Genomic DNA, 57,671 nt, shown 5'->3' with positions numbered 1-57,671 from the left:
TACATCTAGAAGGCACATTAATGCTTACGTATTTAGGAAATTGGTACAAAAAACATTTTAGCGATCCGCAGGCTATTACTTTACTGTTTATTTTAGTTGGCTTAGGGCTAACTCTCTACTTTGGTGCATCTTTGCTTGCTCCTTTGTTGGTGGCGTTGATTTTAGCCTTTTTACTTGAGTGGCCAGTGCAACAAATGACCCGTATAGGCCTTAATCGCACAGCGGGGGCATCCGTGGTGCTTGTGGCGTTTTTAGGGGTCATGCTAGTGCTGTTTTTGGTCTTGATCCCAAGTCTGTGGAATCAGGGCTTAAGCCTAATATCAGACTTACCTAACATGCTTGATAAAGGTATGGTGGCGATTAAAGAGTTTAGTGCCAAGTACCCGCAGTTTGTCAGTGCAGAGCAAATTGATCAGATGTTCGCTGAGCTTAAAAAATTCGCCGATACTCAGCATTTACTTGATTTAGGTAAACAGCTTCTTGGCTACTCTGCATCTTTATTGGTGTTAATGGTGTATTTGATTTTAGTGCCATTATTGGTGTTCTTCTTTTTGAAAGATAAAGATGAGCTCATTAAAGGCAGCAAACGTTTTTTCCCATCGAATCGCGATTTAGCATCAAGTGTATGGTCTGAAATGGAGCAGCAGATCTTTAACTATATTCGCGGCAAAGTGATTGAAATCATCATTATTGGCGTAGTGAGTTACGTATTCTTTGCGCTCATGGGCTTAAGATACTCAGCGCTTCTTGGTGCGCTTACGGGTCTGTCTGTGCTTATTCCTTATGTTGGTGCCACCCTAGTGACATTGCCAATCGCATTAGTTGCGTTTTTCCAGTGGGGGATTAGTCCTGAGTTTGGTTATCTCATGCTTGGCTACGGCATTATTCAGGCGTTAGACGGTAACTTACTGGTACCAATTTTGTTCTCTGATGCGGTCGATTTACACCCGGTAATTATTATTGCTGCGGTGCTGGTTTTTGGCGGACTATGGGGCGTACTCGGGGTGTTCTTTGCCATTCCGCTAGCCTCATTAGTTAAGGCAGTTATTAATGCCTGGCCGGTCACCCATGAGCATCTTGAGCAAGTCGAGCAGCAACATAGGTAAGCTTATTGATTTAGCTTGATACTTTAACTTAAAGGCAGCCATTGGCTGCCTTTTATGTATGTGCTATCAATTATATAAACCATTTTAATCATCATGCTATACATTCGATGTGAACAATGTTTGTGGGCACTTTTTTTTGTAACGAAAAGGGGGGGAGAACTGAGTGAAATTAGTCAAGCCAAGTAAATCGTATCAGGCAAGTTATCACTCTTATATCGAAGAGTTAGGCCGTGAGGAGCGCTATCCGTTTCCGCTGGATTTTGACCATAGTGATTTCGATGCGCTGCTCTCAAAGCTTGAGAACTTTCGATTAGGAGAAAACCTCCCAGAGGGTTATGTGGCAAGCACTACGCTATGGCTGATTGATAATGAAGAAATTGTTGGAGTAACCAATTTACGTCATGGTTTAAATGAGGCGCTGCGCCATTGTGGTGGGCACATAGGTCTAGGTATTCGTCCATCGATGCGTGGCAAGGGTTATGGTAAGGATTTGATGAAGCTGTCTGTTGACCAGCTTCGAGCCATGGGCGAGCGACAAATTCATATTCACTGTTATGCCGATAATCTAGCATCAGCTAATACCACTAAAGCCATAGGTGGTGAGCTAGATTCGCAAGTGATGATTGATGATAAACTGGTTGAGCGCTATATCGTCTAGTGTCAGTCGCGTTTGAAGCATTGAACGAACAAGACTAAAAAGCCCGCTACAAACAGGTAAGCGGGCTTTTGGCCAATTAGATTTATTTGCAGCTCAGCTACTAAGGCGTGTAGTAAGTTGCTGCACCAGGGCCAACCGGCAATCCTACCACGAACACCCAGATAAAGAAGAACAGCGTCCAACCAACAAAGAATACGATGGAATATGGCAGCATGGTGGCAACCAAAGTACCTATGCCTAGGTTTTTCTTGTAACGACTTGCAACGGCGAGGATTAAACCAAAGTAGCTCATCATAGGTGTGATCAGGTTAGTCACTGAGTCACCAATTCGATAAGCCGCTTGAATGGTTTCAGGGGCATAACCCACAAGCATTAACATAGGCACGAAAATTGGCGCAGTTACAGCCCATTGAGCTGAAGCGCTACCTAACATTAGATTGATAAAGCCACATAGCATAATAAACAGTACAAACACGATAGGGCCTGTTAAGCCAACGGCAGATAATGCATCCGCGCCGGTTACCGCCAGCACAGCACCAAGATTAGTCCATTTGAAGAAAGCCACAAATTGTGATGCAAAGAACACCAAAACGATGTACATGCCCATGGTACTCATGCTGTGAGACATGGCGTTAATAACGTCGACATCTTTGCGCATATTGCCAACAACTGCACCGTAAACTAGACCTGGGATTGCAAAGCAAATAAAGATGAATACCACGATACCTTTTAAGAAAGGTGAACCTGCTACCAAGCCCGTTTCTGGATGACGCAGTGCGCCCCATTCAGGCACGATGGTTAACGCTAAAATAGCTGAAAGAACAACAACCGATAAGCCGGCCATCTTAAGGGCTTTGCGCTCGATAGCAGTGACTTCATCCATTTTTTGCTCGGATAAATCGTCTGCTGCTTCAGATACATCATATTTACCAAGCTTAGGCTCAACAATTTTTTCAGTAACGAATGCGCCCAAGATAGTAATTAAGAAGGTAGATGCGAACATGAAATACCAGTTTACCTCAGGGCCGACGACGTAATCTGGGTCAATCATCTGCGCTGCCGCTTCTGTAATGCCTGATAACAGCGGGTCTACAGTACCCAGTAATAGGTTCGCGCTGTAACCTCCAGATACCCCGGCAAAACCCGCTGCTAGACCCGCTAGCGGGTGACGTCCTAGGGAGTGGAATATCATTGCTGCCATCGGCACAAGTACCACATAGCCAAGCTCTGATGCGGTATTAGATACGATACCGGCAAACACAATAGTTAAGGTAACTAGGCGTTTTGATGCGCCCATTACCAGTAAACGCATAGCTGCAGATAGCAAACCAGAGCGCTCAGCAATACCAACACCAAGCAGTGCAACCAGCACAGTACCAAGTGGTGTAAAGCCGGTGAAATTAGTCACTAGTTTGGAGACTATCATGCGCAGGCCTTCGCCGCTCATAAGGCTCACGACATGGATAAGTCCATCTTCGCCTCGACCTTTTGCGCCTTCAGGACGAGGGTCGACAACCGATAGCTCAAAGTAACCAGCGATGCCACTGATCACTACTACCGCGATACAGAACATAGCGAAAAGGGTAATTGGGTGGGGTAACAGGTTACCTAAACGTTCGACAATATTAAGAAACCGGACAAAAGCGCCGCTAGAGGCGATGTCCTGTGGGGTTTTAGACTGCTGAGAAGTCATGATCTTCCTTTGTATTTGGCTTAATTATTATGGATTGCAGATTTGGGCCAACTTATAGGCTAGCGTTTAATGTTTAAACCTAGCTTAAATGCGCACTGTCATTGTGTCATAGATAACCCCTAGAGTGGCTGAAATCAGTGTTCTAGGATTCTAGCTTCACTTATTTGAAAGCTATATCTTGGTTACAATCTTCTACTTAACTATGGGCTGCGTCTTAGTTAAGAGCTTTATCTAGCTCAATAGCAGCGACATTGGGCTGCCATTCTATTACAACCGCACTGTTTTGGAATATGTTTTTGCGCGATTGCAGATAAAAGCAGCACGTGCGTTAGTTTGCATTCAATAACATGGGTTGAAACTCAAAGGTGTGAGGGGATTTATAGCTACATGCGAACAAATTTTAGATGTAATTTGCAAACAGAAACGCCACTAACCATGAGTCAGTGGCGTTTAAATGAGTTGTGCGCAGTATGAATAAAGGGCTACTGATTATGAATGAATAGCCTTAACAGTATTAACTCTTATTGTTGCTATCCGCTTGCTCACTCGTCACTATGTCTGTGTCATCAGTTGTACTTGATTTAGTGTCTTTCTTCTTGGTCTCAGATTCGGCTAAAGCATCAAGGATAACTTGGCTAAGCTGCCCATCGTCTGAGTTATCAGAATGTTTGCCTTCTTTTGAGTCGCCTGCTTTTGGATCTCCAGTTTTAGGTTCACCGGCTTTTGGTTCACCGGCCTTTGGTTCACCGAACTGGGGCATCTTGAACTTGGCGCTATATTTAAGCACTGCAAGGTTGCTAGCGATTATGCCAACTACCAGAATAATGATTAGCCAAACTTCTAAGCCTTCTAATTCCATAATGCCTCTATAAAAATGCTAACTATGAGCGTACTACCAAAGATCAGTCTACGGCTAAACGCAGCTCACACTTGCGAATATCTTCAGGCGTATCCACCTCTGGTGAATCAAAGGCACTGATCGCAACTTTAATTTTATGACCATGCTCAAGTGCTCGTAATTGCTCCAGCTTTTCAAGATCTTCTAAGCGGCCTAGCGGCAACTTAGCAAACGTATTTACAAAGCGACGAGTATAGGCATAAACCCCTAAGTGTTTGTAGACAGGGTAGTCATCGGTATCGCGGCCAAATGGAATGCACGAGCGCGAGAAATACAGTGCGTAAAAGTCGTTGTCGAATACCATTTTAACGTGCAGTGGGTCGTCACGTTCTTGCTTATCGACAATTTCAAACCCTAAGGTTGCCATTTCGAACTCGCCTGGATGGCGCTCAAATAAGGTGATTATTTGCTCGATTGAAATTGGGTCGATAAGTGGTTGGTCACCTTGTAAGTTGATCACTAAATCATCGTCAGCAAGGCCAAGTTGATCGATAGCATCATTAATACGGTCTGTACCAGATGCGGCTTCAGGATTGGTCATGACCACTTGACCGCCAAAAGCTTCTACTGCTTGTTTAATTCTGTCATCGTCAGTCGCTACATAGATATTATCTAAACCTTTGGCTAATGATGCACGCTCATAAACGTGTTGGATCATTGGCTTGCCGTTAATTGGCGCTAAAGGTTTTCCTGGGAAGCGGCTTGAGCCGTATCGCGCGGGAATAAGCAGGGTAACTTTCATTATTGACCTTTCAATTGTGCAAAAAGCAGTAAATAAAAGGGCTCATACGAGCCCTTATGTTAATAGCGTATGGCTATTATATACGACGGAATAGCTTAGTCAGCATTTCGTCGGTAACTTTCTCTTGGTAACCTTCACCGTAAACATTTTCCCAAAGTGGGCCCATGCTCTTTGTTACGGCTACCATCTTAGCGATAGTTTCATCTGGTAAGTCTTTACAGATGTTCTTAGGTAGCTTGATGTTGTGCTTATCCATCATTTGACGGAACTCTTTAACGCCTTCTGGGTAGAACTCTTCAAGTACGTCAAATGCTAAGCAGTTACCGATACCGTGATGGTAACCTAGTACATAACCTAGACCGTATGAAACTGCATGACAGGCACCAACTTGGCTGTAAGCGATGCTCATGCCGCCCATGTAAGAAGCCATCATTAGCTTGTCATCTTTTTCTGGATGATCATCTAGGAATACTTCGCGGCAAAGATCCATCGATTTCTCAGCAAATGCTTTAGCGAACTCGTTCAGGTAAGTACCTTCTAGTGACTCAACACAGTGAATGTAGCAGTCCATACCTGTGTAGAACCATTGATCCGTTGGCACGCCATCAATTAGCTCAGAGTCCATGATGATTTGATCAAATACAGTGTAGTCTGAGTTAAGACCAAGCTTGCGCACTGGGCCGCAAAGTACAGCAGTACGTGATGCTTCAGCACCTGTGCCTGAAACGGTCGGGATACCAATATGGTGAATAGCAGGGTTCTTAATTAAGTCCCAACCTTGATACTCAGCGCTGCCGCCTTCGTTGGTTAGCATCAGTGAAACTGCTTTCGCTAAATCCAGCGTTGAACCGCCACCAAGACCCACAACGCTAACTGGTGCTTTGCTGTTGAATGCTTGTACTTGCGCGGTTAAGTCATCAACCTGCTTAGTGGTTGGCTCATCATCTACGTTAACGTAAATCAGTAAGTCGTGATCTTTTGCTGGTACGCGGCCACCAAGAGGTTTGTCTTGGTGTACGTCATCAACTAGGAATACCACAAAGTCATCAGCAGTTTTACGTTCTTCGCTTAACACATCATCAAGCTGTGCGAATGAACCACGGCCAAAGATCATTTTTGGTACGCATTTAAAATTTTTAAAGCTCATTACAAGACTCTCCGTTGAGACATCTACATATAGATAATCGCACCAAGCGAGCATGGTGCGATTATTGGTAACCGGGTTTAATTAAGCAAACGCTTTCTTAATGTTTTCAATGCGCTGCGCGATTTCTTCTTCTGTCCAAGATAGCTTGATCAGCATAGAAATCGTGCGGCTCATGATAGCGTCTGACTTAGGCGTTTGAACCTTAGTATAGTCAGGGCGATCTTCAATTAATGTGATAGGTAGCGCAGCTGGCGATTTTAGCTCCTGGATGTGCTTCCAGTTTTTCAAGTAATGCCAGTTATTTACGTACCAGTAGAAACAACCGTCAACGCCGTTTTCAGCAAGCTTCTTGTTGATTTCAATGGTGCGCTCTTCTGTTGGCAACATGAAAGATAGGAAACCCGCTGAATCACCGTCTTCACAAGGGATTTCACGGAAAGTCACTTCGCTGATATCCGCCATCGCATCTTTGATTGCTTTTTTGTTAGTGCGCTGGATGTCGATGATTTTGTCTAGCTTACGTAGCTGAGCTAAACCCATTGCTGAGTTCATTTCTGAAATACGGAAGTTAAGACCCATGTTCGGGTGGCCCTCTGCGCCGCGATCGTTACCTACGTGGTCGTGACCGTGATCTGAGAACATGTGGGCATGGTCGTAAATTTCAGTCGAGTTGGTGATAACCGCTCCGCCTTCACCACAGGTGATGGTTTTAACTGAGTCGAAAGAGTAGCAACCAACTGCACCGATCGTGCCTAGAGCTTGACCCTTGTATGAGCCACCAATTGCTTGGCAAGCATCTTCAAGAAGCACTAAGTTGTGCTTTTTACAAATCGCGACAATCTCGTCCATCTTGGCCATAGAGCCACACATATGAACTAGGTTAACCGCTTTAGTGCGCGGAGTAATTGCCGCTTCAATACCTTCTGGAGATAAACATAAGGTTTCGTCTATTTCAGCAAACACTGGGATAGCGCCTGCCATGAAGACCGCTTCTACTGAAGCAACGAAAGTAAATGGCGGTACAATAACTTCATCACCAGCGCCGATGCCCGCTGAGGCTAGGGCAGTTTGTAGTGCTGCAGTACCACTTGATACTAGGTGCGCGTGCTTGGCGTTCATTTTCTCGCAAAGCAGCTGTTCCATTTCGCGGGTTTTCCAGCGATCGTTACGCATATGGTCGAAGTTATAACGAAAAGTAAAGCCGTTCTCCATCACATCAGCAACTTCTTGCTTTTCTTCTGGACCAAATAGTTCAAAACCTGGCATGGAAATTATCTCCTAAAAATTCTTACGCATCTGCGTTTAGTAAACCCATCGATTATAACTAGCTTCATAGGCAGAGGGCGAATGATATTGAAAAATAATTCATCAAAAACACAAAGACCTGCGGCTTTCGCAGGTCTTTAGTTAATGATTGCGTGATATTTGTTCAACTTGCGTTAAACATCAACAGCCTTATTTGTCGTTTAGGGCAATCTGACGGTCAACGGTAACATCAAGGTCGTTAAGTAGGCCGTTGTCGATACCATAAATCCAGCCATGAACTGAAATTTCCTGACCACGTGCCCAGGCTTCTTGAATAATGCTTGTTGAGGTCACGTTAGCCACTTGCTCAATCACGTTGAGCTCACACATGCGATTAAAGCGTGCGTCTTCATCAAGTTTTTCTAACTCATCTTTGTGGAAGCGGTAGATGTCTTTTAGGTGACCCAACCAGTTGTCGATTAAACCATAACGATCGTCAGTCATCGACGCTTTTACACCGCCACAGCCATAGTGTCCTACTACCATGACGTGTTTCACTTTTAGCACATCAACAGCGTATTGCAGAACAGACAGACAGTTAAGATCGGTATGGATGACCATATTAGCGATATTACGGTGAACAAATACTTCACCAGGCATCAAATCAATAATTTGATTTGATGGTACACGGCTATCAGCACAACCAATCCATAAGTATTCAGGTGTTTGTTGCTTGGCGAGCTGTTCAAAGAAAGTTGGGTCTTCTTGATTGATACGATCTGCCCAGCGGCGGTTGTTATCAAACAGAGGTTTAAGGATTTTCATAGGCACCTGATTATTGTTATTAAGCCTGCAGTGGCTAAGTTATATCTCGACATGGCTCTTTGCTATTGAAGTCGCCAAGCTAGTGAAGTCGCAAAGTTAGCGAATTCGTTAAAGCGAGCCCAAACTGCACTGTGAGTGAAACAGAGAGTTGCGACTAATCGATTGTTTTGCCAGATTATACCAGTGATTTCTAATCGGCTGGTCGTATCTTTGTTTTCGCTGAGCTATCTTAAATTAATTGCAGATTAAATTCATTAACAGGTATTACATTTGTATCGTGAATTTATCTATTTAGAATTGAAATGAACACTGACATTGTTCTAATTGCGAATTTTGAGGTGTCTCTACTCATTTTTAGGTTATCGTGGATTTTCACTTCATCGCAGACTAGTAGGAAGCGGCGCGACATAACGTACATAGCGGCTGACTAGGTTGGGTAAATCATTTACCAGCTCATCTGATAATTCGACTTCGCTTTTATCAAGAACTTGAGCCAGAGCATCTGTGCTAAATGCATCAAGGAAGTGTTTGGCGACAGGGTAAAAGCTTAAATGCCAAGGCTCGGCGCTAACGCCACTTTTGCCATGTTGAAACGGGAAGTAAAAGCCAAATCTTGCTGCATTGACTCGTAACCATTGATACAGCTCATAACATGGGCCATTCGCCTGATACTCTTCACTGACTAATTGCAGATCGTTAACATCAATGCTTGCAGCATCGAACACATCTATATCCGTTCCCCAGTGATGGCGAGAACTGCCGGGGAATGCTGACCATAATAAGATAGCCTTGAGTAACTGCTCATGAGTGAGCTTTGAAATATCGAGTGGTTTTGACTGGCTATCAAGCACAGGACGTTTGCCAAGTGCTTTATTATTCCAAATCAGGCTTTGGCGCTCAAAGTCACGAAATGCAGAGCATATCTGAATATCAAGGCCATGTTTAGCGCCAGCGCGTTGTAGCTGATTAAAAGCCGCTGCAGTATGATGCTCAACGAGTTTATTACCAATTTGAGTTAAGTGCTTTGAGCTCAAGCCATATAGCAGCTCAGGTGCGTTAGCAAGGTAGCTTAGGCTATCTTGCTGCAGCTGAGTTAACGATGTGGTGGGTAACTGGTTTATTTGCAAAGCAGTTTTTCCAGAATACGTTCATAGCAAAGTGCTAGCACATCTAAATCGGCGACTTTAACGCACTCGTTAACCTTATGGATGGTAGCGTTTACCGGGCCTAACTCAATTACTTGTGCGCCTGTTGGTGCGATAAAGCGACCATCTGAAGTGCCGCCAGAGGTTTGCGGATCTGTTTCATAACCTGTGACTTCCAAAATAGCTTCTTTGGTTGCGTCAAGTAATGGACCTTCACCGGTTAAGAAAGGTAAGCCGTTAAATATCCAGTCGATGTCGTAATCAAGGCCATGAGCATCAAGGATATTAAGTACCCGTTTGATTAACTCTTCAGCGGTGACCTCAGTTGAGTAACGGAAGTTAAACATTACCTTTAGATCGCCCGGGATCACATTTGATGCGCCCGTACCGCCATTGATGTTGGCAATTTGAAAGCTTGTTGGCGGAAAGAACTCATTTCCATGATCCCAGTGCATTTGCGCGAGCTCAGCAAGCGCTGGCGCAGCTTTATGTACTGGGTTATCAGCAAGGTGAGGGTAGGCAACATGGCCTTGAACACCTTTGACTACCAAATTACCGGTGAGTGAGCCGCGGCGGCCATTTTTAACCACATCGCCTAACTTATGGGTTGATGATGGCTCACCAACCAGTGCCCAGGTAATTTTTTCATTACGCGCTTCGAGGGTATCAATTACCCTTGTGGTGCCGTTAATGAATGGGCCTTCTTCATCACTGGTGATCAAAAAAGCGATAGAGCCTTGATGGTCTGGATTCTTTTCAATAAAACGTTCAGTAGCAATCACCATTGCAGCTAATGAGCCTTTCATGTCTGCTGCGCCGCGACCGTGTAGGTAGTCATCAATTACCGTTGGCGTAAACGGCGGCGTATGCCAGCGATTGATATCACCTGTTGGTACAACATCTGTGTGGCCAGCAAAACAAAATACTGGGTCGCCTTTGCCTTTACGTGCCCACATGTTGGTGGTGTCTTCAAACACCATAGACTCAATTTCAAAGCCAAGTGCTTTAAGACGCTCGGCCATTAGTTCCTGACAACCCTCATCTAAAGGCGTGATTGACTCTCGGGAGATCAGGTCTTTCGCTAACGCGAGTACGGCTGAATCTTGCTTCATTGGTTTAACCACGCTTGATAACTGTCAGCTTTAAAGCCGTTGATGATTTGATTGTCACGCTCGAGCACTGGGCGCTTAATGAGCGTTGGTTGCTCAGTCATTAATTTAATCGCGCTTGCTTCATTAAGGCTTGCTTTAACGTCATCAGCTAAGGCGCGGTAGCTGGTGCTACGCTTGTTGAACAGTGTTTCCCAGCCTATCAGCTTGGCCCAGTTTTCTACTTGCTGCTCAGTCAAGCCGTCTTGACGAAAATCATGAAACTCAAATGCATGCTCATTCTGTTCAAGCCATTTACGTGCTTTCTTTACTGTGTCGCAATTTTTAATGCCGTATAAAATCAAAACTGAACTCCGTGTTCTTTAACTATGCTTTTGAATTAATTTGAAAATGAGGGTTGGTATTTGCGCAGGCTTTGATGATCATGTTATGTGATAAGCTCAAGCGCAGTGTAGGTAGCCGTTAGATTAATAATAAAACGGCTAAACAGACAAGGGGATATTACATTTGCACAGTAAAGATAACGTCTTTACCTGCAGTTACGCTGCCTTGTTTTTTATCGAGCTGATCGACATCTTCCATATTGGCTAGTACAACCGGTGTCAGCAGGCTATCTACTTGACCTTCAAGCTGCTGCATATCAAATTCTAATATCGGGTCGCCAGCTTTAACTTGTTGACCTTCTTCAGCCAAGCGTGAAAAACCTTTGCCACCAAGCTCAACTGTGCCAATACCAAAGTGGATGAATAACTCTAACCCTTGTGGAGACTCAATGCTGAATGCATGGTTTGTCTCAAAGATTTTGCCTATCGTGCCGTCAATGGGTGCCAGTATTTGCTTACCCTTGGGGTCGATAGCAATACCATCACCAACGATTTTTTCTGAGAATACGGCATCTGGTACTTTTTCTATTTTTACTATCTCGCCGGATACTGGCGCCAAAATATCTATTTGACCAGAGACGGGCTGTTGCCCTGAAATTAGGCGTCGAATTCGACTTAAAAATCCCATGTTAACTAGGCCTCGAATTTTATTATTCTATTTACTTATATGTTTGTTTAGCTAGCGCAACTAGTAGCTTCTAGCATACTTTACTTACTGTAATCACGCTGGCAACACCTTAGGTTAGTGTAACGCGAAAGCATCTGAATTGTATGCCTTTATTGTTTGTGAAATTTGCTCAATTTGGCTTAATTGCGTCACTACCTGCGCATGTTTTACAAATTCTTGATAATTACCCTCTATCAGGCGTGCTTTAACTGCCAATACGCTCGCTGGGTTGATACTCAATTCATCTAACCCTAAGCCAACTAACAATGGCAGCAATTCAGGGCTGCTGCCTATCTCACCACATAAACTAACTTTAGTGCTAGCGTTTTTACATTGGCTAATTGTCATGGCGATTAATCGTAATACAGCTGGTGATAGTGGTGGATAATCTTTGGCTAATTGCGGGTTAGTGCGATCTGCAGCCAAGGTGTATTGGGTTAAGTCATTGCTGCCAATACTGACAAAATCAATCAACGGCAACATGCTCGCAAGATTGAGCACTGCAGCAGGCGTTTCAACGACTAAACCAATATCGACTCTATCGTATGTTTTACCATCCTGGGTTAATTCTTGTTTGGCTTGATCGACCAGGTCGAGCAGTGGAGTGAGTTCTTCAACCTGACTCACCATGGGGAACATCAGCCTAACTGTGCCGTGGACGCTGGCTCTAAGTATGGCTTTAATCTGGGTAATAAATACTTTTGGCCGGGCAAGACTATAGCGAATGCCGCGCAGTCCTAGCGCAGGGTTATCCTCTTTTGGCAAGTTTAACCAAGGGATTTCTTTATCGGCGCCAATATCAAAGGTTCTGATGGTTAAAGGTAAATCGCCAAGGCTATGTAACGCTTCACAGTACAGCTGGTACTGTTGTTGCTCGCTTGGCATCGCCTTAGAGTGCATTAAGATAAATTCCGTTCGAAACAACCCCACACCTTGAGCCCCACGTCGGCAAGATGACTAATATCGTTTAGCTCACCCACGTTAGCTACTAGGCTCACATGATGGCCATCCTGGGTTTGCGCACTAAGATCTTTGTACTTTGCCAGCGCCTCACGTTTTTGTCTTTCAGCCTCTGCTTGCGCTTTTAGTTGTTCTCGAAGGGTATCGGACGGCGCAAAGTGCAGTTCACCTTGCAGCGCATCGACAATAACTTCAGTGCCATCGGAAATGGTCTGATGCTCTGCAAATGGGCAACTTAATAACGTGGGAATGCCGGCGCTTCTGGCTAAAATTGCGGTGTGACTAGTTAAGCCACCAGATTCAAGCACAATACCTTTGATATGCGCTAAAGGTAAAATGGCAAATTCAGCTGGGGTTAGGTCATCGGCAAGTAAAATGGTGTCTTGCTCTAATGTTGATAAGTCCCATTGCAGGTGGCCATTTAGCGCGGAATTTAAACGTTTAGCTAAGCACAAGATATCATCGCCACGACTCGCAAGGTACGGATCATCAATTTGACTTATCTCAAACGCTTGCTGGCGAAAAATTCGATCGACAGCAACGCTGGCTGAAACGCGATACTGGCCAATATGTTGATACAAGGTTTGGTGGAGTTCGCTATCTTCTAACAGTGCAATATCGGCATCAATAAGCTGAAAATGATCGCACTGTTCGCTCAAGCGCTGTTGGCACTGCAACAGGTATGAAATAAGGTTATTGACGCCACGAAGTAGTTTGTCTTTTTCAGCTTCAATCTTGGAGGTTGAGATGAGTGATAGGTCTAATGGGTGGGTATTGGATCGGATGGTAAGTGCTTGGCCAAACGCAATACCTGATGAAACAACAATCCCATTTACCGACATATTCGTTCCTATCTCTTTTCTATTTATTGATGCTTAACATGTGAAAGCTAGCTAAGTGTACTGAGTAGGTTAGCAACGCAATCAACAGCTTGCTCAGCTTGGTCACCACTGGCACTGACAGATACCGTCACGCCATGGTGGAGCCCTAAGGTTTGCAGTTTAAATAAACTCTTTGCGCTTGCTTTTTTTCCGTTGCATTCAACCATGACATCACAGTCAAAACGTTTAGCTTCTTTTACAAGCAAGGCAGCAGGACGGGTGTGCATGCCATGACGGGCATTAATAGTGACAGACTTTTGGTACATCAATTTACGACTCACTCTATTGTTGGCAAACAATATAACGTAAAACATCGCCAGCTTATAGAAAAAAGCTGGCTTGAATACAGTGTTTGCGATGACATGGCGGTAACTGGTGTGATTTTAGGCATTTACCGGCTTTGTTAGGGGAATTTGTACTCGCTCAAAACAGTCAATTTGAATTGCTTACACTTGGCTTAAAGACAAGTTAGACCTTAAATGACATTTATAGGCTTTAACAAAGTAGAAGATTATAAATTTTTCCTTGTCCCCCAGTGAGCGACAAATCTACGTTCTGTGAGCTAAGATGTAAAAATAATGTATTTGTTAATCGAAGTTGAAATCTGGCTAATTTGCCGCTTAATCAATGATTTATAAGTTATCGGGTATTGTTTGGTTAATAATCATGCTAATGACTTGTTTTTATTTTGATTTTTTGTGAAATTACCCGCAAGATGGCAGAGTTAATAATAAGAGGTGTTCAAATGGTAAACCCAGCAAGTGTTGTAACCAATGATGATATTCTTTTAAAGCTGTGCCATTCAGTGTCACACGTGCTTTCGAGCACCAGCGGCAGCCAAATTAGTCACGCTGGCATGGTGCAAAGTATTTCCCGTACGCGACTAAAACCAGACCTTGGTTGTTTCTCTATTTTTGATGGTGGCTTTTCTGGGTTGGTTGTCATCAATTTCTCGGCAGCTGCTGCGATTGAAATCTATCGTAAGTACATGGTTAACATGGGTATGCCAGAATCTGAGCTGGCTTTTACTCACACGTCAGATGATGTTAGCAATGTGATGGGTGAGTTGATGAATCAAATCCTTGGTGATTTCATCAATAAAATTTCTAAAGAGTTACAGACCTCAATCAGCCAAAGTCAGCCAAAAATGCTGACAATTAATAAAGAATTAACGATTTCAGTAGATACTAATCTTGATGATGCAGTGGTGCGCCGAGTGTCATTCAAAACTGAAAACAACCATACTTTCTATTTAGAATTTGCCATGGATAAAACCGAATTTATACGTTCGGTCGATTTTGAAATGGACGAAGAGTTTGACCCGGATTCTCTACTTGAGGCTCACAGTATTCAAACACGTGTCACAACGTCTTCGAACAAGCCTGCGGTAAAGAGTACTGATGACGATGCCGGTGACTTGCTGGATGAATTAGGCTTATAACCGCAAACATAACAACAATAAAAAGGTTGAACGCGCTATGGCTGCAAAAGCAACATCAATTGACATTGCCTATCGCGCTGGGGTGTCCCAGTCTACCGTGTCGCGCGCATTGCGCAATAGCCCTTTGGTAAACGAAGCAACTAGGCTAAAAATTCAAGCAATCGCCAAGGAATTAAATTACAAGGTCGATAAGAACGCCAGTAATTTACGTACCCAAAATAGTCACACTCTCGCGCTGTTAATCTGTGAAGACCCAACCAATGATGACTCTATGATTAATCCTTTTTTCTTGTCGATGCTCGGTTCGATAACGAGAGCCACGGCGCAGCAAGGGTATGATTTATTGGTTTCATTTCAGCAACTTTCAAGCGATTGGCATGCAGATTACGAAGACAGTAATAAAGCGGATGGCATTATTTTGCTTGGCTATGGTGATTATGTTGACTACGCCCACAAGCTAGAACGTCTAGCTGAACAAAATACCCATTTTGTTATTTGGGGAGCACAGGGCAGTGACGACTCGGTGTTATCAGTCGGTTGCGACAACTATCAAGGTGGCGTCATTGCAACTGCTCATCTGCTGGAGTGTGGGTATAAAGACATTGCTTTTTTAGGCGACAGCTCGAGCCATAGCCCAGAGTTCAGAGACCGTTATTTAGGTCACAGCGACGAGTTACGTAAAGGTGGCTTAACTGCGGATGCTAACAAGCAGTTTGACGCCATCAGTACTGAGGACTCAGGTTATCAGGCCGCCAATGCATTGCTTGATAGCGGCGAGAATTTTGATGCTATTTTTGCGGCAAGTGATTTGATTGCTATTGGTGCTATGCTAGCGCTTTCAGAGCGGGGGATCCGCGTTCCTGAAGATGTGGGTGTAATCGGCTATGACGATATTCCTGTAGCTAGTTATGCATCACCTGCGCTAACCACGGTTAAGCAAAATACGAAGCTCGCAGGCGAGAAAATTGTTGAGAGTCTGCTTAAAGCGATTCGAGGACAAGAGGTCGAGCCGCAATTAATTCCAACTAGTATTGTCGTGAGGCAGTCTTGCCGAGCTGAAACTGTAGTTTCAGCTGACTAATTTCTCATTTAAAGGCTGTGTATTTCTAAAGCAGGCGAGTTTAGTGTGACTAATAAGCCCCAGCCTGCTGACGAAAAGCTTGCTGCTAACTCGTAGATTTAACTTTGCAGGGAATTGCAATTTAATATGGGTAAACAAACTCTTAACCTTTCATCCGCTTTATCCTTTCCTGTGACTTGTCAGCTTACGCTTGTAAGACCGCATGTCTCTAGCATCGTGTTAATAGCATCGCTGTTGATAAGCGGCAATTGTCGTGCACAAGATCTCGAACCCCGCAGTTACACCAACGTGCCAATTGATCTTGAATTTGTAGCAGCAGGACTCGTCTATTCCCATGGCGGATTGTCTCCGGCACCAGGTGTGACCGTAAAAGATGCCCAGCTAACTGCAAAGGCCGCCGCGGTGGGGTATGCACGTACCTTTGCCTTGTTTGGTCAATCGGCAAAGTTTGATGTTGGTACCACGCGCGCTTGTATCGAAGGTAGTGCAACTTTCCAAGGCGAATTCGTAGAAGGTGAACAATGTGGCTTCGGCGATCCTGCGTTTAAACTCTCTTGGAACTTTTATGGTGCACCAGCTTTGTCATTGCAACAGTGGTCAAGCTATAAAGCGGGTTTGGTCATTGGAACTAGCTTGCAAGTTGAAGCGCCTTGGGGCAGTTATGACAGTGATAAATTGTTAAATACCGGTACTAATCAATGGGTTTTTAGGCCTGGGTTAGGATTATCTTACACGCAAGAAAAGTGGCAATATGGTTTAAACGCGACAGTGCGTTTTTATAGCGATAATGACAATTTCTATAATGATGTTTTTCTAGAAAAAGCGCCGCAATATAGTGCTCAGATTCACATTATCTATACATTAGATAGTGGAGATTGGTTGTCGGTAAGCGGCAATTATTTTTTTGGTGCGGATACGACTCAAGATGGTGCTGATAGCAATGATGAAGAGCGTAATTCTCGTCTCGGAGTAACTTATTCTTATGCAATTGATAAACGTAATAGCCTTAAATTTAACGCTAGTACAGGCTTCATTACCCGAGTAGGGAATGACTTTAGTACCTATGGGGTGTTTTGGCAGTATTTACTGTAAGTAGACTTTATTCAGCCGCGCGGGGAAACAAAAAAGGGTATCTAGTATGGATACCCTTTTTAGTTTATTGCAGTTGTTAGTTATAGATTAGGCAGCAACCTGATCAACGTTAACAGCCTTTGGATTTGGTCCGTACTCGTTATCTTCTTTTGAATTGAAGCACATAACCACTAACAAGATTAATGCACCTAGTAATGGGATTAAAATAAGCAGTAACCACCAGCCAGAGTGTCCGGTATCGTGTAATCTTCGCACGGCAACGGCAATACTTGGAATAAGTACCAGCAATGTATAAATACCGCTAAATACACCATAACCAGTTAATTCATTGTATGTACCGACTCCCATATCTAACATTGTAAGTACAATGCTGACGATAATGTTGATTAGGGTAAACATCCAGTATTCTTTACGACGTGCGCGACCACTAAAAACAAAATAGTTTTTGAGAACCTTTAGATACCATTCCATTGTGTTGTTTTCCTTAAACTTAAACACCAAATTGAGTGGTGACTATTATTAGCAGTTTAAGCTCGATTTAACAATATGATATATATAAAAAAATCCCACACTGGTCAGAGTATGGGATTTTGTTTAAACATTAGTGTCTATATATTACTTTATTAAAGCATCTGACACGATAGGGTAGTGATCCCATACTTGCTCATCAGCCATTGAGCGCACTAGTTTCACGTATTCTGCGTGAGTCCAAGCAAGTGGGGTCGCTGAGTTAGTGCCATCACCTAGCTTATACTGATAGCGAGTTGGGTTACCTACGCCATCCCAGGCTTGCTCTGGCAGCATTAAGCCACTATTGGCAAAGGTTTCCATGCCCTGAACATAGGTATTGATTAAGTCTGATTTAGTTTCAGCATTAAGGGTGTTGGTCGCTTTAGCTAATGCAAGCTCGTAGTGACCACGCTCACCTGTAAAGAACGGCCAAACACGACCGCGCTGCTCAGGTGTATTGCCATTTTCAGCGTAACCTAAACCTGTATTGACGTCTTCACCGTAACCATCGTTACCATAACGGCGGAAGCCTGGAACTTGACTGCCGTCTTTCGCGGTGAACTCATAACGCACACGCAAATTGTGCTCTAAGGTCATGTCGTCAATCAAGGTCACACTGTTTTGCACAACTTCATCGGTTGGACTCTTCACACCGTAGCGAACTAGCTCAAGGAAACCACCGTCCAAAATAGTGCGTTGGTCGAGACCTGGCTTACCATTGTTATCAAGCAGTTTTTGATCTGTATTTGGCTGACCATTTGGGCTGATCCGTAGGTAATATGGCTTACCATCGATTTTGCTGTTTAGGCTGCCATTGGTGGTAATCGTGGTTTGCTCAAGTTTAGCAACCAGTGCCTCGGCAACTTTCAAGTAGTCTTGATTGCTATCGCCTGCAAGTTTGGCTAGGTCATCAGCCGCTACCAGCCCTGAAATAATCGCCGCTATGGTAGAAGGTGAGTAGCCCGCTTGCTCTTCCCAGCGCTCTTGTTGTGTTGCTGGTGGCGTGATTTGTGTATCGTTCCAGTCTAATTTTACTTTTCCGCCTTTAACCAAGAAATTAGCCGCAGGTTTAAGCATCTTGTTATACCAATCGCTAATTTCCGCGTCAGTGAATACTCCTGCCTGCCAGAGTTTCCAACCTAGCATCAGTGGCATAGCGGTTTGGTCAAGCTGCACACCAACCCACTCAATTTGGCCATCAACATGGGTTTTTTGTAAGAACCAACCTGGTGCCCCTTCAAAGCCTGGGGTATTTGCGCTTACTTGTACTTTTTCAAGGTATTCAAAAGCAACACGTGGGGTTTCGGTATCGCCCATGGCTAAAAATGCCATTGCACATTGGTAAAAATCACGTGGCCATACGGCTTTATAACCGGTGCTGCCAACTTTGGCTGAAACGGCATCGCCCCATGGGTTAGAAAGTGATGCAATCAAGGCGCCACCATGGGTTTTATCTTCTTGGGCTTTTAGCACAAGTGCACTAGCGTTAAGCAACTTACCACCATCGGTGGTGGTCGCCGCCATGCGCTCTAACGGGCTCAGACTTGCAAGATAGTCTTTCCAGCCAAGGTGCTTGTCATCGCCCAAATAAGCACTTAATACTGCATCATAACCATCGTTTAAGGTGGCTGTTGCATTGCTAAGGCTGTTTTGTTTATTGTCACCAAAACCTATGGTGAGGTTCATCACCAATGGCTTATCTTTGTTTACCGCTGGATATTGCGCCGTTAGTGCGACATTGCCGCCAGCATTCTTGTCGCTGGTGGTTTGATAGACTGATTTTAGCTCGCCGCTTGATTTGATTTCGCTTACACCATCTGAAGTGCCAACAAAACCTGCAGATGCCTTGGCAAATTTCACATCAGATGTGATGGTCATATAAGATGAGTCGGCTTTGTCTGTATGAGCAACTAACGTGTTGCCTTCTACAAACGCGATATCATTGGCGCCACTATTATCGACATGCGGATTAGCATATAAGTAAGGGGTAATACCATCTTCAAATGCGGTAAATACCACTTTCATCATTAAGCTGTCGCGATTGGGATCGGTAAATATGTGCTTTTCAATTTGGTACTTGCCATCTTTATCCTTGTTAACGATTTTATAAGCAAGTGAAAGAGGGCGGCCTTGCTCATCTTGATGCAAGTATTCAATGCTAGAGATGGTGTCGTCTTTTTCGGTATCAACAAAGCCATTACCCGCAATCACAAACTGCATTTCTTTTAGCTGTGCGTTGTGGATAAGCCCGTACATGGTTTCGGTTAAAATACCTTGAGCAACACTAAACCAAACTTTACTGACAGGGTTGTCAGCTTGTGATTGATACTGACCGTTCACATAAGGTTCGTAAGAAGTACCAATGCCGGTTTTTCCAGAAAATGCCCACGTAGGGTCGATACCTGGCGCGCCCGGTGCGACGCTTGAACTTGCTGCCGCTTGAACACTTTGCGCTTCAGCTGAAGTAACTGCTTCATCTTTAGTACATGCAGTTAAGCTTAAACCCAGCAGTGCAATCGAAATACCGGCAGCTAGCGGCTTAAGTTTAGTGTTTGAAACCATGTGCTTCCCCAATTGTATTGATAATTGATTTTGTTGTTTTTTATAAGTGTGCTTTAAGTAGGTTAAACCTGCTCTTGCTCTGGTGATTGTTGAACAAAGTGCACAGCAATTCCCGACATGAGCATGAATACGCCGCCCATGACGACTGCATAAATGGGTTGTCCCTGGAAAAACAGTTTTAACAGCAGACCAAGTACACTTGCGGCGAGTAGCTGTGGGATAACAATAAAGAAGTTGAAGATACCCATGTACACGCCCATTTTGTTTGGTGGTAGTACACCCGATAACATGGCGTAAGGCACTGATAAGATTGAAGCCCACGCAAAACCAACGCCAATCATCGGCAGCCAAAGCAGACTTGGGTCGGTAATAAAGTAGAAGCTGATAAGACCGAAACCGCCCAGGAACATGTTGATGGTATGGGTAAACTTAATACCAACAGCTTTAGCTAGAAATGGAATAATTACCGCGGCAACCGCAGCAAAACCATTGTATGACGCGAATAAAATACCTACCCAATCTGCGCCATCATTATAAGCTTTGCTAAGTACATCAGTACTGCCGTAGTGAAATGACGTTACTGCAGCTGTGGTGTAAATCCACATCGCGAACAGCGCAAACCAGGCGAAGAACTGCACTACAGCAAGCTGCCTCATAGCCTTAGGCATGTGGAATAAGTCGTTAACCACATTAAAAGCCAAACCATGATTGTCTGCGTTAGTGTCTTTTTTAAGCTTCAGCGAGCAGAAAAGCTGCAGCGGACCAAATGCGAAAATACCGATACTCAGGATATATAGCTCTTGCTCTAGCCCTTGGGTGAAAATAGCGGCGGTAAAAATTGCGCCAATGGCCATCCAGATCATAGCACCGGTTTGATATTGCTTTGCACTGCGCTTTTGTGTGTTGTGACCATTAACGTTTTCGTGTGCTTTGCCATTAAAAGCTTCGAGCTCCTCCGGCGAGTATTCTTTTGATGAGATAATGGTCCATCCAACGGCTAGGAACAGCACGACTGCACCAAAATAAAAAGAGTAAGTGACTGAGTCTGCAATTTCACCTGCAGGCGCGGTATTTGCTACGTCAAAATAGTTAGTCAGAATGTATGGAAGTGATGATGCGATAACAGCGCCGATGCCAATAAAGAAGCTTTGCATTGCATAGCCTTGGGTACGCTGATTTTTTGGTAGATTGTCACCTACAAATGCGCGAAACGGCTCCATGGCGATGTTAATTGAAGCGTCCATGATCCACAGCATACCAGCAGCGATCCACAAGGTCGGAGAGTGCGGCATGATGAACAGTGATAACGTGGTACAAATCGCACCGATTAAAAAGTAGGGGCGACGGCGACCTAGGCTATTCCAAGTGTTGTCACTCATATAGCCAATGATGGGCTGTACGATTAAACCCGTAAGCGGTGCTGCAATCCAAAGAATAGGGATTTCGTCTATGTCTGCACCAAGGGTTTGGAAAATGCGGCTGACGTTAGCGTTTTGCAGTGCAAAGCCAAATTGGATCCCGAGAAAACCAAAACACATGTTGAATATTTGCCAAAAGCTTAATTGCGGTTGAATCGCCGTTGGCTGTGTATTGCTAGATCCTTGAGTTATTGTATTTGATTGATTAGCAGACATGGCATTCCCTGGTATTTTTTATGTTATTTATGCTTGCTGTCGTAGGTGCACTAGCACGAGCTTTCTAGGTTAAACTGCAGATAAAAAAATGGCGAATACACATCTCCCTAAGACGGGTATTCGCCAAAGACCTAGTTACTTTGTTAATTTGCTTTACTTGGCGCCGAAGCGATGAGTCTAACAAACTACAAAGAAAATGAAGGTACTCCAAAACTGACACACGCGTGTCAGAAACGACCTAGCCCTTTTCATCTCCACAAGCAGAGAGTGAAATTAGCAGGTTTCATACTATCGTTAGCGTGCATTTTTGCACAACTGAATACATACGTATTCATAAAATTTCAGTAACCTAGATATCGATAGTTGTTTACATTGGTGGTGTGCTGATTCTCTTGTAAGGTATTGTAAATAATTAGTTTTATTGCTTAATGTGATAATGCCGATATCGATAATTAGAAAGCAACTCTTGCCTGGTTTTGAAATCAATATGCAGTGTTTTTGTGAAAAAAGTGTGAGCCAGATGAGTTTGTTCTTAGTGTTGAATTAGATCGGAAAAGTTTATGGCAGGCTAGCGTTAGGGAAATGCGCTTTGAGAAAGCAAGCTTGTTTAGCAGGGTTGCTAAAGCAGAGCCCTAACGTAATCATAGGGGACGATTTTACGGCGTTTTGCATTGTCAAAGTTCGCATCCCTTAGTGGAAGGTCAATAATTAGCTCTCATGTAGTTAAATATATGAAACGTATATAGATTACAGAGACTTCGCTTCAACACATATCATTTAGATAATAAAAAGACGCCTCGATGATTAACTCAATCATCGAGGCGTCGATGCCTTATAAATTACAGTGCTATCTGTTTAGGGCTGTTAGTACAGTTTTATCAATTTAGCGCTTTGAAGCGAATCGCCGTGCCACCACTAGGTGCGAGCTTAAGCGTTAACGCATCTTTAGCAGTAACGGTTTTAGTTTCAATCACGTAATCATATGGATTGTCTAACCAGTTCGCCTTTTCACCATCACGATAGATTTGTGCTTCATAGCGTTTATTGGCCTCAAGAAAGTCTAGCTTTACATCAACTTCACGTGCGGCTTCATCGGTAATCGCACCTACATACCAATCTTGATTTTCACGCGCTTTACGGGCAAATACCAAATAGTCACCCACTTCACCTGCTAATGCTTTACTCTCGCTCCAATCGGTTGGTACATCTTGGATAAACTGGAAAGCATCCATACGTTCAACATAGTTGCGAGGCAAATCAGCAGCCATTTGGATTGGGCTATATAGCACTACGTATAGGGCAAGCTGTTTGGTTAAGGTGGTTTGCACACGATTCACGGCATCAAGGCCCTGTGGTGCTAAGTTAAAGATACCTGGAGTAAAGTCCATTGGACCGCCAAGTAGGCGAGTGTATGGCAAAATTACCGTGTGCTCTGGGTTATTTGGTGGCGTGCCCCAAGCATTAAACTCTTGACCGCGCGCACCTTCGCGAGAGATCCAGTTAGGGTAGGTGCGGCGCAGGCCCGTTGCCTTAATTGGCTCATGGGTATTAATGCTAATGCCGCGTTTGGCTGCTTCTTTGATGCTGTGTAGATATTCATTCACCATAAATTGGCTGTCATGCCATTCAAGACGAGCGATACCGTTCTCATCAATGCGTTTAATGTCTCCGCCATCGGCGACATAACCGGTTTTGATTTGGGTAACACCATTTTTCTGGTACAGATCATAAGCATCTGCCATTTGGCTACGGTAGTTGGTAACCGAGCCAGATGTTTCGTGGTGGCCAATTAAACGCACGCCTTTGGCTAGGCCATGTTTAGATACGGCCTCGATATCAAAGTCGTCATAGGACTTGGTAAAGCTAAACACATCGCCGTTATGGAACCAACTTCCGTCCCAACCGATATTCCAGCCTTCAACTAGGACTCCGTCAAAACCATATTTAGCGGCAAAGTCCATATAACGTTTGGTTTCACTGGTGGTTGCGCCATGTTTTGGTCCGCTTCCCCAGGTGTTTTCGTTAATGTGCATGCCCCACCAAATACCTATGTACTTGCCAGGCTCCACCCAGGATACATCGCCAAGCTTGTTTGGTTCATTCAGGTTTAGGATTAAATCTGAGTTTAATAGGCCTGTTGCATCATCACTGATTTGAATTGTGCGCCACGGGGTTGTAAAGCCCGGCTGGGTTTTTACTAAAATACCGTCAGACCAAGGTGTTAAGTCAGCGCGTAGTGTACCGTCGCGGCGTTGATCCAGCACCATAGCAGCGTAATCGGTGAGCGCAGCTTCGTGGATACTAATGTGAGTGCCAGATGAGAGCTTAGTGGTGAAAGGTGTATGGGCGCGATCCACCTTTGATACAGGTGTGGTGTTATATAGGTACTCGTAACGGTTCCAACCACGTCCAGGGATCCACCACGCGGTGGCATTGTGCGGATCGGGAATGACGAACTCAGTCATTTCCTTGGTGATATCAAGTTGTTTAAACCCATTCAGCCCAGTTTGGGTCGGCACTAGGTAGCGAAAACCAATGCCGTCGTCAAAGGCTTTAAACTCTAGGCTGAAGTTAAGCTCACCGTTAGACAGTTCAACGCTGAGTTTTTGATGATTGTCGGTTACAAACTGGCGCTCACCCCAAGGTTGCTCCCATTGAGAGCTATTGGCTGTAACCTCGCTGGTAGTGATTTTATAGTTTGCACCCATCTCGCCAATTTGTTTAAACACTAGACCTAAGCGGCTGTCGTTGATGACGTTATTACCATCAAACTTAACTGAATATCTCAATTGGTTGTCATCATCAGATAGCGCAATACTAATGCGCTTATCTGGAGAGTTAACAGACACGGTTTTTGCTAATGCCGCTGATGAAAGCGTACCTGCAGCCAATGCACTGAGTACAAAAGCTACTGAGCAAGCTTTAGCCACGGATGAGCGCGTTAAGTTTTGGTTCATTGCGATGAATTCCTTGTTCTGCTTGTTATCGTTTTTTTGTTTTAACTTGCTATCACTATCTCTGTAGCTCCAACACCAATGACTCTAATGGCTTTAGTGAAACCGTGATTGCGCCTTTGCCTGCATCATCAATTGTTAAATGGGTGATTTGTTTGTTGCTAAGTAAATCGACCATTGCAATATCACCTTGCTGATTTAACTTCCATTGTTGAACAAGGGTATTGGGTACACTAATGGTGAAGTTTGCGCCCTTTGTGGTTGAGAAGTTACTAGCAACAATGAGTTGCTGCTGCTCATCAAAGCGGGCAAAGGTGAAGGTTTTGTCGTTATAGCCTTTGGTCGCTAACTGACGTTGCAGGCTATCAAGCTCAACATAGTCACCTTTAAGTGCACTGGCACTATGGCTAAGATTCATCAGTGTTTGATAGTAACTGCGTAGCGCTTTTTCGCTCTCGGTAGACTGACCACCGTCGAACTTGCCGTTGTTCATCCAACGTTGATGTGCAGGCACGCCAATATAGTCAAAGATGCTGGTGCGAGTCGGTTGACCAAAGCCCGCGTTCTCAGCACCGGCTTCACCTACATCTTGACCAAAGTAGAGTAGGGTTGGTGCTCGGCTAAGTAGTGTTGAAACCACCATTGCTGGTAGCGCATTTTCTGCTTTGCCGCCAAAGTCAGGACTGGCAATACGTTGTTCATCGTGGTTTTCTAAAAAGTGCAGCATGTGCTCTTCAATATCTAACACCTTGTGTTGCACGCTGGCGATCGCTGCCGTCGACTTTTTGTCATGCATGATGTCTTTCAGGGTGTCATACAGATCAACTTTGTCGTAGAGATAATCCATTTTGCCTAAATGAATATAATCTCGGTAAAGGGTCGGGTTATAGACCTCTGCTAACAAGAAAGCGTTTGGGTTGGTATGTTTAATGTTGCTATTTAAATAGCTCCAAAACTCTACTGGCACCATTTCTGCCATATCGAAGCGGAAACCATCTACGCCTTTGGCAAGCCAGTATTGAGTGATTTGCTTGAATTTAACCCAAGAATCTGGGATAGCGCTGCTATCTTGCTGTGACCAAAATGCATAGTGGGCGGCGGCGCCCTTTTTCTCGAACCCTTTTGGCAGTGCAGGGAAGTCATGGCTGCCGTCTGGTTTAACGCCATAGTTAATTTTGACGGTCTCGTACCAATCATTAGCGTCAGGTTGGGCAAGACGTGAGCCGTTACCTGTCCACTTAGCCGGGTTTTCTGCAAATTTACCGTCGCTTAATGGGTGTGCGTCGCCGCCAAGTGGTTGATAACCATTTTGGCTCGCTGGCACAGTAAAGCTCCCACCTTGGATGTAATAAAAATTGTTGTTTTTAGCGTAAGTCACTGAGGTGTCGTCATTCTCGCCAAAGTCTACTACGCCTTCTGGTTTGGCAAGTGATTGATAGTCTCTAGCAACATGGTTGGGCACGATATCAATTAGTACCTTCATGCCGTTGTTGTGGGTACGGGTAATAAGGGATTCGAATTCTTCAAGGCGCTTAGCTGGGTCATTGGCTAAATCTGGGTTAACACTGTAGTAGTCTTTTACAGCGTAAGGTGAGCCTGCGCGCCCTTTGACCACATCTGGGTCATCTTGGCTTATTCCATATTGGCTATAGTCGTTTATCACCGCATGATGGGGCACGCCGGTGTACCAAATATGCGTCACGCCAAGTGATTTAATATCTTGCAGCGCTGCTTGAGTAAAATCACTGAATTTGCCTACACCATTTTCATCTATGGTACCCCAAGGTTTGTTAGTGGTATTGGTGTTGCCATAAAGGCGAGTAAATACCTGGTAAACCACGGCTTTGTGAGGCATAGGAGCTGCCAGGTTTACATCGCTTTGGCTATTTGCGTTTTGCTGGATGTTTTGTGCGGCAGTGTCCTTTTGCAAAGCTTTTGTCGTATTACATGCAGCAAGAGTGCCGCTGCCAGCTAGCGCGGCTATGGCAATGGCGACTGGTTTTAGCCATGAATTGGGTTGCTTAACTTTACTCATCTTCATAAATGTCTCGTTGATTGGTTTACTAGGGCTGCCCTAATACGTAATGTTTTATTGTTATTTTGATAGCAGGGTTACTGGTTTAAGCACCAAGCCCTGCTATCTGTATAAAGTTCGGCTTTTTCAACGCTTGTTATTTAAGCACTTGTTATTTAAGCCTAAGCAAGGTGACACCTTTGGATACTTCTAGTGTGTCGCCAAGTTTGAACTTGTCATCACTAATGATGTTTATTGCGCGCTGATAATTACCTATGTGAGCGGCAAAACGTGCTAAGTCCAACGCTGTGGCATCAGCATTTTTGCTGTAAATGACCATTAGGGTTTCATCCTGGTGTTGACGCAGCTGCACGTAAGTACCGTTTTCTGGGGCAAAATGCTTGAGACTGCCTTGTTGTATCGCCAGAGAGTTCTTGCGGTAGTTGAGTAGCTTACGGTTGAAACTTAATGCCCGATTTTGTGCTTTGCTTAGGCCTTGGCCGCTAAATGCATCTACGGCATCACCTTGCCAGCCGCCAGGAAAGTCGCCGCGCACAGCGCCATCATGACGGCCCTCGATAGGGCTGGTCATTAATACTTCGGTGCCATAGAAAATCTGCGGAATGCGGTTACTTGTTAGCACATAGGTGAGGGCTGCTTCATACAAGTCGATATCTTCATTCACTAAGCTGTACAAGCGGTTGGTGTCATGGTTACCCTCAAACAACACCAGCTTTGTCGGATCGGCGTAGACGACATCGTTAGCTAACGCCTCATATAAGGTGATTAAACCGCTGCCCCAATCTTCTTTGGCGTTGATGGCTTCAATCAGTTGCTCGTATACAGGGAAGTCCATCATGCTTGGTGTGTATGACACATAGCCATCTGCATTTTGTTTGCCCGCTTGCCAATAGCTAACCGTGATTGGGTTTTTAGTCCATTCTTCACCAACGATATTGAAGTTTGGGTACTCAGTCATTAAGGCTTTTGACCAGCGAGTTAAAAATGCTTTGTCGGCGTAGGAGTAGGTATCTTCGCGTATACCGCTAAGCCCAGCATACTCAACCCACCAGATGCTATTTTGGATAAGGTAGGTTGCCATTAGTGGATCGTTCTGATTCATATCTGGCATGGTTGGTACAAACCAGCCTTTTTCAAAATCATCTAAATCGGCTTTAACCGCGTAAGGGTCTTGCACCGCAGTTCGATGATGGCTGGTATAAGGGACTAAATCAGGATTTTGTTGCCAGGTTTGCTGATGGTTTATCCATGTTGACGTCGGGAAGTCCTGCATCCAACGATGACCGCTGCCCATGTGATTAACAATCACATCTTTAATAATGCCAATTCCATAGCCTTTGGCTTGTTCAACTAGGGCTTTATATTCTTCGTTTGAGCCAAAACGTGGATCAATTTTGTAGAAATTTGTGGTTGAGTAACCATGGTAAGAGTATTTAGCCTGATTGTTCTCCAGCAGTGGATTGATCCACAGCTGAGTGACGCCTAACTCATGCAAATACGGCAGTGCTTTACGAATGCCTTCAATGTCGCCGCCATGACGGCCGCCATCAAAGTTCCTATCGAGTCCCTCAAGCATATCAGGGCTGACATCATTATTTGGATTACCATTAACGAATCGGTCTGGCGTGATCAGGTAAATCACATCTTTGTTGCTAAAGCCTTGGCGCTGAGCAGAGTTAGCTTCGCGTTGTTTAATTTGATAGCTGAATGATTGGCTGCTTCCAGATTTATCTTCCAAGGTTAGGGTGATGGTTTGCGGCTCAGCATTAGCAAGGTCGAGATTGATAAACAGGTGATTATCGCTATCTGATTGAACCACTGACGTGAGTTTAACGCCGTTAGCCTTAGTAAGGTTGACGGAATGTTCTCGGATGTCTTCGCCGTAAACCAGCAGCTGCAGTTGATTGTGCTGCATGTCAGCCCACCAAAACTCTGGTTCAACTGTCAGCTGTGATTGAGAAGTTTGTGGCTGCGCGTTAACCATTGTGGGTAAGTTAAATGAAAGCATTAATGCAAGCGCCAAAGATACGCTTGCAATTGGCTTTAACTTACAAGGGCGGATTAACTCAAGATTGGTTTGGCTGAATTTCCCTTTACTGTTATGAAACCAGTTGGTTAAGGATTTGATTCTGGCTGTCATTTGTATTCCTTATATCCTTGATTGCGAGTGCCAAATAGTTAGCAATGTGGTGCATCATCTAAAGCATCACAGGTTTAAAAATGTTTCGTGCGCAGGTAGCTCAGCACTATAGTGCTGGTAAATCTGTTTGAGGTTATCGAGAAAATCTTTTCGTTCTTGCTGACTTAGAATATTGGCCAGTGGATTGTGATCTTGTGGCATCAGGTTTTGCCCAATCATGACTTGTAACCATGCCTCTTGGGTAAACAGTTCATCTTGCTGCCTAAATAAGTTAGCTGTTTGCGCAAATAACGAAATTTTGTGCTGTAAGGTGTCTGGGATAGACATGGTTTGGCAGTATTGCCAAAGCTCACCTTGCTGCCTTTGGTTGAGGTGGTAATGCAAGATAATAAAGTCGCGAATTTGCTCAAATTCAGTTTGTGACTGACGGTTATATTCTGCTACGAGTTCGGGCGTAATCGATAAGTGCGGCATAAGCTTTGTTAGGCGAATAATCGCAGTTTGCACCAGATGCAAGCTAGTCGACTCTAAAGGCTCTAAAAAGCCTGATGATAGCCCAATCGCTACACAGTTATTTTGCCACTGCTTTACTCGTCTACCTGGCTTAAAGCGAATAAGTTTAGGCTCACCAATGGCTTTCGCATCCAGATTATCGAGTAAAGTCTGTTTTGCCTTTTCATCACTGATGTATTTTGATGAAAATACCATGCCGTTGCCGGTTCTATGCTGCAATGGGATGCGCCATTGCCAGCCAAAATCATGAGCTGTAGCTCTGGTGTATGGAATAATAGGGCTGGTTTTCTCACTCGGCACTGCCCAAGCGCTGTCGCAAACAAGCCATTGTTGGTAGCTTTCAAATTCAACGTTTAAGGTTTTATCGATAAGTAAAGCGTGAAGGCCAGAGCAATCAATGAACAAGTCCCCGTTGATTACTTGCCCGTCTTGCAAGGTAAGACTTTCGATGTCGCCATTGTCTTTTTGGTTAATCGTTTCGACTAAGCCTTGAATATGGCGAATGCCCAGTTGCTGACAGTATTGTTGTAAGTAGTTGGCATAAAGGCCTGCATCAAAGTGGTATGCGTGGGTAATGCCAGCTAGTTGGTCGTTATGGATTTTAGGTTGAACCGAAAACTTATTTTGTTTAGCAACCTGATAGTTGTAGCTAAAATCCCATAAAGATGCAGGGCTTTGCGGTTTATTTGCTAGCCAGTAATGATGAAACGCACTGTAGCCAATATCTTTACCGATACTGCCAAATGCATGCATATATGCATCGCCTTGCTTGCCCCAATTCTCAAACTCAATTCCGAGCTTGATGCTCGCTTTGGTCTTTTCAATAAAGTCTTGCTCGTTGATACCTAAAACATCATTGAAAATCTTAAGCGGTGGAATCGTCGCTTCACCAACGCCAATAGTACCAATGGCGTCAGATTCAACTAACGTGATATTGATTGTACCTTTATACATTTTGCAGAGTAGGGCAGCGCTCATCCAGCCTGATGAACCGCCACCAACAATGACGATGTTATTCACTTTGCTGTCCATGGCATGCTCCTGATTTAAAATAAAGGCAATGTAAAATTAGTTAACGTTACGATTTATTAACAAGTTGCTGATATAAAAAAGCCTCTACCAAGGCAGAGGCTTTTTAAAAGCAATTTAGCTTAGAACTTGTAGTTAGCACCGAACATGTAGTTACGGCCATAGTTCTGGTAGTCACGTACATGGCGAGCATCTTCACCTGTGTATGTGATAAATGGCTCGTCAGTTAAGTTGTTAACCTGGAACATGATAGATAAGCCATCTAAAGACTCAAAACCACCTTGACCAAAGTCATAACCTAGCTGCGCATCGACTACCGTTTCGCCTTGAACATTCACGTTAACGCGGCTCAAGCTAATTGCGGTTACCTCACCTAGGAAGTCAGAGCGGTAGCGTGAGCTTACGCGTGCTTCAAAGCCTGAGTTTTCATAGTAAACCGTTGCGTTAAAGGTCTTGTCTGATAGACCAGCTAGTGGGATAGGGTCACTATCTGCTGTTTCTCTTACTTCTGAATCGTTGTAAGAGCCGTTTAGAATAGTACCAAAACCTTCTAATGACTCATGGAAGTAACCAAAGTCCATCGAGAATGACGCTTCAATACCGGCGATATGACCGCCATCACCATTTACTGGGATTTCAAACGAACCTGCACCTTTGCCTGGTTCAACACCTGGGATGACGCCTTCAAAATCAACAAACTCTGTATTGGTATAAACAGTGTTTTCTAGCTTCTTATAGTAAGTTGCAATTGCAAAGTAGCCTTGGTCGCTAAAGTAGTTCTCGTAACTCAAATCTACCTGGTTAGCCATCCATGGACGCAGCTGAGGATTACCCGCGCTACCTGAATAATAGATACCGCCTGCACCGTTTGGATCGTAGTTGAAGCTAGCTGAAGCATTCATCTTATCCATACGAGCACGGCTCATTGTGCGTGCGGCTGCGAACACTAAACGCTGGTTTTCGGTTAAACCGAGTGTCACGTTTAAACTTGGTAGCCATTCTAGGTAGTCATCATCGCCATAGCTATCAACTACTTCCAGCACACCGTTTACATTTTGAACGGCTTTACCATTTGAGCTTTGCTTGGTTTGTACCGCTTGAACACCAAAATTACCGGCTAAAGGCATGTCACCAATTTCAGTCTCAAAATCAGCCTTAACGTAGAAAGTAGCTACTTTCTCTTCTACCTGCCATGTATTTGTAGAGCGCTCAGGTTGAACCTCTGCAGCATCTAGAGAGTTGTAAATACCTGAGTTATACAACGCAAGTGCGTCATAAGACAGCATGTTACCCATGCCGAAGAAAGCCAGCGATGTTGGCTCTAGCATGTACTCTGGTGGATAGTCATCATGTAGTCGTCACCGCTACCGATTTCGTATCCTTTAAGTGTCAGGTATTCACCGTTATCTACTTTAGATTTTTCGCGAGTTGTGTAGTTTACGCCAAACTCAACGCTGCGCATGAAGCCGTCATCGAAAGTGTATGTAGTGCCTAGACGCAGTGAATTTAGCTCATCTTCAATTTCTGGTTTATTGATAAAGCCATCTTGCATGTTGCCATCGATTGATGGGCCCCAGCTAAACGCACCGCCTAGCTTGATTAGGTTTGGATCTGAATAGTCTAGCGCTGGATTAAATAAGTAACGACCGTCACCAGTAAATTTGAAACCTAGGTTTGGTTCTACTGCACCGTTGCTGTTACCGCGACCTGTACCTGCGTAGGTTTCGATACCAATGTCGGTACGCTCAACTTTAGACATGGCGATGTCGCCTTCAATCGTCCAGTTGTCGTTAATGATATATTCGGTGTTCCAACCTACAGATAACGATTTAGCATCACGGGTATTGGTGTCGTTACGTACAACAACCATCGCATCTTGAATAGAACCTTCTGTAACAAGACCGTCTTCAACCTGACTCGCAGTCACACCTGAGTTACCCCAGCCCGCACCCCACATACCAGGAATTTCGATACCACGTAGAATTTGCTCATCAAAGAATTTGGTGTAGAACACGTCTACCACTGATTTGAATTGGTCATTAGGTGCAAATTCGAACACAGCCATTACACCGTCACGTTCTAGCTCAGAAGAACGTACATATGGTTTAGCACCACCTAAAACTACAGGGTTGTCTGGGTTGTAATCTAATTCTGGATAACCCCACGCTTGCCAGCGCTCTTCTTGGTTTGGCGACTGCATGCGAGAGTAGCCAAGTGCAATACCGATGGTGTCATCAGCAAATTGGTCAATGTAAGAGATGCTGCCGCGGTAACCTTTATCGGTAGAACCTGCGTTTAGTGCACCTAGGTCATTCATTTCGCCGCGTACGTTGACTGCGATAGTGCGCTCGCCATGACGTAGTGGGCTAATGGTTTGCATATCTACAGTACCCGCGATCGCTTGGGTCATTAGAGATGCATCAGGTGTTTTGTAAACAACTACTGTATTAAGTAGTTCTGAAGGGTATTGGTCAAATTCAACGCCGCGGTTGTCGTTAATTGACGCTTGCTCACGACCGTTTAATGTCGCAAGAGAAAAATCTGGGCCAAGGCCACGAATAGATACTACGTTTGCACGTCCGTCTAGACGCTGCGCAGCAATACCTGGAAGACGAGCTAACGATTCTGCAATCGATACGTCTGGCAACTTACCGATATCTTCTGCTGAAATCGCTTCAACGACAGAACTTGAAGTCATTTTTACCGCTTGTGACTCTTTTAAGCTGCGACGAATACCAGATACCTGGATAACTTCAATGTTTTCGTCTGCAGTTGCGCCTGTTGCATCGTTTTCAGCGGCATAAGTGGTCATACTTGCGCCGGCTGCCGCAATTGCGAGAGTCAGTAGGCTTGGTTTAAAAAGCAACATTCATCTTTCCCCTTTTATGAATGCTTAACAACAAGTTGTCCAGTCCAGGTTGTTAGCGTTCGTTGTTTTTTGGTTACAGTCTTTATTTTGTTATTGCCCCGACTAGCTTAAATGACTGCATAAGTGTCGAGGTTATTACCAAATTGTTGTGGAACAGTTGAGATACTACTCCCAGCTTTTGATTGCCGACAATCTTATGCATACGTATTCAAAGCTATGCAAGTCACAAATCGCAGGTGTTTTAACCATATTTTAACAAATGCTGCGCCAGGTTATTTTATATTAAGTTATTGATTTTATGTGTTTAAAATTGTATCCAAACTGTATTTGTTACAAGCGCATTTAATGCATACGTATGCAGGCGTATTGAACCTGATTTCGTTATTCACGTATCCTCGAAACCAATAATAAAGAAAGCGGTTAACAACTTAATCGCAACAAAGGCGCAACTCATAGCAGGCTGCTATCGCTAGGTTGCCAAAGAAAGTAAGGGGAAAAAATGGGGCAAGTTAGCTGGTGGAAGGGCGGAGTGATATATCAGGTATATCCTCGCAGCTTGATGGACTCCAATGACGATGGGATTGGCGACCTGCGTGGTATTATTAATAAGCTTGAGTACATCGCTAGCTTAAATGTCGACGCCATTTGGATCTCACCGTTTTTTAAGTCACCAATGAAAGACTTTGGTTACGATATCAGTGATTACCTTGCTATTGACCCTATGTTCGGCTCGATGGAAGACTTTGATGAGTTGATCGCGAAAGCCCATGAACGTGATATAAAGGTTGTTATTGATCAGGTGCTTAGCCACACCTCAGATCAACATGCGTGGTTTGAAGAAAGTAAACAGAGCCAAGATAACCCGAAAGCGGACTGGTATGTTTGGGCAGACCCGCAACAAGACGGCACGCCGCCTAATAACTGGTTAGCGATTTTTGGTGGCTGTGCGTGGGAATGGGAACCTCGCCGCAAGCAGTACTATTTGCATAACTTCTTAAAAAGCCAACCTGATCTTAATTTCCATAATCCTGAAGTACGTCAAGCGATTCTTGCTAACGTAGAGTTTTGGTTAAAGAAAGGCGTTGATGGATTTAGGTTAGATGCGATTACCTTTTGTTATCATGATGAGCAGCTTCGTGATAACCCTGCAAAGCCTGAAGATAAGCGTCAAGGTCGTGGGTTTAGTGAAGATAACCCTTATGCTTACCAGTACCACTACTACAACAATACTCGTCCCCAAACCGTTGGCTTTATAGAAGAGCTAAGGGCACTCATTAACAAGTACCCAGGCAGTGTTACCTTAGGGGAAGTGTCGTCTGAAGATTCGTTAGCGACGATGGCCGAGTACACTCAGGGCGATGAGCGTTTACATATGGCATATAGCTTTGAGCTGTTAACCGATGACTTTAGCGCTGCTTATATTCGTCAAACTGTTGAAGAATTAGAGGCAAGTATTGGTGATGGTTGGCCTTGTTGGGCTATTGGTAACCATGATGTAGAGCGTGTTGCGACTCGTTGGGCGAAAGGCTCTGATAATAAAGACTTTATTAAGATGCTTAATGCACTGTTATTTTCGCTACGTGGCAGTGTTTGCAGTTATCAAGGTGAAGAGTTAGGTTTAACAGAAGCTCCGATCGAATTTGATCAGTTGCAAGATCCGTTCGGTATTACCTTCTGGCCACAATTTAAAGGCCGTGATGGTTGCCGTACGCCAATGCCGTGGAGCAAGCAAGCGACTCAAGGTGGCTTTAGCCAAGGTAAACCTTGGTTACCGATCCCGCAGGCACATCTAGATAAAGCGGTTGATACTCAAGTTGACGACGCTAACTCTGTTTTGTCTGCATACAAGCGTTTCTTAGCTTGGCGTAAACAACAAATCGCGTTGATTGATGGTGAGATTAAATTTATAGACGCGCCTGAATCTGTACTTGCATTTACTCGTACTCATAACGAACAGCAATTACTGGTAGCGTTTAACTTATCTGCTAGTAGTCAAAGTTTGACATTGACAGGTATAAATCCGTCAGAGCTACTAACGAGCCATGGCTTGTTAAGCGGTGAGCTGAGCGAAACGCAAGATGGCGTCGAAATCAGCTTGCCAGCATACGGCAGTGTATTTGCACAGCTAAAATAATTGTAAAAGCCGATATAATTACTATATCGGCTTTTTTGTTATTCATAATAATAAGAGATTAACTTATGGCCTCAACAGCACAAGGAAGCTCAGCTTCATATTCTCAAGGCGCAGATGGGCAGTATCGCTTTGCATTAGTTTCACTCACGTCGTTGTTCTTTATGTGGGGGTTTATTACCTGCTTGAACGACATCCTTATTCCACACTTAAAAGCGGTATTCTCACTGAGTTATACCGAGGCAATGCTGATCCAGTTTTGCTTCTTTGGTGCTTATTTTTTGGTGTCGCTACCTGCTGGAGCGTTGGTTAAAAAGCTAGGCTACCAAAAAGGCATTGTGACGGGCCTGAGTATTGCCGCCCTGGGATGCTTGATATTTTATCCTGCAGCAGAGCTGGAAGTTTACGCTATATTCCTAGGTGCGTTGTTTGTACTGGCTTCAGGTATCACCATCTTGCAAGTGGCTGCCAACCCTTATGTGAATGCATTAGGTAGTGTCGAAACCGCCTCTAGTCGACTAAACCTGACCCAAGCATTTAACGCGTTAGGTACAACAGTTGCGCCGTATTTTGGTGCGGTATTAATCCTGTCTGTTGCAAGCGGAGCTGTTGGTTCTGAGCCTGATGCAGGTGTGGTTAAACTTCCTTATTTGCTGTTGGCTGGCACACTAGCGGTGTTAGCGGTTGTTTTCTCATTGCTTAAACTGCCTACGATTACTGAACATACTGATAATGCTGACGGTGAAGTGGTTGAGCACAACGGCAAAACGTCGGCACTGCAGTCGAAGCACTTAGTGTTAGGCGCGGTAGGTATCTTTGTCTATGTTGGCGCTGAAGTATCAATTGGTAGTTTCTTGGTTAACTTTTTAGCAGAGTCACATATCGCTGCGATGGAAGAGGCCGAAGCGGCTAAATACATTACCTATTATTGGGGCGGCGCTATGGTAGGGCGTTTCATCGGCTCTGCGGTAATGCAAAAAATTGAAGCGGGTAAGGTACTTGGCTTTAATGCATTCATGGCGGCAACTTTGGTTGTTGTTGCTATGCTAACTAGCGGTCATATTGCTATGTGGGCGATATTACTGGTGGGGCTGTTTAACTCAATTATGTTCCCAACTATCTTTAGTTTATCGCTACGTGATTTAGGCCCACATACCTCACAAGGTAGTGGTTTCTTATGCCTTGCGATTGTTGGTGGTGCAATTTTACCGTTACTTCAAGGTATGCTTGCTGACACTATGGGGCTGCAAGCTTCATTCTTTTTACCTGTTATTTGTTATGGCTTTATTTTGTTCTTTGGCCTTAAAGGTTCGAAAATGTAGCCTGAGCTCTAAGTTACTTATGAAAGCGGTCATTTGACCGCTTTTTTATTGCCTGCAATATTGCTAATGACAGCATTAATACCTATGATCTGCGGCTTAATATTTCATTTCCAAAAGTTGCGTTAACTTTATTTAGTTAAACGCATCGCCAAAGAGACGCTCATGCTTACGTATCCCTTATCAGGCAGTTCATCAGAACTTGTGTTAAATGTGCTTACTATGGTACTTAACCAAGGCAAACCATTAGATAGAGCCTATTCCCACAATTTCTCTGGTTTAAAGTTGGCGCCTGATGAGCAAGGACGTATTACGCTGGTAGTTGGCGACATGCTACGCCGTTTAAACCTGTATTGCTTCGTAGCGCAAGTCAGTATTGATAATTTTGAGCGTGAAGGCTCAAAAGTACTCAATGCCTGGCATTACTTCCATGGCTTAGATTTGCCGAAAATGCAGTACTCATTACAAATTGATGCTAAACAAGTCGATAAACTCATTGCCGATGCCAAACAACTGCCTGCACTTTGGGATGGCTGCCCTGAGTGGCTTGATGAACTAGGGCAAGCGCAGCTTAAAGATAAATGGAGCGATGAACGAGCAGCACTTGCTAAAGCACCTAAACGATATATTCGCGTTAACCCGCTTAAATGTACTCGCGCAGAACTCAAAACACGTTTAGCAAAAGAGGGCATCGAAACAACAGAAGTTGCAGGGGTTGATAGCGCGCTTGAGGTGACGTCAAATTCAGCTTTGTTTAGAAGCAATTGCTTCAAAGAAGGCTGGTTTGAACAACAAGATGCGGGATCGCAAATGGTCGCTGATGCGGTTAATGCAAAACCTGGTATGCGCGTTGTTGACGCTTGTGCAGGTGCTGGCGGTAAAACTCTGCATATTGCTGCGCAGATGCAAGGCAAGGGACGCTTGCTTGCAATGGATGTAGAACAGTGGAAACTAGATAACCTAAAAACACGCGCTAAACGTGCTGGTGCGCACAATGTCGAAACCCGCATTATCGCGAGTTCTAAGACCATTAAGCGTTTAAAACTATCTGCTGACAGAGTATTACTTGACGTGCCTTGTTCAGGCCTTGGTGTATTGAAGCGCAACCCAGATGCAAAATGGCGCGATACGCCAGAGCGTTTGCCTGTGCTTGTAGACTTACAAAAGCAAATTCTGCAAAGTTACAGCCGTATGGTAAAAGTTGATGGCATGTTGATTTACGCGACATGCTCTATCATGCCTGAAGAAAACAGTTTGCAGGTACAAGCATTCCTTGCTGAAAACCCACACTTTGAGTTTATTGATGAAGAGCACATCTATGTTGCTGATAAAGGGTTTGATGGATTTTATCTTGCAAGGATGAGACGAATTACAGAATAACCTTGTCTTGGTACAACGATTAAAAATGCGACTCCTAGTGAGTCGTTTTTTTATTGAAGATTAGGTTTTTTGTCGTTTGCTAGCGAGAATTATCAAACATCAACAATTTAAAACTTTGCAGTAATCGCTGATTATTCGCACATCTCTCAGTGAGTATTAAAACGTGGAAACTTATATATTTACAGTCCTCTAGCACAAAATTGTCTAACTAAAGTTGCGAAACAACCCATTTACGCATAATGTGAATAATAAGTCGTACATCAACCGCTAATTGGACTTTTTGCTTTATGATCGATTCAGGAAATTCCGCACATCGTTATTTGACGACGGGATCTGAAAAGGACTTTAGGGACTCTACCATTGAGCGTTATAGCGCCGTGCTTAATATGGTGCTAGAAGGTTTGCCGCTAAGAGAAATCCTACATTCTTTAGTACTTTCGATTGAAGCACAAAAACTGGGCACCAAAGCTTCTGTGCTATTACTAAGCGATGATGGCCAAAGACTCCTAACTGGGGCTGCTCCAAGTTTACCCAGCGATTATAACGATGCGATTCATGGTGTTGAAATTGGGCCAGAAGTGGGGTCTTGTGGTGCTGCCGCTTATCTTTGTCGGCGGGTCATTGTTGAAGATATAGAGACTCACCCAAACTGGCAACCTTACAAAGCGCTGCCACTAAAAGCAGGTTTAAAAGCTTGTTGGTCTGAACCAATATGTGACAGTAAAGGTGAGGTTATTGGTACCTTTGCCATGTATTACGACACGATCAAGTCTCCCACTGACCTTGATTTGTTGCTTATACAGGAGGCTGCAAAGCTCGCGAGTTTAGCGATTGAACGCAGTAGGGCGATGTACGTCGAGCGTTTGAGTAGCAAAATTTTTGATCATTTGCCTGTAGCACTGCTTATTACCAATGAAGACGGCAGTGTCCTCAACTTTAACCCCGTTTTCAACCAACTCGTCAACGATGGCGAGCCCTGTTCTGGCGAGTTCGATATGCGCGCGTTTTTGCGACCATCAGCTAGCGATGTTCGCGAGCAACTGTTTGAACATCTTGCACGAGGACATGCGTGGCAGGGCGAGCTACTCGGGGTTAATAAAGCTGGACAGCAGTTAGAATTAGATCTCACTGTCGCTGTTATTCGCGATTCATTTACACAGACGAATTGCTTTGCTTGGCTGATCAGCGATATTAGTGCTCGCAAGCAGGCCGATCAGTTAATTCAATACCAAAAGTTCCACGACCCTTTAACCGGGTTAGTTAATCGCAATGGTTTAATCGATAACATCGACAAGTTAATTAGTGCGCACCATCAGTATAGTGATGTAAGTTTTAGCTTGTTAATGATGGATGTTGACCACTTTAAACAAATTAACGATACCTTAGGTCATGATAATGGCGACAGGCTATTACAAAAAATAGCTTCACGTATTGGCAGATATATCCCTACCAATGCAGTGTTATCACGGGTCGGTGCAGACGAATTTGCGCTGCTATTACCTAACGAGCAAGATCAAGACAAGTTAACCACGCTTGCCGCTAACCTTAATCAAGCTCTGACAAACCCGATTATTATCTCCGATCAAACTTTGCTAATGTCGGTAAGTATAGGTATTGCGCGTTTTCCACAAGATGCTGATAACCTAGATTTTGTTCTTAAATATGCCAGTCAAGCCATGTTCAGCGCAAAGCGCCAGGGGCGTAATGGCTATTGTTTCTTTAATCAATCATTGCAACAGCAAGCAACAAGAACAGCCTACCTGACTCAACACCTTAAAAATGCCATCAGCAACAATGAATTCGAACTTTATGTTCAGCCTATGGTGTCGCCTTTGTCGGGCAAGATAATTAAGGCTGAAGTGTTATTGCGTTGGCGCCATGATGGTCAGTTTATTTCGCCAGATGAGTTTATCCCAATTGCCGAACAAACTAACCTTATTGTGCCTATCGGTGAGTGGGTTCGAAGTACGGCGTTAAACTATGCTGTTGAATTACATAAACTTGATTTCGCAGTGCCTCTGTCAATCAATGTATCACCACTGGAGTTTTGGTCGTCGGAGTTACAGCAAAGGTTCATTGATTTCTTTGACGCTAAACTTGAAGATATTAATATGCTTGCCCAGTTTAGCCCTTTAATCACTCTTGAGATCACCGAATCTTTGATGATGAAGCAGCAGAATGACATTCATGGGCTGTTAAAATCGTTGCAAGATAAAGGTCTTAAAATTGCGATAGATGACTTTGGTACAGGTTACTCTTCATTGGCATACCTGGTTAATTTCCCCGCAGATCAGATCAAAATTGATAAGTCGTTTATCCAAAAGCTCTCAGATGACGATAAACATCAAGCCTTGGTAACCGCGATCATTAACTTAAGTTTGTCATTAGGGTTACAGGTTGTGGTAGAGGGAATTGAAACCCGAACTGAGTTGGATTTTATTAATCAGTTTGATGTGATGGCAGCGCAAGGATACTATTTTTATAAACCTATGGCATTTACAGAATTTACCGAGTTACTGAAAAAGCAATAAATGTACATTTTTTGTACTTAAATTGAGCCTTGTTTATCAGACTTTAGCCCACGCTTTACGCTAATTATTAAGCGCCTGATACATGCTGAGCATTAACCTTGGTGTAATGGATTTGTTAAGCTGATGACGTTTAATTTAACTAAACAAGCCAGATCCTAGAAAGTACAAAATCCTGTGCAGAATTTTCATAACAGCATATCGTATTGATAAATAATTTCGTCTTTTTGAGGTTTTTCGCTTATTATTTCATCGACACTTATCTTAATACTCGAAAAAATTTTGGTTACAAGCGTAAAAAAGCCGCTATTTTAGCGGCTTTTTATATGGAAACTTAGTTTATGTTATTAGTTTAATAACGCATTTGCTTCAGTGTATTCAAGGTTAAGAGCGTCTGCAACTTCCTTACAAACCAATTTGCCGTGCATTACGTTTAGGCCGTTTAGCAAGTGCTTGTCTTGGTTAAGAGCTTGCTTGTAACCTTGGTTAGCAAGCTTGATGATGTAAGGCAGAGTCGCGTTATTTAGTGCGAAAGTAGAAGTACGAGCAACTGCACCTGGCATGTTAGCAACGCAGTAATGTACTACGTCATCTACGATGTAAGTTGGCTCTTGGTGTGTAGTAGCATAAGAGGTTTCAACACAACCACCTTGGTCAATTGCTACGTCAACAATCGCGCTGCCAGGCTTCATGCGCTTGATGTGCTCTTTAGTCACAAGTTTTGGCGCTGCCGCACCTGGTACTAACACACCGCCAATAACTAGGTCTGCTTCTAGTACGTGACGCTCAATCGCATCAGCCGTAGAGTAGATCGCTTTTACTGAAGAACCAAACTGCACGTTTAAGCGGCGTAATACATCAATGCTACGGTCTAGGATAACGACGTCAGCGCCCATACCTACAGCCATTTGTGCGGCGTTTGAACCCACCATACCACCGCCAATAATAACAACTTTAGCTGGTTCAACACCTGGAACACCGCCAAGTAGCATACCGCGGCCTTGTAGAGATTTCTCTAGTGCGCGAGCACCAGCCTGGATAGACATACGACCTGCAACTTCAGACATAGGTGCCAATAGTGGTAAACCGCCTTTATCGTCGGTTACAGTTTCATATGCAATACATACCGCGCCACTGTTAATTAGGTCTTCAGTTTGCGGTAGATCTGGTGCTAAATGTAAGTAAGTAAACAGGATTTGGTCGTGGCGTAACATAGCACGCTCAACGGCTTGCGGCTCTTTAACTTTAACGATCATCTCTGCTTTGGCAAAAACTTCTTCAGCAGTATCAAGAATCGACGCACCTGCATTGATGTAGTCTTGGTTAGTAAAACCAATACCCATACCAGCGTCTGACTGAACAAATACTTCGTGACCATGATTGGTTAACTCACGAACGCTTGAAGGAACCATACCAACGCGGTATTCGTGATTTTTAATTTCTGTAGGTACACCAATAATCATTTTGAGCCTCAATAAAAACTAAAACGCTCACTTGGCTAGGTATAAGTGAGCTGTATTGTTGTTGTAATCTGTGGCCTTGAACGTGCTTATTCAAGGGAACTCTAGTATAGTACCGCTTCAGCAGTTTATGCTGCTGAAGATAAATAATAACTAGATAAAAATGTTGTTTTATTGATAAAACGTGGTTAAAAATATGGCAAGCAATAAGAGTAATTCTATTAAAGATTTGGATCGAATTGATCGCAATATCCTTAATGAACTTCAGGCTGACGGTCGCATCTCAAACGTCGAGCTTTCAAAGCGTGTAGGTTTAAGCCCAACCCCTTGTTTAGAAAGGGTAAAGCGATTAGAAAAGCAAGGTTTTATTAATGGCTATACAGCATTAGTTAACCCTCATTACTTGGGAGCATCACTATTAGTTTTTGTTGAAATTACGTTAAATCGTGATACACCAGATATTTTCGACAAATTTAATCGTGCAGTGCAATTGTTAGACGATATTCAAGAGTGTCATTTAGTTTCTGGCGACTTTGATTATTTACTAAAAACCCGAGTTTCTGATATGTCGGCATACCGCCGCCTTTTAGGTGAAACACTACTTAAACTTCCTTCAGTATCTGATACCCGTACTTATGTGGTTATGGAAGAAGTAAAGCAAACGAATAAAGTCGCTTTGCACAATTTAACTGAGGCTTAATGCTGGATGCGAGTCTCTTAGAAAATAAGAGAGTCGTTATTTAAAGCAAATCGTCGCTATAGTACTAGTCGCAAAGTACAATGAATTGGAGTGATAAATAAAGGGCTACGGCCCTTTATTTTTTTCCAGTGGTGCTATTTTGAACAGTTATCTCAAATTGTTACTTAATTCAATTAATCCCGCTTTAGTTTCCCTTGAACAAACCGCGTAGCACTAGGATAATCACTGCAAAATCAGTGTTATTCTGATATGTTATTTTTTTTGGTTTATGGAAATAGTAGTTTGACTCAGGGAAACAACCTTAAGACTTTATCCGGTTTGCAGCGACTCCTCGAAGGTGGCCTCATTATTTGCTGCATGCTTGCCACTTATGTACTGCTAGCGTTAAGTAGTTTCAATCCAAATGATCCAGGCTGGAGTCAGTCACACTTTCAAGGTGAAATTCACAATTGGACCGGTGCCGTTGGTGCATGGGTTGCCGATGTGCTGTTTTACTTCTTCGGGTTTATCGCTTATCTGATCCCAGTCATCATCGCCTCAACAGGTTGGTTTATCTTTAATCGCGCCCATAAACTGCTAGAGATTGATTACTTCTCGGTTGGCCTACGTATTATTGGTTTTCTTTTGATGATCCTTGCGCTTGCTGCACTTGCGAGCATGAATGGTGAAAACATTTACGTGTTCTCAGCTGGTGGTGTTGCAGGCGACGTCATTGGCCAAGCAATGCAGCCATACTTTAATACCCTAGGCACAACTTTGCTGTTGCTGTGCTTTATCGGTGCAGGTTTCACATTAGCAACTGGCATTTCCTGGTTAACGATTATTGAGCTTACCGGCTTTGCTACCATTTGGCTTGCTAAACAAATTTTGGCCTTGCCTCAACATTTTAAAGGACGAGAAGAAACGGAAGATACACGTGGGTTCATGTCAGTGGCCGATAAGTTCAAACAAAAGCAAGCTGAGCATGCTAGCAACTCAGAATCAGACAAGGCTGATTTGTCACTGCCATTTGATGAGCCGCAAACAGAGTCCAATAACGAAAGCCGCCAACAAATTGAAGAAAAGACTCAGTCAAGAATGGCGTCATTCAAGCAGTTCTTTGGCAGTAAAAAACACAGTGATGCGAATGCATATGAGCAAAGCGACAGTGTTGAAACACCACAAGATGATGAAGATCAAACCCTCGAGCTCGAAAACGACATTAATGAGCCGACATTTACTGCGCTTGATGATCATGATGCTCGTCAAGAACCGAGCTTATCGATTTGGGACCACGCGGAAGATAACGCTGGGAGCGAATCACAGTATCAAAGTGATAAAGATGCAGCCGTTGCAAATATAAGTCATGATGAGGCGATTTCCGACGTCGACGAGCAAACAGAGTTAGATGAGTCTAGCCTGGAGCAAGCTGCCGATGTAATACAAGAGGCTGGTAAGTTAGTTGCCCAGCGCGCACCAGAGAAAGACGCCAAAATTGTTGACGGTATCGTGGTTATTCCAGGCAAAGATACTCAGCAGTTAGCGCGCCCTGTAGACCCGTTACCAAGTATTTCACTGCTTGATGTACCTGATAGAAAAACCAACCCGATTAGTGAAGAAGAGTTAGAGCAGGTAGCCCGACTGGTAGAGGCCAAGTTAGCTGACTTTAATATTAAAGCTAATGTAGTTGGTGTTTTCCCTGGCCCAGTCATTACCCGATTTGAGCTGGAATTAGCACCGGGTGTAAAGGCGTCTAAGATTACTAATTTATCTAAAGACTTGGCTCGTTCATTGTTGTCCGAAAACGTGCGTGTAGTTGAGGTTATTCCGGGTAAAGCCTATGTCGGTTTAGAGCTTCCTAACAAGTTCCGTGAAACCGTATTCATGCGTGATGTACTTGATTGCGAAGCGTTTGAAAAAAGTCAGTCGAAGTTGTCTATGGTACTTGGTCAAGATATCTCGGGCGAGCCCGTTGTCGTTGATTTAGGTAAAATGCCGCACTTACTTGTAGCAGGTACAACAGGCTCAGGTAAGTCGGTTGGTGTAAACGTGATGATCACCAGTCTGCTCTATAAATCAGGGCCTGATGATGTACGCTTCATTATGATTGACCCTAAAATGCTTGAGCTATCAGTGTATGAAGGGATCCCGCACTTATTATGTGAAGTTGTTACCGACATGAAAGAGGCGGCCAATGCACTGCGTTGGTGTGTTGGCGAGATGGAGCGTCGCTACAAACTGATGTCGGCATTGGGCGTTCGTAACCTTAAGGGCTACAACCAAAAAATTAAAACTGCCGCAGAGCAGGGCGAATATATTCCAGATCCGCTGTGGAACGCTAACGAGAGTATGCTTGATGAAGCGCCGCCGTTAGAGAAGCTACCGTCAATTGTGGTAGTGGTTGATGAATTTGCCGACATGATCATGATTGTCGGTAAGAAAGTCGAAGAGCTTATTGCCCGCATCGCACAAAAAGCGCGCGCCGCAGGTATTCACCTTATTCTTGCAACTCAGCGCCCGTCGGTTGATGTGATTACTGGCTTAATTAAAGCAAACATCCCAACTCGTATTGCGTTTCAGGTGTCTTCGCGAATTGACTCGCGAACCATTCTTGACCAACAAGGTGCTGAAACCTTATTGGGTATGGGAGATATGCTGTATTTACCTGCTGGTGTTAGTGTGCCAAGCCGTGTACATGGCGCCTTTATTGACGATCACGAAGTACATAAAGTGGTTGCCGATTGGCATGCTAGAGGTAAACCACAATATATCGATGAGATTTTAAATGGCGTTAGTGAGGGCGAGCAGGTACTACTGCCTGGTGAAACCTCAGAATCAGAAGATGAATTAGATGCGCTATATGATGAAGCCGTTGCCTTTGTCACGGAAACGCGCAGAGGCTCTATTTCTAGCGTACAACGTAAATTTAAAATTGGTTACAACCGCGCCGCGCGCATTATTGAGTCGATGGAAGCACAAGGTATTGTGAGCGCGCAGGGGCATAATGGTAATCGCGAGGTGTTAGCGCCACCGCCACCAAAGAATTAATTTAGGATGTATATGAAAAACCTATTTAAGCAAAAGTCGGCACTGTTAGTTATGTTAGGGGCCTTTACCACTCCCCAAGTTTTTGCTGACGATGCGCAAGAGTTAAGAGGCAAGCTTGAAGGTATCGATAACTTGCATGCTGGCTTTGCCCAGAAAGTAACAGATATCAATGACAAGCAAATTCAATCCGGCAGCGGTGTGTTTGCACTGGCGTATCCGAATAAGTTCTATTGGCACTTAACTGAGCCTGATGAGTCGATGATTGTAGCCGATGGCACTAATTTATGGGTATATAATCCGTTTGCAGAAGAAGTTACTGTGATGGATATAAGCCAGGCAATTGAAGCATCACCTATGGCGCTATTGGTTCATCGCGACGATGAAACTTGGGCCCAATATCGTGTCTTAAAGAATGATGCTACCGCTAATAACTGTTACCAAATTAAGCCAGTCACAGAGCAGTCAAACGTAGTTGATGTGAACGTGTGTTTTGACGACAGCACGCTTACTGCGTTCAGTTTGCTGGATAATCAGGGCAATTTAAGTCAGTTCAGCCTGTCTGAGCAACGCGCTGTGGCTGATGATGAGCAACAGTTATTTGAGTTCGTTATTCCTGATAATGTCGACATTGACGATCAACGCTTAAAGCAAGCTCAATAGGGTTTCCTAGTGGCTAACTTGGATTTTGATTTTGCCCCAGACTTTCGTCCCCTTGCTGCGCGTATGCGCCCACGGGTGATTGACGAGTACATTGGTCAAGGGCATTTACTTGGCGAGGGGAAGCCACTACGCCAGGCGCTTTTGAATAATCGCGCCCACTCCATGCTGCTTTGGGGACCACCTGGTACGGGGAAGACAACACTCGCTGAGCTTGTAGCCCATTATGCCAATGCTCATGTAGAGCGCATTTCAGCGGTCACTTCTGGCGTTAAAGAAATCCGCGCGGCTATTGAGCAGGCAAAAGCCATTGCCCAAAGCCGTGGTCAACGCACTTTATTGTTTGTTGATGAGGTACATAGATTCAATAAAAGTCAGCAAGATGCCTTTTTGCCGTTTATTGAAGATGGCACGGTAATTTTTGTTGGCGCCACCACTGAGAACCCGTCGTTTGAGCTAAACAATGCACTTATGTCACGAGCCAGGGTCTACCTTATTCATAAGCTTAACGACGATGAAATTCAGCAAGTCGTCAATCAGGCACTAACTGATAATGAGCGAGGTTTAGGTGCACGTAACTTGTCACTGCCAAAAGACGTCGCAAATCAACTTGCGAGGATAAGTGCCGGTGATGCTCGTAAATCGTTGAACTTGATTGAGTTGATGAGTGACCTTGTAAACGATGGCGATGCGTTTACCTCAGAAATGCTCAGTCAGGTAGCCGGTCATCAAACCGCTGGCTATGACAAAAATGGCGATCAGTTTTACGATTTAATTTCTGCTGTGCATAAGTCCGTGCGCGGCAGTTCGCCAGATGCTGCTTTGTATTGGTTTTGCCGCATTTTAGAAGGTGGCGGCGATGCTTTATATGTTGCTCGAAGGTTACTCGCCATCGCATCTGAAGACATCGGCAATGCCGATCCTCAAGCCATGAACGTGGCACTAAACGCCTGGGATTGTTACCACCGCGTAGGGCCGGCAGAAGGCGAGCGGGCAATTGCTCAGGCAGTGGTGTATTTAGCCAGTGCGCCCAAAAGTAATGCCGTTTATACTGCATTTAAACAGGCTAGAGCTTTGGCGCGTGAAACAGGTAATGAAGCTGTACCACACCATCTACGTAACGCACCAACTAACTTAATGAAAGACTTAGGTTACGGGCAAGAATATCGCTATGCCCATGATGAAGTAGGGGCATTTGCCGCAGGTGAAAACTACTTCCCAGAGTCGTTAAAAGACAGTCGCTTTTATCATCCGACTAACCGAGGTTTTGAAAAGCGAATTCAAGATAAACTTGCTCATTTAGAGCAGCTTGATCAACTCAGTGAGCTAAAACGCTATGACTAATGTGTTGTTTGTTGCTTTAGGTGGATCGATTGGTGCAGTTTTGCGCTATTTGTTCTCATTATTTATGCTGCAAGTGTTTGGCACGAGTTTTCCTTTTGGTACACTGTTGGTCAATATTATCGGCTCGTTTTTAATGGGTGTTGTTTATGCACTCGGACAAATTAGCCATGTTAGCCCAGAGCTTAAAGCCCTCATCGGCGTTGGTATGCTTGGTGCTCTAACAACATTTTCTACTTTCTCCAACGAAACCTTGTTATTAATTCAAGAAGGATATTGGTTGAAAGGATTTCTCAATGTGTTGCTTAACGTTACTTTGTGTTTATTCATGGTGTACCTAGGGCAACAATTAATCTTATCGCGCGTTTAACTAAAAAGAACTGACAACATGCTTGATCCAAAATATTTGCGTAATGAACTCGAAGTCACTGCCGAGCGCCTAGCAACTCGTGGCTTTATTTTAGATGTTGATAACATGACTAAGCTTGAAGAAAAGCGTAAGTCATTGCAGGTTGAAACCGAAGAACTACAAGCATCACGCAATGCAATTTCCAAATCGATTGGTCAAGCCAAGCAACGTGGTGAAGATATCGAGCCAATTAAGGCACAAGTGGGTGATTTAGGTGCCAAGCTTGATGCTAAAAAAGCTGAGCTTGCAGAGCTGTTGACTGAAATCAATAATATAGCGATGAGCGTGCCAAACCTGCCAGATGAAGCGGTACCTCATGGTAATGATGAAGACGATAACGTTGAAATCCGCACCTGGGGCACGCCAAAAACATTTGATTTTGAAGTAAAAGATCATTTAGACATTGGTGAAGGTGTTGATGGCTTAGACTTTAAAAATGCGGTTAAGATTACTGGCTCGCGTTTTATTGTGATGAAGGGGCAAATCGCACGCCTAAACCGCGCACTAGGCCAGTTCATGTTAGACATGCACACTCAGGAGCATGGTTACACTGAAGCTTATGTGCCATTAATGGTTAACGAAGATAGCCTATTAGGTACAGGTCAATTGCCAAAGTTTGGTGAAGATTTATTCCACACTAAACCGGCGACTGAAGAAGCGCAAAGCTTATCGCTTATTCCAACAGCTGAAGTACCACTAACTAACCTGGTTCGCGATACAATTATTGATGAAACTGAGCTGCCAATTAAGATGACAGCATTAACAGCATGTTTCCGTAGTGAAGCAGGCTCATACGGTCGTGATACCCGTGGTCTTATCCGTCAGCATCAGTTTGATAAAGTAGAGTTAGTGCAAATTGTTCACCCAGAGCAATCAATGCAAGCACTAGAAGAGCTAACAGGGCATGCTGAAAAAGTGCTACAAGCATTGGAGCTGCCGTATCGCACAGTTGTGCTTTGTACAGGTGACATGGGTTTTGGCGCAGCCAAGACGTTTGATATTGAGGTTTGGTTGCCTGCACAGAACACTTACCGCGAGATCTCTTCTTGTTCAAACATGAAAGATTTCCAAGCGCGTCGTATGCAAGCGCGTTTCCGTAATAAAGCAGATAACAAGCCAGCACTGGTTCATACGCTTAATGGTTCTGGTTTAGCGGTTGGCCGTACATTAGTGGCAATTCTCGAGAATTACCAAAATGCCGATGGCACTATTACAGTCCCTGCAGCACTGCGTCCATACATGGGCGGGTTAGAAGTGATTGGCTAACTTTGCGAACAGCAGAAAACAAAAAAACCTATGCCTCGGCATAGGTTTTTTATTGTCTAAATATTGCTAGATTCATGCGAATGACATGTCGCTAGCAGGCTAGGTAATTTTGAGTTAAATGCACTTTGCAGGCTTAGGTAGACCTGCGATTTTAGTTGCTTGTTTGGCGGGGCCAACCGGGAATAGGGTATATAGGTACTTTGAATTACCTTTCTCTGCACCAAGCGTTTGCCCAATTGCTTTTACCAACACGCGGATCGCGGGACTGGTATTAAACTCGAGGTAAAACTCACGTACAAAGTGGATCACTTCCCAATGATTGTCAGTTAGTACAATATCTTCACTGGTAGCAATGGTTTGCGCCATATCTTCAGACCAGTCACTTAGATTAACTAGATAACCTTGATGGTCGGTTTCAATCTGTTTTCCATTGAATTCAAAAGAATTTACCATGTGATGACCTTAGCGTATTGCAAACTTAAACTAACAAAAGTGGCGTAATCTATCACATCAATGTCTAAACCGGAAATCACTGCGGCCAAGTGCGTTGCCAAGCCTCTTGATTGCATGTCTTGTTCAAGGATAAATACCTTTGTTCCGGCTAATGCTTGCTGCCAAGAGGGATCAAGCAGGGCATTGATAGCATCGCTGCAAAGGATGATAGCGTCTTGCTCGCCAAGGTAACGTAGGCACAATGTGAGTGCATTATCGTTTTGTTCTGATGTTTGTATATGATGAAGATTCAAAAGACGAGTACCTCATCTGATTCAGTTAATGCTTGGCTGATTTGCTTATTTGAAGCGACGTGATGTGCAACTTGCAATGCTTCGCTAGTTAGGTTTAATTGTGTAAGTGATGTTTCGCACACTAAAATTGTTTCAATGTCATAAATGGGCATGGCTTTAAATGTCGCAATATAATCCTTGCTACCGCTCAACTCAGGTTGCTGGTCGCTAAGTAAATTGAGTAAGCCTTCAGCGACAAAAATAACGGTCACTTGTTGCTCAAAACTTGCGCTTAACAGCGCTAAATCTAGCCCTTCACGGGAGCTTGTGCTGCCAAAAGGGCTGCGTCTAAAAACTATGGCTATTTTTTTCATTAAAAGCTCACCATACGATCGGCTTTCTCTATACCTGTGACTAACTCACCTAAACCACCCATCATAAATTGCTCGTCGCAGTTATGCTGAGCTAAACCATTTTCTTTTGCATCTTGCTCTGAAGTAATACCGCGGCGAAGCGCAGCTGAAACGCAATTAATCAAAGGAATGCTTTGAGCTTTAGCAAACTCGCGCCATAAAGCATTGAGATTTGGCTCATCAGAAGGTGGGCAGGCAAGCACATTGGCGTTACTGACCCCGTCTTGATAAAAGAATACTTGGTTGATTTGATGGCCTTGGGCGATAACAGCTTGGCAAAACTGCAATGCATGAAAGCTTGCCTGATCACCATAGACGCTACCGTTAACCTGGATGATAAATTGACTCATAGAAATAAAAATGGCCCACAATTGTGAGCCATTTTAACGTACTTTTTTCGTAGAAACGATTAATCGTCGCTACCCATACCTAATAAATGCAAAATGCTGATAAATAGGTTAAGGAAGTTTAGGAATAGTGAAACGGTCGCGCGGATATAGTTGGTTTCACCACCATTAACAATTCGGCTTGTATCGTAAAGGATAAGTCCAGTCATGATCATCGCAATACCTGCATTCATGATCATAAACATCAACGAGCTTTGTACGAAGATGTTAATAATCGCCATACCTATCATCACGATAAGGCCAGCAAATAAGAAACCACCCATAAAAGAGAAATCTTTTTTAGTGGTTAACGCATAGGCTGATAGTGACACAAATATAAGCGAAGTTAATGCTAGCGCTTGCATAATAAGTCCAGGACCATTTGCTACGCCAACGTAGTGGTTAAGAATATAGCCAAGAGATGCGCCTTCCATACCTGTAAAGGCAAATACCCAGAACAAACCTGCTGCTGTATCTGCTTTACGCAAAGTCACAAACAGCAGCACTAAACCACCAATTGATAGACCAAGCGACATTAGCGGAGAAATCTTCAGCGCCATTGCAATGCCAGCACAGACAGCTGCAAACGCAAGCGTCATAGACAACAACATGTAGGTGTTGCGAAGCATTTTGTTAACTTCAACCGTCGATAATGTCGGTGAAATCGTCGAGTTTTGGATCATGTTTATCTCCGTATAAGTCACTAAAATTTATGTGATTTCTAATTAAGCTAAAGTGTATTTTAGCCAATATTACCCATATCTTAACCTAGCTGATGCGAAGGATAAAGCGAACTAGTGTGAGTTGTGATGCTTAGCGGCAATAATTCAGATTAAGATTTGTTAAGTTTAGGTACGCTCTATCGAGTTTGGCTATTCGAAATCGATTACCGTTAGCGCAACATTAATTTATGACAACCATTCTTGATAGAGTTTTTCTGTATCACCAAGATAATCTAATACCCATTCTAATGCAGGAGACATGTTGTCTGGATTCCACGCAAGGCAACAAGCGCTGGCGATCTTAGGGTTTACCAATGTTTTTCTAACCAATAAACCGCTTCTTATAAAGGTTTCTGCCAGGTGACAGGGGACATAGCCAACTCCCAAGCCTGATGCAAAACAGTTAATCGCACGGATCCAATCTGGTACCACAAGTCTGCGTTGATTATCTAGCAGCCAGGTAGTGCGTTTAGGGATTTCACGTGATGTGTCTTCCAGGCAAATAGCAGGGTATTGGCGCAGCTCATCATCGGTTAATGGCCTATCGATTTTTGCCAACGGGTGACTTTTACTAACAACGAATGCCCAGTCGACGCCCTTCATGTCACGGTATTGATAGGTACCACCTACAGGAATGGCTGACGTTGCACCAATAGCGACGTCGCTGCGTCCGGTTGCTAATGACTCCCAAACGCCATTATAGACCTCAATCCTAATTATCAGTTCGATGTCATCGAATTTGCGATAGAAGTCGCTGATTAATGAACTAATGCGATCGGCCCTAACAATATTATCAAGTGCGATGGCTAATTCAGGCTTCCAACCGTTGGCAACACGCTGCGTTTCATGTTTGATTGCGCTCATCTCTCTCAGTAACTCTCGTGAGCGTTGTAGGAAGTGCTTTCCCGGTTCGGTTAGCGACACACTGCGATGATGACGTTCAAACAAGGTTACGCCAACGTCCGACTCAATTTGTTTAACGGCGTAGCTAACGGCTGATGGCACTTTATTGAGTTCATTAGCTGCAGCGGTAAAGCTCCCTAAACGGGCAACGATATCGATCATATTGAGAGATTGTTCTGAAAGCATTGCTATGGCCTTGCTGTGATAAATTTTGAAAGCAGTGTGCAAAATAAAACGTTTCACGTGGGAAATCTATGCCGTTAAAATGCGCGACCGTTTCAGAGACAGTGAGAGCAGCAAGATGACTAACCACGTTAAAACTAACTCAATTATAGGTCAATACGGTTATTATCTCTATCTAGTTATGTTAAGTATGTTGAGTTTTGTCGCAACCGATATGTACTTGCCTGCGTTTAAATCAATTGAAAGCTCTTTAGGTGTTTCAGCTTCTGAAGTTGCTATGTCGCTCACCACTTTTTTAGCTGGTTTAGCCATAGGCCAACTCTTATACGGTGATATCGTTAGGAAATATGGTAAACGTTTAGCACTAATGTTTGGCCTAAGCTTATTTATGATGTCGACATTAGCGATTTCAATACTAGACAGCATGTTATTGATTAATATCTGCCGTGTATTTCAGGCTTTAGGTGTTTGCAGTGCTAGCGTTATCTGGCAAGCGCTAGTGATTGAAAAGCATAGCCCAATAGAATCACAAAAAATGTTGTCAAACTTAATGCCTTTAGTCGCACTATCGCCTGCAATAGCACCGATACTAGGTGCGCTGGTGTTAGAAGCGTGGGGCTGGAGAAGTATCTTCGTTTGTCTGGCAGTGACAGCGATCATTCTTATGGTGATGACGGTCTATTTTGTAGATAAAGACAGACCAAATAAGCTTGCTATAAATACAAGTACTAATCAGCAAGCGACAAATACCCAAATTAGTTTTACAGCCATGTTAGTTAACCGTTTTTATCTCGGTAACGTACTTATTTTTTCAGCGTGCTCGGCATCATTTTTCTCCTATTTGACCTTGTGGCCGATCGTCATGGATAAGTTTGGCTACGATGCAGGCGCGATAGCCTGGAGTTTTGTGCCGCAAACGGTCATGTTTATTGTCGGTGGCTTCAGCGGAAAATTGCTCATTAACAAATGGGGCAGCGAAACTGCATTAAAGCTTGAACTTGGGTTGTTCTTTACCACCAGTGTGTTGCTTGGCCTGTTTACCCTTGTTTTTGAGATGACCTCTATTTACCCAATATTGGTAGTGTTTGCATTACAAGCTGCGGCAAATGGCGCAATTTATCCAATTACCGTAAATCAGGCATTGCAGACATTTAAAGGTAATGCGACCAAGGCTGCGGGGTTACAGAATTTTATCCAAGTTAGCTGTGCATTTTTCGCATCGAGCTTAATGGCTACGTTTGCTTTATATGGGGAGGTCGCCATGGGGTGGGGATCATTGGATCATCTTGTTTGGTCGTCGTTGCGATTTATTGGCGAATGACAGGTAAAGGTTTGGCTAAAGCGTGTCAAAATAAACATGATATGGTCGAAAACTCAGCTAAGTGCGCGTAAATCAAACATTTGATCCTTTGGTATAAAAATAATGCTTTACACAACTAAGCGGTTTAACTAATATCCACGGCGTTCGGAGAGATGGCAGAGTGGTCGAATGCACCGGTCTTGAAAACCGGCAGGGGTTTGTAGCCCCTCTAGGGTTCAAATCCCTATCTCTCCGCCATATTTAAAGAAGCCCGCTTAACGCACGTTAAGCGGGCTTCTTGCTGTAGTGTCGTTATAAGAGCATCTATTGAACCGAGTCCAGCTAATATTTTGTGTATTTATATGCTGAATCGTTTTGTAAAGGCGGGGCAAGAACCAAATAGATGCAGCAATGAAAGCTGTGTCAATCTCTTCACTAACTCGGTGTTATGATCAGAGGAGTGCAGTAAATAGCGAGTGTCATCAAAGCACAATTTGCGAATTATGAACTGCATGCTCTCGTTGATATTTTCGTGGTAGTGTAAATACTGTACCAACAAAATCGCAGGGTTAGATTTACTATTGATCCGTTTTGATTGTTAGCGCGATATGCTTGAACTGTAAGCATAACGCTGTATTTAGCGTCAGTTAGTCGAATCGAATCAATAAAGTGCTTTACAGTTTTAATCGCTTCACCTATTATTCACCGCGTTCGGAGAGATGGCAGAGTGGTCGAATGCACCGGTCTTGAAAACCGGCAGGGGTTTGTAGCCCTCTAGGGTTCAAATCCCTATCTCTCCGCCATATTTAGAGAAGCCCGCTTACGTAAGTTAAGCGGGCTTTTTGCATCTATAAGACAATAATTTGTTATCGCAGCGCTTTTGAATTATTTCAGCTAACTACCATTACTGGCTTTGACTTTAACGTAGAGTTTACTTACCTATAGTGTAGCGATTGTGGGTTAAAAATAACGGTATTAGCTAATAAATTCATCAGTTTGTCGATTTTTAAAACGCTCAGTCGATACTCACCAACAAAGCGCTTTACATGGCATTCCTGTTACCCTAATATTCACCGCGTCCGGAGAGATGGCAGAGTGGTCGAATGCACCGGTCTTGAAAACCGGCAGGGGTTTGTAGCCCCTCTAGGGTTCAAATCCCTATCTCTCCGCCATATTTAAAAGAGCCCGCTTAACTCACGTTGAGCGGGCTTTTTGCTTTTTCACTTTGGGAGTGAGTATCCCTCCATAGCATCTTGTAATTTAGAACCTTAGTGTGAGTCGCTTAGCTATAGTCCTTTTACGTGGTTAGCGCAAACCTGTTAGTAACACATTGATACATGTGTGAAGTGTTACATATTGTTTTATATGAGTTTTTATACCGTACGCTTGTTATTTTAGTAAGCAGGTTGCTGTAATATTGTAGATTGATAATTTACGCAATCGGGGGCTAATGGCACTAAGCAGCGTTAAATGTGTCTCTAACGCTTTGGCGTGCACTTTGGCATTTATCAGTGCCATTGTGATGTTAGGTTGGATAATGCAACTTGAGGCGTTAATCAGGCTTGATGAGTCGTTAACACCGATGCAATTTAATACAGCTTTGTGCTTTTTTACCTGCGCATGTTCACAACTGCTTTGGTCTTATGGATATACTCAGTACGTTAAGTATTTAGGTTACGTGCTGCTGTTCATTGCCGGCTTTTCGCTACTAGGTTACCTACTACACATTGACGTCTATCTAGATGAGCTTTTCGTCAGTCACTTCATTCAAACCGATCTTGTTACCCACCCAGGGCGCATGGCACCAAACACTGCAGCTTGTTTTATGTTTGTTGGGCTGATTTATTGTACTCGGTATCACTTAAATCGTTGGTTAGGCGAGCTTAATCGCTTGTTAGCCTGTGTAGTTGTTGGCATCGCAATAGTTGCGATCGTTGGGTATGTATTTGGTATTGAAACTGCGTATGGTTGGCGTGATGTTACCGCTATGGCGCTGAGTACCAGTATTTGTTTTGCCATAGTGGGTATAATGGTCTTGCTGTCACTATATAAATCTCAGCAAACGGTCTGTGGTTACCACTTGCCGTTATCATTACTGTACTTACTTATCTCATGTATTTTGTGGCAGGCGATTTCGCTTGCTCACCCTGAACCGAACCCAAATTATATTTCACGTGGTTATACGCTAGCTGTTGGCGCTATTGGCACTGTCGGGCTATTTAGCTATGTATATTACTATCAGAACGTTTCTGAGCAACACCACGCCAAGTTCATCCCCATCGTAGTTGTGTTGTTTGGAGCGATATTCTCGACATCTTTATACATTTACCTTACCAATAACCAGTTTCTTAGAATCGAAAATAAACTACACAACACTGCCATCGCTAAGGTCAATACAATTCAGTCGACGATTGATATTTTTCTCACCTCGATGCTTAACAATGTCAGGATTATCGCTTATTACAACCAAGCTGAGAGTGGCTCGGTGTTTCATACCGTGTCGGAAATGTCCACTGACAAGTACAAATCAATTAATCGGATTCTATACGCACCAGTGGTGGAGGAAGTTGAAGAATTTAATCAGCGTATGGGACAGGTATATGGTTTCCCAATTGAACTGTCACAAATTAATGGTGGGCTCCAATCTCAAGTAACAACCAACCCGCAATATTTACCCATCTTGTTTCAATATCCCAAAGTGCTAGATAGCAATGACTTAGGATTAGATATTATGAGTAATCCTGATTATCGCAGAGGCGTTTACAATGCATATATGAGCGATAACGTGGGCCACCAAGTACTTAGTGCATCGTTGCGAGGCATCGAAGGGCCGATACAAGGTGTGATTTTTGCCCCCATTCGTAAAAGCATTTATCAAAAAAATTATCAGATTAATACGCTTAGCGATATACGCGGATTTATTGTGTTGGAATATGATCTTCAGATCATGTTGCAAACCATTATCGGTGAGTCTAATTCACTCACCGATCTCAATTACTTAATCGAGCAGAGCGACAGGGATTTTTCGATTTTGGTGAAAGCGACTGGGGTAAAAAGCATAGAGCATGCGCTTTCATCAAGTGAGCGCTATCAACCTATGCAACACCGACTGAATATTCTTGATGACAAATTTGTCGTGAAGGTGTGGCCCAATCAAGCATTCATCGATGAGATAGAGAGTGTTGCACCTGAGGTTATCGCGCTGGTCATTATGCTGTCTTCGCTGATTATCGCCATCTTCCAATATCGCTCGGCGCTGAAGGGCAGGCATATTGCCAACATAAGAGCTTATTTTGAGGCTGTTGTCGACTCTCTGCCAAGCCCGGTACTCATTATTGATCAAGACTTAAAACACATTGACTGTAATAAAGAGTTTGCGTCAGTTTTTGGTTTTAATAAACGTCAGCTTCATACGCCCGAGTTCGTCGAGCGGTTACAAAAAATGGCTGACTATCAAAGGCTTTACAATGAAGATAAAGTCGCGCTAGCGACAGAGCAAAGC

General features: G+C 43.8%; 43 protein-coding genes, 3 tRNA genes and 2 pseudogenes (1 of these 48 running past the window's edge). 20 read left to right on the top strand and 28 right to left on the bottom strand.

Features of this window, described 5'->3' with window-relative positions; all coding sequences use genetic code 11:
- Positions 1-20 precede the first annotated feature (20 nt).
- Both EXU30_RS01085 and EXU30_RS01080 read left to right on the top strand, forming a co-directional pair.
- Positions 21-1,106, top strand: a complete 1,086-nt coding sequence (locus EXU30_RS01085; RefSeq protein WP_130597420.1) for an AI-2E family transporter — start codon at positions 21-23, stop codon at positions 1,104-1,106.
- 163 nt (positions 1,107-1,269) lie between these two features.
- Positions 1,270-1,764, top strand: coding sequence for a GNAT family N-acetyltransferase (locus tag EXU30_RS01080; RefSeq protein WP_130597419.1), 495 nt, complete (start codon positions 1,270-1,272; stop codon positions 1,762-1,764).
- Between the two features lie 100 nt (positions 1,765-1,864).
- On the opposite strand, the gene EXU30_RS01075 is transcribed toward EXU30_RS01080, so the two are convergent.
- From EXU30_RS01075 to EXU30_RS01020, 12 genes and pseudogenes are all read right to left on the bottom strand, one after another.
- Entirely contained in the window at positions 1,865-3,457 is a 1,593-nt protein-coding gene (locus tag EXU30_RS01075; RefSeq protein WP_130597418.1) for an AbgT family transporter, read from the bottom strand.
- Between the two features lie 742 nt (positions 3,458-4,199).
- Positions 4,200-4,316 (bottom strand): annotated as a pseudogene (locus EXU30_RS01070) (DUF2897 family protein); the annotation flags it as partial.
- A gap of 43 nt (positions 4,317-4,359) precedes the next feature.
- Positions 4,360-5,097: an 8-amino-3,8-dideoxy-manno-octulosonate cytidylyltransferase KdsB gene (gene kdsB, locus EXU30_RS01065; RefSeq protein WP_130597417.1), complete on the bottom strand. Its 738-nt coding sequence runs from the start codon at positions 5,095-5,097 to the stop codon at positions 4,360-4,362.
- A 76-nt stretch (positions 5,098-5,173) separates the two neighbouring features.
- Entirely contained in the window at positions 5,174-6,244 is a 1,071-nt protein-coding gene (gene kdnB / locus EXU30_RS01060; RefSeq protein WP_130597416.1) for a 3-deoxy-alpha-D-manno-octulosonate 8-oxidase KdnB, read from the bottom strand.
- A gap of 81 nt (positions 6,245-6,325) precedes the next feature.
- Positions 6,326-7,510 (bottom strand): 8-amino-3,8-dideoxy-alpha-D-manno-octulosonate transaminase KdnA, encoded by a 1,185-nt coding sequence (gene kdnA, locus EXU30_RS01055; protein ID WP_130597415.1) that lies wholly within the window; start codon positions 7,508-7,510, stop codon positions 6,326-6,328.
- A 189-nt stretch (positions 7,511-7,699) separates the two neighbouring features.
- The gene (gene can / locus EXU30_RS01050; protein WP_130597414.1) at positions 7,700-8,314 is read right to left on the bottom strand and encodes a carbonate dehydratase; all 615 of its coding nucleotides are present in this window, start codon (positions 8,312-8,314) and stop codon (positions 7,700-7,702) included.
- Positions 8,315-8,691: 377 nt separating this feature from the next.
- Entirely contained in the window at positions 8,692-9,441 is a 750-nt protein-coding gene (locus EXU30_RS01045; protein ID WP_242620290.1) for a M15 family metallopeptidase, read from the bottom strand.
- Complete coding sequence (gene dapE / locus EXU30_RS01040) at positions 9,432-10,571, bottom strand: succinyl-diaminopimelate desuccinylase (RefSeq protein ID WP_130597413.1); 1,140 nt, start codon at positions 10,569-10,571, stop codon at positions 9,432-9,434. Before dapE ends, EXU30_RS01045 begins: the two co-directional genes overlap by 10 nt.
- On the bottom strand, positions 10,568-10,912 hold the full coding sequence (locus tag EXU30_RS01035) for an ArsC family reductase (RefSeq protein ID WP_130597412.1): 345 nt from the start codon (positions 10,910-10,912) through the stop codon (positions 10,568-10,570). Before EXU30_RS01035 ends, dapE begins: the two co-directional genes overlap by 4 nt.
- Positions 10,913-11,069: 157 nt before the next feature.
- Positions 11,070-11,579 (bottom strand): PTS glucose transporter subunit IIA, encoded by a 510-nt coding sequence (crr, locus tag EXU30_RS01030; RefSeq protein ID WP_130597411.1) that lies wholly within the window; start codon positions 11,577-11,579, stop codon positions 11,070-11,072.
- Positions 11,580-11,693: 114 nt separating this feature from the next.
- Positions 11,694-13,420, bottom strand: a pseudogene (gene ptsP, locus EXU30_RS20880) (phosphoenolpyruvate--protein phosphotransferase).
- Between the two features lie 47 nt (positions 13,421-13,467).
- Positions 13,468-13,725 (bottom strand): HPr family phosphocarrier protein, encoded by a 258-nt coding sequence (locus EXU30_RS01020; protein WP_130603155.1) that lies wholly within the window; start codon positions 13,723-13,725, stop codon positions 13,468-13,470.
- Positions 13,726-14,204: 479 nt separating this feature from the next.
- On the opposite strand from EXU30_RS01020, the gene EXU30_RS01015 reads away from it, so the two are divergent.
- The 3 genes from EXU30_RS01015 (at position 14,205) to EXU30_RS01005 (ending at position 17,073) form a co-directional block, all read left to right on the top strand.
- Positions 14,205-14,900, top strand: a complete 696-nt coding sequence (locus tag EXU30_RS01015) for a DUF3334 family protein (protein ID WP_130597410.1) — start codon at positions 14,205-14,207, stop codon at positions 14,898-14,900.
- 37 nt (positions 14,901-14,937) lie between these two features.
- Entirely contained in the window at positions 14,938-15,981 is a 1,044-nt protein-coding gene (locus tag EXU30_RS01010) for a LacI family DNA-binding transcriptional regulator (protein ID WP_130597409.1), read from the top strand.
- Positions 15,982-16,107: 126 nt separating this feature from the next.
- Positions 16,108-17,073 (top strand): transporter, encoded by a 966-nt coding sequence (locus tag EXU30_RS01005; protein WP_130597408.1) that lies wholly within the window; start codon positions 16,108-16,110, stop codon positions 17,071-17,073.
- 87 nt (positions 17,074-17,160) lie between these two features.
- Here the strand turns inward: EXU30_RS01005 and EXU30_RS01000 are convergent, their stop codons facing one another.
- The 9 genes from EXU30_RS01000 to EXU30_RS20430 all read right to left on the bottom strand — a co-directional run bounded on the left by EXU30_RS01000 (position 17,161) and on the right by EXU30_RS20430 (position 33,319).
- On the bottom strand, positions 17,161-17,472 hold the full coding sequence (locus EXU30_RS01000) for a DUF805 domain-containing protein (protein WP_423213353.1): 312 nt from the start codon (positions 17,470-17,472) through the stop codon (positions 17,161-17,163).
- A gap of 216 nt (positions 17,473-17,688) precedes the next feature.
- A complete protein-coding gene (locus EXU30_RS00995) occupies positions 17,689-20,145 on the bottom strand; it encodes a glucan 1,4-alpha-glucosidase (RefSeq protein WP_130597406.1) in 2,457 nt (818 codons plus the stop codon).
- 62 nt (positions 20,146-20,207) lie between these two features.
- Positions 20,208-21,779 carry an MFS transporter gene (locus EXU30_RS00990; RefSeq protein WP_130597405.1) on the bottom strand — a complete coding sequence of 524 codons (1,572 nt, stop codon included), beginning with the start codon at positions 21,777-21,779 and terminating at the stop codon, positions 20,208-20,210.
- An 878-nt stretch (positions 21,780-22,657) separates the two neighbouring features.
- Entirely contained in the window at positions 22,658-24,736 is a 2,079-nt protein-coding gene (locus EXU30_RS00985; RefSeq protein ID WP_130597404.1) for a glycoside hydrolase family 97 protein, read from the bottom strand.
- A 55-nt stretch (positions 24,737-24,791) separates the two neighbouring features.
- Entirely contained in the window at positions 24,792-26,774 is a 1,983-nt protein-coding gene (locus EXU30_RS00980) for an alpha-amylase family protein (protein ID WP_423213352.1), read from the bottom strand.
- Positions 26,775-26,919: 145 nt separating this feature from the next.
- Positions 26,920-28,776, bottom strand: a complete 1,857-nt coding sequence (locus EXU30_RS00975; protein ID WP_130603151.1) for a glycoside hydrolase family 13 protein — start codon at positions 28,774-28,776, stop codon at positions 26,920-26,922.
- Between the two features lie 198 nt (positions 28,777-28,974).
- Entirely contained in the window at positions 28,975-30,453 is a 1,479-nt protein-coding gene (locus tag EXU30_RS00970; RefSeq protein WP_130597403.1) for a tryptophan halogenase family protein, read from the bottom strand.
- A gap of 119 nt (positions 30,454-30,572) precedes the next feature.
- The gene (locus EXU30_RS20435) at positions 30,573-31,778 is read right to left on the bottom strand and encodes an outer membrane beta-barrel protein (RefSeq protein WP_242620287.1); all 1,206 of its coding nucleotides are present in this window, start codon (positions 31,776-31,778) and stop codon (positions 30,573-30,575) included.
- On the bottom strand, positions 31,772-33,319 hold the full coding sequence (locus tag EXU30_RS20430; protein ID WP_242620286.1) for a TonB-dependent receptor plug domain-containing protein: 1,548 nt from the start codon (positions 33,317-33,319) through the stop codon (positions 31,772-31,774). Before EXU30_RS20430 ends, EXU30_RS20435 begins: the two co-directional genes overlap by 7 nt.
- Before the next feature lie 499 nt (positions 33,320-33,818).
- On the opposite strand from EXU30_RS20430, the gene EXU30_RS00960 reads away from it, so the two are divergent.
- From EXU30_RS00960 to EXU30_RS00945, 4 genes are all read left to right on the top strand, one after another.
- Complete coding sequence (locus EXU30_RS00960; protein WP_130597402.1) at positions 33,819-35,453, top strand: alpha-glucosidase family protein; 1,635 nt, start codon at positions 33,819-33,821, stop codon at positions 35,451-35,453.
- Between the two features lie 65 nt (positions 35,454-35,518).
- A complete protein-coding gene (locus EXU30_RS00955) occupies positions 35,519-36,772 on the top strand; it encodes a sugar MFS transporter (protein ID WP_130597401.1) in 1,254 nt (417 codons plus the stop codon).
- Positions 36,773-36,934: 162 nt separating this feature from the next.
- On the top strand, positions 36,935-38,149 hold the full coding sequence (locus tag EXU30_RS00950; RefSeq protein WP_130597400.1) for an RsmB/NOP family class I SAM-dependent RNA methyltransferase: 1,215 nt from the start codon (positions 36,935-36,937) through the stop codon (positions 38,147-38,149).
- A 320-nt stretch (positions 38,150-38,469) separates the two neighbouring features.
- A complete protein-coding gene (locus EXU30_RS00945; protein ID WP_242620285.1) occupies positions 38,470-40,680 on the top strand; it encodes a bifunctional diguanylate cyclase/phosphodiesterase in 2,211 nt (736 codons plus the stop codon).
- 344 nt (positions 40,681-41,024) lie between these two features.
- Here EXU30_RS00945 and ald read toward each other — a convergent pair whose 3' ends face one another.
- A complete protein-coding gene (ald, locus tag EXU30_RS00940) occupies positions 41,025-42,140 on the bottom strand; it encodes an alanine dehydrogenase (RefSeq protein WP_130597398.1) in 1,116 nt (371 codons plus the stop codon).
- Positions 42,141-42,333: 193 nt separating this feature from the next.
- Between ald and lrp the strand changes: the two genes are divergently transcribed.
- The 6 genes from lrp to serS all read left to right on the top strand — a co-directional run bounded on the left by lrp (position 42,334) and on the right by serS (position 49,537).
- Positions 42,334-42,837, top strand: coding sequence for a leucine-responsive transcriptional regulator Lrp (gene lrp / locus EXU30_RS00935; protein ID WP_130597397.1), 504 nt, complete (start codon positions 42,334-42,336; stop codon positions 42,835-42,837).
- 282 nt (positions 42,838-43,119) lie between these two features.
- Positions 43,120-45,864, top strand: coding sequence for a DNA translocase FtsK (locus EXU30_RS00930; protein ID WP_165398943.1), 2,745 nt, complete (start codon positions 43,120-43,122; stop codon positions 45,862-45,864).
- A 51-nt stretch (positions 45,865-45,915) separates the two neighbouring features.
- Positions 45,916-46,524: an outer membrane lipoprotein periplasmic chaperone LolA gene (gene lolA / locus EXU30_RS00925; protein WP_242620438.1), complete on the top strand. Its 609-nt coding sequence runs from the start codon at positions 45,916-45,918 to the stop codon at positions 46,522-46,524.
- A gap of 63 nt (positions 46,525-46,587) precedes the next feature.
- Positions 46,588-47,865, top strand: coding sequence for a replication-associated recombination protein A (locus EXU30_RS00920; RefSeq protein WP_423213390.1), 1,278 nt, complete (start codon positions 46,588-46,590; stop codon positions 47,863-47,865).
- A complete protein-coding gene (gene crcB, locus EXU30_RS00915; RefSeq protein ID WP_130597393.1) occupies positions 47,858-48,232 on the top strand; it encodes a fluoride efflux transporter CrcB in 375 nt (124 codons plus the stop codon). The genes EXU30_RS00920 and crcB overlap by 8 nt, the downstream gene beginning before the upstream one ends.
- Positions 48,233-48,250: 18 nt before the next feature.
- Positions 48,251-49,537 (top strand): serine--tRNA ligase, encoded by a 1,287-nt coding sequence (gene serS, locus EXU30_RS00910; protein WP_130597392.1) that lies wholly within the window; start codon positions 48,251-48,253, stop codon positions 49,535-49,537.
- 114 nt (positions 49,538-49,651) lie between these two features.
- Here the strand turns inward: serS and EXU30_RS00905 are convergent, their stop codons facing one another.
- The 6 genes from EXU30_RS00905 to punR form a co-directional block, all read right to left on the bottom strand.
- Entirely contained in the window at positions 49,652-49,990 is a 339-nt protein-coding gene (locus tag EXU30_RS00905; RefSeq protein WP_130597391.1) for a TusE/DsrC/DsvC family sulfur relay protein, read from the bottom strand.
- On the bottom strand, positions 49,984-50,283 hold the full coding sequence (gene tusB, locus EXU30_RS00900; RefSeq protein WP_130597390.1) for a sulfurtransferase complex subunit TusB: 300 nt from the start codon (positions 50,281-50,283) through the stop codon (positions 49,984-49,986). Before tusB ends, EXU30_RS00905 begins: the two co-directional genes overlap by 7 nt.
- Positions 50,280-50,636: a sulfurtransferase complex subunit TusC gene (gene tusC, locus EXU30_RS00895; protein WP_130597389.1), complete on the bottom strand. Its 357-nt coding sequence runs from the start codon at positions 50,634-50,636 to the stop codon at positions 50,280-50,282. The genes tusB and tusC overlap by 4 nt, the downstream gene beginning before the upstream one ends.
- Entirely contained in the window at positions 50,636-51,025 is a 390-nt protein-coding gene (gene tusD / locus EXU30_RS00890; protein ID WP_130597388.1) for a sulfurtransferase complex subunit TusD, read from the bottom strand. The genes tusC and tusD overlap by 1 nt, the downstream gene beginning before the upstream one ends.
- 59 nt (positions 51,026-51,084) lie before the next feature.
- On the bottom strand, positions 51,085-51,744 hold the full coding sequence (locus EXU30_RS00885; protein WP_130597387.1) for a Bax inhibitor-1/YccA family protein: 660 nt from the start codon (positions 51,742-51,744) through the stop codon (positions 51,085-51,087).
- Positions 51,745-51,969: 225 nt separating this feature from the next.
- On the bottom strand, positions 51,970-52,872 hold the full coding sequence (gene punR, locus EXU30_RS00880) for a DNA-binding transcriptional activator PunR (RefSeq protein ID WP_130597386.1): 903 nt from the start codon (positions 52,870-52,872) through the stop codon (positions 51,970-51,972).
- 115 nt (positions 52,873-52,987) lie between these two features.
- Between punR and punC the strand changes: the two genes are divergently transcribed.
- From punC to EXU30_RS00855, 5 genes are all read left to right on the top strand, one after another.
- Complete coding sequence (gene punC, locus EXU30_RS00875; protein WP_165398942.1) at positions 52,988-54,190, top strand: purine nucleoside transporter PunC; 1,203 nt, start codon at positions 52,988-52,990, stop codon at positions 54,188-54,190.
- 146 nt (positions 54,191-54,336) lie between these two features.
- Positions 54,337-54,427 (top strand) — tRNA-Ser (locus EXU30_RS00870).
- A gap of 455 nt (positions 54,428-54,882) precedes the next feature.
- Positions 54,883-54,972 (top strand) — tRNA-Ser (locus EXU30_RS00865).
- 278 nt (positions 54,973-55,250) lie between these two features.
- Positions 55,251-55,341: transfer RNA gene (locus EXU30_RS00860), tRNA-Ser, on the top strand.
- 326 nt (positions 55,342-55,667) lie between these two features.
- On the top strand, positions 55,668-57,671 hold the 5' portion of the coding sequence (locus EXU30_RS00855) for an ATP-binding protein (RefSeq protein ID WP_165398941.1). Its footprint extends 1,914 nt past the window's final position; 2,004 of the gene's 3,918 nt are visible here — the first part of the coding sequence; the start codon lies at positions 55,668-55,670; its stop codon lies beyond the right edge, outside the window.

The sequence above is a fragment of the Shewanella maritima genome (assembly GCF_004295345.1).
In the GTDB taxonomy this organism is placed as follows: Bacteria; Pseudomonadota; Gammaproteobacteria; order Enterobacterales; family Shewanellaceae; genus Shewanella; species Shewanella maritima.
Note: the sequence above shows the minus strand (reverse complement) of the source record. Positions and strands in the feature narration are given on the sequence as shown.

Bases quoted from the DNA above. Each gene is read 5' to 3' on its own strand.
- EXU30_RS01085 (WP_130597420.1), top strand. From the start codon at position 21: ATGCTTACGTATTTAGGAAATTGGTACAAAAAACATTTTAGCGATCCG.
- EXU30_RS01075 (WP_130597418.1), bottom strand. From the start codon at position 3,457: ATGACTTCTCAGCAGTCTAAAACCCCACAGGACATCGCCTCTAGCGGC.
- kdsB (WP_130597417.1), bottom strand. From the start codon at position 5,097: ATGAAAGTTACCCTGCTTATTCCCGCGCGATACGGCTCAAGCCGCTTC.
- kdnB (WP_130597416.1), bottom strand. From the start codon at position 6,244: ATGAGCTTTAAAAATTTTAAATGCGTACCAAAAATGATCTTTGGCCGT.
- kdnA (WP_130597415.1), bottom strand. From the start codon at position 7,510: ATGCCAGGTTTTGAACTATTTGGTCCAGAAGAAAAGCAAGAAGTTGCT.
- can (WP_130597414.1), bottom strand. From the start codon at position 8,314: ATGAAAATCCTTAAACCTCTGTTTGATAACAACCGCCGCTGGGCAGAT.
- dapE (WP_130597413.1), bottom strand. From the start codon at position 10,571: ATGAAGCAAGATTCAGCCGTACTCGCGTTAGCGAAAGACCTGATCTCC.
- crr (WP_130597411.1), bottom strand. From the start codon at position 11,579: ATGGGATTTTTAAGTCGAATTCGACGCCTAATTTCAGGGCAACAGCCC.
- EXU30_RS01020 (WP_130603155.1), bottom strand. From the start codon at position 13,725: ATGTACCAAAAGTCTGTCACTATTAATGCCCGTCATGGCATGCACACC.
- EXU30_RS01015 (WP_130597410.1), top strand. From the start codon at position 14,205: ATGGTAAACCCAGCAAGTGTTGTAACCAATGATGATATTCTTTTAAAG.
- EXU30_RS01010 (WP_130597409.1), top strand. From the start codon at position 14,938: ATGGCTGCAAAAGCAACATCAATTGACATTGCCTATCGCGCTGGGGTG.
- EXU30_RS01005 (WP_130597408.1), top strand. From the start codon at position 16,108: ATGGGTAAACAAACTCTTAACCTTTCATCCGCTTTATCCTTTCCTGTG.
- EXU30_RS01000 (WP_423213353.1), bottom strand. From the start codon at position 17,472: ATGTTTACCCTAATCAACATTATCGTCAGCATTGTACTTACAATGTTA.
- EXU30_RS00995 (WP_130597406.1), bottom strand. From the start codon at position 20,145: ATGGTTTCAAACACTAAACTTAAGCCGCTAGCTGCCGGTATTTCGATT.
- EXU30_RS00990 (WP_130597405.1), bottom strand. From the start codon at position 21,779: ATGTCTGCTAATCAATCAAATACAATAACTCAAGGATCTAGCAATACA.
- EXU30_RS00985 (WP_130597404.1), bottom strand. From the start codon at position 24,736: ATGAACCAAAACTTAACGCGCTCATCCGTGGCTAAAGCTTGCTCAGTA.
- EXU30_RS00980 (WP_423213352.1), bottom strand. From the start codon at position 26,774: ATGAAGATGAGTAAAGTTAAGCAACCCAATTCATGGCTAAAACCAGTC.
- EXU30_RS00975 (WP_130603151.1), bottom strand. From the start codon at position 28,776: ATGCTTTCATTTAACTTACCCACAATGGTTAACGCGCAGCCACAAACT.
- EXU30_RS00970 (WP_130597403.1), bottom strand. From the start codon at position 30,453: ATGGACAGCAAAGTGAATAACATCGTCATTGTTGGTGGCGGTTCATCA.
- EXU30_RS20435 (WP_242620287.1), bottom strand. From the start codon at position 31,778: ATGCTAGAGCCAACATCGCTGGCTTTCTTCGGCATGGGTAACATGCTG.
- EXU30_RS20430 (WP_242620286.1), bottom strand. From the start codon at position 33,319: ATGTTGCTTTTTAAACCAAGCCTACTGACTCTCGCAATTGCGGCAGCC.
- EXU30_RS00960 (WP_130597402.1), top strand. From the start codon at position 33,819: ATGGGGCAAGTTAGCTGGTGGAAGGGCGGAGTGATATATCAGGTATAT.
- EXU30_RS00955 (WP_130597401.1), top strand. From the start codon at position 35,519: ATGGCCTCAACAGCACAAGGAAGCTCAGCTTCATATTCTCAAGGCGCA.
- EXU30_RS00950 (WP_130597400.1), top strand. From the start codon at position 36,935: ATGCTTACGTATCCCTTATCAGGCAGTTCATCAGAACTTGTGTTAAAT.
- ald (WP_130597398.1), bottom strand. From the start codon at position 42,140: ATGATTATTGGTGTACCTACAGAAATTAAAAATCACGAATACCGCGTT.
- lrp (WP_130597397.1), top strand. From the start codon at position 42,334: ATGGCAAGCAATAAGAGTAATTCTATTAAAGATTTGGATCGAATTGAT.
- lolA (WP_242620438.1), top strand. From the start codon at position 45,916: ATGTTAGGGGCCTTTACCACTCCCCAAGTTTTTGCTGACGATGCGCAA.
- EXU30_RS00920 (WP_423213390.1), top strand. From the start codon at position 46,588: ATGCGCCCACGGGTGATTGACGAGTACATTGGTCAAGGGCATTTACTT.
- crcB (WP_130597393.1), top strand. From the start codon at position 47,858: ATGACTAATGTGTTGTTTGTTGCTTTAGGTGGATCGATTGGTGCAGTT.
- serS (WP_130597392.1), top strand. From the start codon at position 48,251: ATGCTTGATCCAAAATATTTGCGTAATGAACTCGAAGTCACTGCCGAG.
- EXU30_RS00905 (WP_130597391.1), bottom strand. From the start codon at position 49,990: ATGGTAAATTCTTTTGAATTCAATGGAAAACAGATTGAAACCGACCAT.
- tusC (WP_130597389.1), bottom strand. From the start codon at position 50,636: ATGAAAAAAATAGCCATAGTTTTTAGACGCAGCCCTTTTGGCAGCACA.
- tusD (WP_130597388.1), bottom strand. From the start codon at position 51,025: ATGAGTCAATTTATCATCCAGGTTAACGGTAGCGTCTATGGTGATCAG.
- EXU30_RS00885 (WP_130597387.1), bottom strand. From the start codon at position 51,744: ATGATCCAAAACTCGACGATTTCACCGACATTATCGACGGTTGAAGTT.
- punR (WP_130597386.1), bottom strand. From the start codon at position 52,872: ATGCTTTCAGAACAATCTCTCAATATGATCGATATCGTTGCCCGTTTA.
- punC (WP_165398942.1), top strand. From the start codon at position 52,988: ATGACTAACCACGTTAAAACTAACTCAATTATAGGTCAATACGGTTAT.